Raw genomic sequence first — 56,370 nt, forward strand, 5'->3', positions numbered from 1 at the left:
CCTGACGGGGCTCAGTGGCCGCCCTGCTCCTTGAACCGCTTGTAGGACCGCTCGATCTCCGCCTCGGCGTCCGTGCGGCCCACCCAGTTGGCGCCCTCGACCGACTTGCCGGGCTCCAGGTCCTTGTACACCTCGAAGAAGTGCTGGATCTCCAGGCGGTCGAACTCGGACACGTGGTGGATGTCCCGCAGGTGCTCCACCCGCGGGTCCGTCGCCGGGACGCACAGCAGCTTGTCGTCGCCGCCGGCCTCGTCGGTCATGCGGAACATGCCGATCGCGCGGCAGCGGATCAGGCAGCCCGGGAAGGTCGGCTCGTCGAGGATGACCAGCGCGTCCAGCGGGTCGCCGTCCTCGCCGAGGGTGTTCTCGACGAAGCCGTAGTCGGTCGGGTAGGCGGTCGAGGTGAAGAGTCGACGGTCCAGGCGGATCCGACCCGTCTCGTGGTCCACCTCGTACTTGTTCCGCGAACCCTTCGGGATCTCGATCGTGACGTCGAACTCCACCGGTGGCTCCTCCATGATCAGCACATAGTTCTGGTGGTTAAGTGTCCCTCACGCCGGTGTGTGATCGCGAAAGGGGCTGGTGTTCGTGCCAGAGCTGAGGTCTTGGCGGGCCGCGAGACCGCACGTGGTGCGGGTCGCGGGCGCCGTACGTCCGCGTCTCGCACGCGCCACCGCCGCCGTCCGGCCGCGGATCGCGCGGCTCGCACGGGTGACGGCACCGCGCCCGGCACGCGGCACGCGGCCGAGGACCTGGCGGTACACCGCGGGCGCGGCCACCGCCGGACTGGCGCTGGCCGCCGGAGTGGTGACCGCCGCCGGTCCCTGGCACGCCACGGGTCAGCGTACGGCCGAGCGGGACCGGGCCGCCGCACTTGAACGCACGGGTGGCGCAGATCACGGGCACGGATCGGGCGGTTCCGGTACGGCCGCGGGGGCGCCCCGGCCCGCGCCGAGCGCCGCGTCCGTCCTCACCGGCCTCGGCGGCGCCGCGGGCCCCGTCCGGGCCGTGCCGGCCGGCGACGGCCTCGCGCGCGTGCTGGACCCCCTCCTGGACGACCCGGTGCTCGGTGACCGCCGGGCCGCGGCCGTCGCCGACCTGACCACCGGCGAGCGCCTCTACGACGCGGGCGCCGGCACCGCCCTGACCCCCGCCTCCACCACCAAGCTCGCCACCGCCGTCGCCGCCCTGTCCGCCCTCGGCCCCGGCCACCGCCTCACCACCCGCGCCGCCCTGGAGGCCGGCGGCGGGGAACTGGTCCTGGTCGGCGGCGGCGACCCCACCTTGACCGCACGCGAGGACCGCGAGAACCGCGCCGGCGCGGCGAGCCTGCGCACCCTGGCCCGCGAGACCGCTAAGGCCCTGAAGAAGCGCGGTCTGCGCCGGGTGACCCTCTCCTACGACACGACCCTGTACGCCGGCACCGAAACGCACCCGATCGGGGTCAACGACAACCTCGCCCCCGTCACCGCCCTGATGGCCGACGAGGCCCGCACCGACGGCTCCGCCGGCGGCCCCGCCCCGCGCGCGGCGGACCCGGCGGCGGACGCGGCCCGCGCCTTCGCCCGCTTCCTGCGCGGCCACGGCGTCGAGACCACGTCCCCCGGGCCCGCCAAGGCGACCGGCCGCGCCCGCACCCTGGCCGCCGTCTCCTCGCCCCCGCTCGCGGCCCTGGTCGAGCGGATGCTGACCGACAGCGACAACGACCTCGCCGAGGCCCTCGCCCGGCACACCGCCCTCGCCGCCGGGAAACGCGCCGACTTCGCCGGGGCCTCGGCCGCCGTCGCCGCCCGGCTGAGGAGTCTCGGGCTTCCCGTCCCGGGTGCCGCGTTCCACGACGGAAGCGGCCTGGACCGGGCCGACCGCCTCACCCCCGGCCTGCTCACCGCCCTGCTCGTCAAGGCCGCCGACCCCGCCCGCCCCGAACTCAGGCCCGTCCTCACCGGCCTGCCCGTCGCCGGTTTCACCGGCACCCTCACCAGCCGCTACACCGACGGAGCCGCCGGCCTCGTCCGCGCCAAGACCGGCACCCTGACCGGCGTCAACGCCCTGGCCGGCACCGTGGTCACCGAGGACGGCCGCCCGCTGGCCTTCGCCTTCCTCACCTCCGGCGCGACGGACCCGCAGGCGGCCCAGTCCGCCCTGGACCGGGCCGCCACGGCCCTGGCGCGGTGCGGCTGCGGCGAGCGGCTTTGAGTCCCGGGCGCGGCCCACTCCTCCGCCGCGCACGGCCTGCCCCCCGCGGCAGCACTCACGTACGGTTGACGCATGACGAGCATCGGTGGTGCCGCTTCTTCCGGGATGGTCGACTGGAATCTCGCGGTGGCGACCGCGACCCGGCTCGTACGGCCGGGCCCCGAGGTGAGCCGCGACGAGGCCCGGGCCGTCGTCGCGGAACTCCGCCGGCATGCCAGGGCCTCGGAGGAACACGTCCGGGGCTTCACTCGTCTGGCCACCGACCCGGCCCACGACACCCCGGTCCTGGTCGTCGACCGCGCGGGCTGGATCCGCGCCAACGTCGCCGGATTCCGGGAGATCCTCAGGCCGCTGCTCGACAAGATGCAGCAGCGGCGCGGCGCCTCCCCCGGCGGCGCGGTCCTCGGCGCCCTCGGCGGCAAGGTCACCGGCGTGGAGCTCGGCATGCTGCTGTCCTTCCTCGCCTCCCGCGTCCTCGGCCAGTACGAGACCTTCGCCCCGGCCAGCCGCGACCTCCCGGCCGGCGAGAAATGCGGCGGCCGGCTCCTGCTCGTGGCCCCCAACATCGTCCACGTCGAGCGCGAACTCGACGTCGACCCGCACGACTTCCGGCTGTGGGTGTCCCTGCACGAGGAGACCCACCGCACGCAGTTCACCGCCGTGCCCTGGCTGCGCGACCACCTGGAGGGCGAGATCCAGGCGTTCCTCGCGGAGACCGACGTCGACCCCATGACCCTCCTCGAACGCGTCCGGGAGGCCGCCCAGACCCTCGCCGGGGGCCGCCCCGAGGGGGAGGAGGACGACGGCGGGCGCTCCCTGGTGGAGCTGGTGCAGAGCCCCGCCCAGCGGGAGATCCTCGGCCGCCTCACCGCCGTGATGTCGCTCCTGGAGGGCCACGCCGACTTCGTCATGGACGGCGTCGGCCCGCAGGTCGTGCCGACCGTCGGGGAGATCCGCGAGAAGTTCCAGCAGCGCCGCGCCAAGGGCGCCTCCCGGCTGGACCTCGCCCTGCGCAAGCTGCTGGGCCTGGACGCCAAGCTCCGGCAGTACCGGGACGGCGAGCGTTTCGTACGGGCCGTCGTCGCCGAGGTCGGCATGGACGGCTTCAACCGGGTGTGGACCTCCCCCAACACCCTGCCCACCCGGACGGAGATCGCCAAACCGGCGGATTGGGTCGCGCGGGTGCATCGCACGCCCGAATCGTGAACACGCCGGAGCGTCGTGAACGGACTCCGGGCGCCGGCGGGCAAATGCCCCTCCAATCACCCGTCCGAGGGACCGTGAGCCTTCGGCAGGCGTGCGATGCTCGGGGAACGGCCCGTTTCTGTCACCATCTACATACTCTGCGTGACCGACTTCGGGCTCACCCCTCGAAACCATCCTGAAGGGCACCGGATATGGGTCCCCATCCTGCGGTCGCGGCGATACGCCTGGCGGTCCGCCGCGTCCTCCACGACATCCTCACCGAACACGGCAGCACCACCGGCCACGACAGCGCCACGGATCACGGTGGCGCCCTGGTCCACGGCGGTGCCCCCGTCCGCCGCGGTGCCACGGAAGGCGGCGGCGACACCGGCCCCACGGCCCCCCTCCCGCACGAGGCCGCCCACCACGGCCTCCCGGCCGCCGCGGGCCCGGCCCCGCACGAGCGCCCCGTCCCGCTCGTCCTCGTGGCGTGCTCGGGCGGCGCCGACTCCATGGCGCTCGCCTCCGCCCTCGCCTTCGAGGCCCCCAAGCTCGGCGTCCGGGCCGGCGGCGTCACCGTCGACCACGGCCTCCAGCCCGGCTCCGACCTGCGCGCCGCGGAGGTCGCCCTGCGCCTGCGCGGGCTGGGCCTCGACCCCGTCGAGTCGATCGCCGTGTCCGTCGGCCGGGACGGCGGCCCCGAGGCCGCCGCCCGGGACGCCCGCTACGCCGCCCTGGACGCCGCCGCCGAACGGCACGGCGCCGCGGCCGTCCTGCTCGGCCACACCCGCGACGACCAGGCCGAGACCGTCCTGCTCGGCCTCGCCCGCGGCTCCGGCATCCGCTCCCTGTCGGGCATGGCCGAGGTCTCGGGGGCCGGCGGCCGTTACCGGCGTCCCTTCCTCCGCATCGACCGGCAGACCGCCCGCAGGGCCTGCATGGTCCAGTCCCTGCCCGTCTGGGACGACCCCCACAACGCCGACCCGGCCTACACCCGCTCCCGGCTGCGCCACGAGGGCCTGCCCGCCCTGGAGAAGGCGCTCGGCAAGGGCGTCGTCGAGGCCCTGGCCCGCACGGCCCAGCTCTCCCGCGACGACGCCGACGCCCTCGACGCCTGGGCCCGCCAGGCCGAGGCGGGCGTCCGCGACGCGTCCGGGCTGCTGGAATGCGCCAAGCTCTACGCTCTTCCGCCCGCCGTGCGCCGCCGCATCCTGCGGCGCGCCGCCATCGAGGCCGGCGCTCCCGCCGGTTCGCTGTTCGCCCGCCACATCGAGGAACTCGACCGCCTGATCACCGGCTGGCGTGGCCAGGGAGCCATCAACCTGCCCGGCAAAGTCGTCGCCCAGCGGCAGGGTGGCAGACTGGTGATTCGGCAAGGCTGACATCCGGCCCTCCACTGCCCGCCCGCGCGGGCAGTGGCAGCACGCCGGACCGGCCGACGATGCGGGACGACCGAAAGTGATGCGGGTGGACGCGAAAGACATGGGTGCCGACCTTCAGCAGGTACTCATCACCAAGGAAGAGATCGACGCGAAGCTGGCCGAGCTGGCCGCGAAGATCGACGCGGAGTACGCGGGCAAGGACCTGCTCCTGGTCGGTGTCCTCAAGGGCGCCGTCATGGTCATGGCCGACCTCGCCCGTGCCGTGTCCACCCCGGTCACCATGGACTGGATGGCCGTGTCCTCCTACGGCGCGGGCACCCAGTCCTCCGGCGTCGTGCGGATCCTCAAGGACCTCGACACCGACATCAAGGGCAAGCACGTCCTGATCGTCGAGGACATCATCGACTCCGGCCTGACCCTGTCCTGGCTGATTTCCAACCTCGGCTCGCGCGAGCCCGCCTCGCTGAAGGTGTGCACGCTGCTGCGCAAGCCCGAGGCCGCCAAGGTCGCCATCGACGTCGAGTGGGTCGGCTTCGACATCCCCAACGAGTTCGTCGTCGGCTACGGCCTCGACTACGCCGAGAAGTACCGCAACCTCCCCTTCGTCGGTACGCTCGCGCCCCACGTCTACGGCGGCTGAGCCCCGTACCCGAGCGGCCCGGCGGTGATCGGGAACCCCAGTGGTTCCCGCGCCGTTGGAGCTTGCGTAGACGGGATCGCCGGCCGTCCCGTGCGGCTGAAGGGGACAATGCTGGGGTACCGTCCGAAGAACAGTCTTTATCAAACTCACTATGGCAGGAGGGACGGGGCGGCACCGCTCCGTATGGATGGACGTGAAGCGATACTTCCGTGGGCCGGTCATGTGGATCGTGCTGGCCGTCCTTGCCGTGGTCGTGTTGATGCAGGTCGTCGGCTCGTCCGGCGGCTACAAGACGGTGGACACGGGCCAGGTCGTCCAGGCGATCAATGAGAACAAGGTCGAGTCGGCCAAGCTGACCACCGGCGACGAGCAGACCATCAAGGTCCAGCTCAAGGACGGTGTGAAGGTCGAGGGCAGCTCGAAGATCCAGGCGAGCTACATCGGCGACCAGGGCGTGACCATCGCCGGCACGCTCCAGAACAAGTACCAGGACAAGCAGATCCCGGACGGCTACACGGTCTCGCCGTCCAAGCAGAACCCGTTCGTCGGCATTCTGCTCTCCCTGCTGCCCTTCGTCCTGATCGTGGTCGTCTTCCTGTTCCTGATGAACCAGATGCAGGGCGGCGGCTCCCGGGTGATGAACTTCGGGAAGTCCAAGGCGAAGCTCATCACCAAGGACACCCCGAAGACGACGTTCTCCGACGTCGCGGGCTCCGACGAGGCCGTCGAGGAGCTCCAGGAGATCAAGGAGTTCCTCCAGGAGCCGGCGAAGTTCCAGGCCGTGGGCGCCAAGATCCCCAAGGGCGTGCTGCTCTACGGCCCGCCCGGCACCGGCAAGACCCTGCTCGCGCGCGCCGTCGCGGGCGAGGCGGGCGTGCCGTTCTACTCGATCTCCGGTTCCGACTTCGTCGAGATGTTCGTCGGTGTCGGTGCCTCCCGTGTGCGTGACCTGTTCGAGCAGGCCAAGGCGAACGCCCCGGCGATCGTCTTCGTCGACGAGATCGACGCGGTCGGCCGCCACCGCGGCGCCGGCCTCGGCGGCGGTCACGACGAGCGCGAGCAGACCCTGAACCAGCTGCTCGTCGAGATGGACGGCTTCGACGTCAAGGGCGGCGTGATCCTGATCGCCGCGACCAACCGGCCCGACATCCTCGACCCGGCCCTCCTGCGGCCCGGCCGCTTCGACCGCCAGATCGCGGTCGACCGCCCGGACATGCAGGGCCGTCTGGAGATCCTCAAGGTCCACCAGAAGGGCAAGCCGGTCGCGCCCGACGTCGACCTGTCGGCCGTCGCCCGCCGCACCCCCGGCATGACCGGTGCCGATCTGGCCAACGTCCTGAACGAGGCCGCCCTGCTGACGGCCCGCAGCGACCAGAAGCTGATCGACAACAAGATGCTGGACGAGGCGATCGACCGCGTGGTCGCGGGCCCGCAGAAGCGGACCCGGATCATGTCGGACAAGGAGAAGAAGATCACCGCGTACCACGAGGGCGGTCACGCCCTGGTCGCGGCGGCCTCGCCGAACTCCGACCCCGTCCACAAGATCACGATCCTGTCGCGCGGCCGGGCCCTCGGTTACACGATGGTCCTGCCGGACGAGGACAAGTACTCCACGACCCGCAACGAGATGCTGGACCAGCTCGCCTACATGCTGGGCGGCCGGGCGGCCGAGGAGCTCGTCTTCCACGACCCGACCACGGGTGCCGCCAACGACATCGAGAAGGCCACCAACCTGGCCCGCGCGATGGTCACGCAGTACGGCATGACCGAGCGGCTCGGCGCGATCAAGTTCGGCGGCGACAACACCGAGCCGTTCCTCGGCCGTGAGATGGCTCACCAGCGGGACTACTCGGAAGAGGTCGCGGCGCTCGTCGACGAGGAGGTCAAGAAGCTCATCGAGACGGCGCACAACGAGGCCTGGGAGATCCTGGTCGAGAACCGCGACGTCCTCGACAACCTCGTCCTGGCCCTGCTGGAGAAGGAGACCCTCGGCAAGGAGGAGATCGCCGAGATCTTCGCGCCGATCGTCAAGCGCCCGCCGCGGCCCGCCTGGACCGGCTCCTCCCGCCGTACGCCGTCCACCCGTCCTCCGGTGCTCTCCCCGAAGGAGCTCGCGCTGACCAACGGGGCCAACGGCGCCACGGCCGGGATCACCGCCAAGAGCACCGCGGCGGAGCCCGCCCCGGCCTCCGAGCGGACCCCGGAGGACCGCCCGGAGAGCTGATCCCGCACCACCCTGAGGCCCCACCGGGCCCGGAATGTATGCCGCGCCCCCCAGGTTCTAGCCTGGGGGGCGCGGCATTCCCGTATGCCAGCACGTCAGACACACAGGAACGAGGCATTACATGACCGACCCCGTGACGCTGGACGGCGAGGGCCAGATCGGCGAGTTCGACGAGAAGCGGGCCGAGAACGCCGTGCGCGAGCTGCTGATCGCGGTCGGTGAGGACCCGGACCGCGAAGGACTGCGGGAGACGCCGGCGCGGGTGGCGCGCGCCTACAAGGAGATCTTCGCGGGCCTGTGGCAGAAGCCCGAGGACGTGCTGACGACGACGTTCGACATCGGGCACGACGAGATGGTGCTCGTGAAGGACATCGAGGTGTACAGCACCTGCGAGCACCACCTGGTCCCCTTCCGGGGCGTGGCGCACGTCGGGTACATCCCGTCCACCACCGGCAAGATCACCGGCCTGTCCAAGCTGGCGCGGCTCGTGGACGTCTACGCCCGCCGTCCGCAGGTGCAGGAGCGGCTCACCACGCAGATCGCGGACTCCCTCATGGAGATCCTGGAGCCGCGCGGGGTCATCGTCGTCGTGGAGTGCGAGCACATGTGCATGTCGATGCGCGGTATCCGCAAGCCCGGCGCGAAGACCATAACGTCCGCCGTGCGCGGTCAGCTGCGGGACGTGGCCACGCGCAACGAGGCGATGAGCCTGATCATGGCCCACTGACGCGGGGCGGGGGCCGCCGCGCGCGTCATGCCGCCGGAGCCGCCCCCGGGCCGCCGTCGTTCTCGTCGTCCTCCGGGAGCTTGCACACCCGCTCCAGGAAGATGGCCGCCGCCACCACCCCGACGGCCGCGAGGACCGAGAAACCGGCGTAGACGGCCTGGTCGCGGCGGGCCGGGATCTCAAGGGATTCCAGCAGGAAGACGCCCGTGCCGCCGTACATGCCGGCGACGAGGGCGGCCACCAGGGCACTGGCCTGCCCGAAGACCACCGCGCGGGCCGCCATCAGGGGGTCGACGCCCTTGGCGCCCGGGCGGCGCTCGCGCTGGGCCCGCAGCCGGGCGCGCAGGGAGAGCGCCGTGGCCAGCAGGACCACGGCGATCAGGGCGAGGACGACGGGGGCGGCCAGCGGGACGCTGGGCAGCGTGCCGACCGAGTTCCACAGGCGGGCGCCGGCCCAGGACAGGATGCCGGCGACGACGAAGACGCCGGCCAGCACCCTGATGCGCAGCTCTCTCACGGTGTCCCTTCGCGTTCCCCCGGATGTCCGGGCCGGTGTCCCGGTGGCCCGGACGGTGGTCGTCCCGGTTCCCCGGCGCTGTCGACCTTAACGGCTACTCGGGCAGCCGTAGTTCCAGGTCGCCGCGGGGCGTGACGCCCTCCCGGGTGACGGTGTCCAGGAGCTGAGCGACCGGGCCCCGGCCCGGCAGCTCGGCGGCGGGGTCCAGGTCGTGCCAGGGGGCGAGGACGAAGGCGCGTTCGTGGGCGCGGGGGTGGGGGAGGGTGAGCCGCGGGTCGTCGGAGACGACGTCGGCGTAGGCGACGATGTCGACGTCGAGGGTGCGGGCGCCCCAGCGCTCGTCGCGGACCCGGTGGAAGGCCTCCTCGACGGCCTGCGCCCGCTCCAGGAGGGAGGACGGGGGAAGCGTCGTCTTGAGGACCACGACCGCGTTGAAGTACGAGGGCTGGCTGCCGGGCTCGACGCCCCACGGCTCCGTCTCGTACACCGGGGAGACCGCCTTGACGCGCACGCCCGGGGTGTCCTCCAGGGCGTCGATGGCACCCTGGAGGGTCTCCAGGCGGTTGCCGAGGTTGGAGCCGAGGGAGATCACGGCCCGCTTGGGGTTGTGCAGCGTGGTGTCGGCGGCGTCGACCTTCTCGACGACCGAGGCCGGCACCGGCTGGACGGTCGGGTCGCTGGGCCCGCCGGTGAACGAGGAAGTCATACGCGGCTCCGGGTGATGGTGACGGTCACGTCGTCGAAGGGCACGGTGATCGGCGCGTCCGGCTTGTGGACGCAGACCTCGACCTCCCGCACGGCCTCGTGCTTCAGACAGACCTGGGCGATGCGCTCGGCGAGGGTCTCGATGAGGTTGACGGGCTCGCCCTCCACGGCGGCCACCACCTCCTCCGCCACGATGCCGTAGTGCACGGTCTTCGCCAGGTCGTCATCGGCCGCGGCCGGCCGGGTGTCCACGGCGAGGACGAGGTCCACGATGAAGGTCTGGCCCTCCTCGCGCTCCTTGGGGAACACACCGTGGTGCCCGCGGGCCTTCAGGCCGCGCAGCGCGACACGATCCACGCGAATCACTCCTGCAGTCGTCGGTCTCGGCCGGTCACTGCCGCGTGCGGGCGGCACACCGGCCTGGGGTCGAATCTACCCGCGGCCACCGACAGCGCCGGGCCACGGGGGTACGGCCCGGCGCTGCCGGCAGGAGGTTTCACCCGGTGTTTCCCCTGGCGAACCCCGCCGCTCACGGGCCGGCGGCCGTCGCCGGGCGGCGGTCCGTGATTCCAGCCACGTCTGGTCATGTCCCGGTTCCGGCGGGGTTCTCCCGCCGCCCGGCCGTTCCTGTCCGTTCCCCTCGCGCGGAGACCGTCTACCCCCTCAGGAGGGGGTGTCCTCCGCTTCGTCCTCGCCGTTCTCGGCCAGAACGGGTGAGGCGTGGTGCGACCAGAGCTTCCAGCCGGAGGACGTGCGCCGGAACACGTTGGTGGCGGCCACCACCTGGCCGACGAGCGGGCCGAGCTCGTCGCCGTCCCGCGGGGCGGGCCCGCCGCTGAGGATGTTCTCGCTGCACGTCACCACGGCGGTGTCACCGGTGACGGAGATGTGCACGTCGGTGAGGAAGAACTGGATGTAGTCGGTGTTCGCCATGATCAGCGCGTACGACCGCAAGACCTCGCCGCGTCCGGTGAGGACCGGCCAGCCGGGGTGCACGCAGGAGATCACGCCGGCGTCCGCCGGGTCGTGGTACGTCTCGTCGATGCCCAGGTCGGACGGGGAGAGCCAGAGCGAGGACACCTCCTCGAAGTCGCCCCGCTCCACCGCCTCGTAGAAGGCGGTGTTGGCGGCCTCGACGTGCTCGACGTCGGTGTGGGGGGCGTTCACCGGGCGCCCTCCGCGGCGTGTGCGCTCCTGCCGTCCGCCGCCGCGCGCGCTCCTTCGACGGCGCGGGCGACCCGTACGGCGTCGGCCGTGGCGCGCACCTCGTGCACCCGCACCGCCCACGCGCCGGCGTGCGCCGCGAGCGCGGAGACGGCCGCCGTGGCCGCGTCGCGTTCCCGCGCGGGCGGCACGGTGCCGTCCGGCCCGGCGAGGACCCGGCCGAGGAACCGCTTGCGGGAGGCGGCGACCAGCAGCGGGTGGCCGAGGCCCAGCAGGCGGTCGAGGCGGGCGAGGAGCGCCAGGTCGTGGCTGGCGTCCTTGGAGAAGCCGAGGCCGGGGTCGACGACGATCCGGTCGGCCGCGACGCCGCCCTCCAGGACGGCCTCCACGCGCGCGTGGAGCTCGCCGGTGACGTCCGCGACGACGTCGCCGTACACGCCCCGGACGTTGCCGCCCGCCAGGAAGCCGCGCCAGTGCATCACCACGAAGGGGGCGCCCGCGTCCGCGACGACCGGGATCATCCGGGGGTCGGCCAGGCCGCCGCTGACGTCGTTGACGAGGGCGGCGCCCGCCGCGAGGGCCTGTTCGGCCACACGGGCGCGCATGGTGTCGACGGAGACCGTGACGCCCTCCGAGGCCAGGCCGCGCACCACGGGGACGACCCGCCTGAGCTCCTCCGCCTCGTCGACGCGGGTGGCGCCGGGGCGGGTCGACTCGCCGCCGACGTCGACCAGGTCCGCGCCCTCGGCGACCAGACCGAGGCCGTGCTTGACGGCGGCCGTCGTGTCGAACCACCGACCCCCGTCGGAGAACGAGTCGGGGGTCACGTTCACGACCCCCATGACCGCGCAGCGGTCCCATACGGGCAGGCCCGCCACGTGGCGGCGGCCGGTCTGGTTGCTCATGTGTTCAGCGTAGGCCCAGCGGGGGGCCGTCACGGTGCGCGGGGCCGGGCGGGAGCGAGGGGGCGGGCCCGCCGGCGCCGGCGGGCCGGCGGGCCGGTCCTCAGGCGGCCCGTACGTCCCGTTCGGCGACCCGGTGGGCGCACGGGCGCGGCGTGCCCGCGCGGCGGCGCAGGAAGCGCGGCAGCGGCGTGGAGAGGGTGACGAATCCTTCCGCCTGGAGGGCGGCGAAGCCGATGCGCGGGAGGTCGGCCGAGGTGCGGTACACGACGAAGCGGGGCTCCCAGCGGGGCTGGAACTTGGCGTTGAACTTGTACAGCGACTCGATCTGGAACCACCGGGAGAGGAAGACCAGCAGCCCTCGCCAGGCCCGCAGCACCGGCCCCGCGCCGATCTTCTCGCCGCGCGCCAGCGCCGAGCGGAACATCGCGAAGTTGAGGGAGACCCGCTCGATGCCGAGTCCCGGCGCGGCCCGCAGGGCGGCGACGATGAGCAGTTCGTTCATGCCGGGGTCGGCCGCGCGGTCCCGCCGCATGAGGTCCAGTGAGACCCCGTCGGTGCCCCACGGCACGAAGTGCAGGACCGCCCTCAGATCGCCGTACGGTCCCGGCCGGCCGTCGGCCCGGTGGGCGGTGGCGACGAGGCAGTCGCCGTCGGCGGGGTCGCCGAGGCGGCCCAGCGCCATGGAGAAGCCGCGCTCGGTGTCGGTGCCGCGCCAGTCGTCGGCGGCGCGGCGGATCCGGTCCAGTTCGGCCTCGCCGAGGTCACGGACACGTCGTACCCGGGTCTCGTAACCGGCGCGCTCGATGCGCTTGACCATCTGGCGCACGTTGCGCATCGAGCGGCCGGCGAGCGAGAAATCCCCGGCGTCCACCACCGCCTCGTCGCCCAGTTCGAGGGCGTCGAGCCCGGTCTCGCGGGTCCACACCTGGCCGCCGGTCTCCGAGCAGCCCATGACGGCGGGGGTCCAGGAGTGGGCGCGGGCCTCGTCCATGAAGCGCTCGATGGCGCCGGGCCACGCCTCGACGTCGCCGATCGGGTCGCCGCTGGCGAGCATCACGCCGGAGACGACCCGGTACGTCACCGCCGCCTTGCCGCTGGGGGAGAAGACGACGGCCTTGTCGCGGCGCAGCGCGAAGTGGCCGAGGGAGTCCCGGCCGCCGTGCCGGGCCAGCAGGGCGCGCAGCCGGGCCTCGTCGTCCTCCGTGAGGCGTGCGGCGGGGTGTTCGGGGCGCAGGGCCAGGTAGAGGGTGGTGACGGCGGTGAGCAGGCCGAGGGCGCCGAGGGAGAAGGCGACCGTCCGGGCGGTGCCGCCCTGGTAGCCGACCGGGCCCTCGAAGCCGGACAGGCCGTACAGGACGTGGGTGAGGCGGTCGGCGAGGCTGGGGTCGCCGACGACACGGCCCGGGTGGGCGCTGACGACGACCAGCCCGAGGGCGAGGGAACCGGCGCCCATGAGCACGAAGTTGGCCAGCGCCCGCCACCGGCTGCGCGGGTCGGGCAGCGCGGCGAACTGGTCGCGGTGGCGCAGCACGGCCCACAGCAGCACCGCCGACAGGGCGGCGCCCGCCAGCGAGTGGCGGTAGGCGAACTGGGCGGCCGCGCCGGCCGGCAGCAGCGCCACCGCGGCGCGCCAGGCCCGCCGCTTGGCTCGCTTGAGGCCGTGGGCGAGCAGCAGCAACAGCACGCCGGCGCTCAGCGAGAGCGCGGCGGCGAACGGGCCGAGCGCGCCCGGCAGCACCTCGGCGAGGGCGTGCATACGGCTGTGCCGGAACCGCGGGAAGACGCCCGCCGCGATGTCCAGCAGGCCCACCAGGGCGCAGGCTCGTCCGACCAGGACGGGGACGGCCTCGGGGCGCGGGCCGCGGAGCAGGCGCCGTACACGGCACGACCGGTCCGCGGGCTGGGGAACCCCACCCGACATTTCCTCATCTGGCCTGACAGACATCGCGTCCCGTGGTTGTGCGAAGGAGCCCGGATCCGGTGCCGATCGGGCATCCGGCGACATTGCGCCCTCTAGGACGGTGTCTCGGGGAGAGAGGTTCACTCGGCTCTCCGAAGACGGTTTCACAGGCCATGGAGGGCCTTCACGGCCACGGAAGGTCCGGGACCGGCCCGCGCGGGCGACCGCGGGGGACCGGGGTTCCCGGCACGGAGCACAGGCGGGTAGCGGCGGATGGGTCTCACAAGCGGCACGGTGCTGGCGCTGGCGGTGGTGTCCGCCGCGCTGCTGTTCGCGGGCACGGTGTGGCTGTGGCCGCGGCTGGCCCGGCGGTCGGCGCGGGCGATCGCCGGGCGGATCGGGCTGCTGCTGGCCACGCAGCTGGCGCTGTTCGCCGCGGTGGGGCTCGCCGCCAACCAGGCGTTCGGCTTCTACGCGGGCTGGGCGGACCTCTTCGGACGGGAGACCGGGCAGGGCGTGGTCGTCGACCACGCCGACGGCGGGGACGGGCCGCTCCGGGTGGTCGGCACCCGGCAGGTGAAGGCGCCGGGCGGCTCCCGGCCGGAGACCGCCGGGCAGATCCAGAAGGTGGAGATCACGGGCCGTACGACCCGCATCGCCACGCCCGCCTACGTCTATCTGCCACCGGAGTACTTCCAGCCGCGGTACCGCACGCGCACGTTCCCCGCAGCGGTCGTCCTGACCGGCTACCCGGGGACGGCCGAGGCGCTGGTGGACAAGCTGCGTTACCCCCGTACGGCGCTGGACCTGGCCGGGCGCGGCCGGATGCGGCCGATGATCCTGGTGATGCTGCGGCCGACGGTGGCACCGCCCCGGGACACCGAGTGCGTGGACGTCCCCGGCGGGCCGCGGACGGAGTCGTTCTTCGCCAGGGACCTGCCCGACGCCGTCCTCGCGGAGTACCGGGTGGGCCGGAAGCCCGGCAGTTGGGGAGTCATCGGGAATTCGACGGGCGGTTACTGCGCGCTGAAGCTCGCCCTGCACCACCCCGGGGTGTACGCCGCCGGCGCCGGCCTGTCCGCCTACTACGAGGCGCCGATCGACGCGACCACGGGTGATCTCTTCCACGGTGACGAGGAACTCGAGAATCGCGCCGACCTGTGGTGGTACCTGAAACACGAGCCCGCGCCGGACACCTCGCTGCTCGTCACCAGCAGCGAGAACGGGGAGTCCAACTACGGGGACACGCTGGAGTTCATAGAGCGGGTCAAGGCGACGGGACGGACCCGGATCTCGTCGATCATCCTCGAAAGCGGCGGCCACAACTTCAATACGTGGCGGCGGGAGATTCCCGCCGCGTTGCGGTGGATGAGCGGCCGGCTGAGCGGCCACTGAAATGATCTTGATCGAATTCGGTCGGCGTGTCGGCGTGTTGTTTCCTGACGGCACGTGAACACTTAGCCGATGGCCGTGTTTTCGCGGGGCGGCGAGCCAGGAAAGACCCACGCGCGGTAAGTTTCTGGCCATGCCACGTGGACGTCACCGTCATTCCCCTCCCCTGCACAGAATGCTTCCGCCGTCGGCGATCGCAGGCGTCTCCCTCGTCTGCGCCCTGGGCCCCTGGGTGTTCAGCGAACCGCTGGTGCTGCGCTCACTGGCCGCGGCCGCCGCGGTGACGGCGATCACCGGCGCGCTGGTCATGCGCCGCTGGGACACGCAGGCGGGCAGGCGGGTCGCCGAACTCACGCGCGCGCGGGCGGGCGACGAATGGCGCCACGAGGAACGCGTCGCCGAACTGGAGGCCGACCTGGAGGAGTCGCGCGAGCTGCGGGCCAAGCTGGAGCAGCGGCTGCGCGCCAAGCGGACGGAGCTTCAGGGGCTGCGCAACGAGCACGCGGCCCTGCTGCGGCGCTACGCCACGGCCGAAACCGAGCGGGCCGGTGCCCTGGAGGGCCGCCGCCTGCTGGAGCTGGGGGCGGCGTCCCCGGCGCGCGCCCTGGCGGCGGGCCGGCCGGCGGCCGCGCAGGAGGCGCCGGCCGGGAAGGCGCCCGCCGGTGACGCGGTGGCCGCCGCGTCACCGGGGAACCCCGGTCTCTTCTCCCCGGAGGGCTCCCGGCTGTTCCTGCGGGCCGGCGCGGCCCTGGCACGGCTCGCCGGCGAGGCCGCGCACGACGGCGGGGACGGGGGTGACGGCGGCGGTGGCGTCCAGGCCGCCGGCGCCGGGGCCCGGGTGGCGACCGAGCCCACCGGTACGGGCACGGAGGCGGCGCCGGCCGGGCCGGCGCAGGCGTCCGCGCCGGACTCCGCGCCGGACTCCGCGCCGGTCTCCGCGCCGGACTCCGGGCAGGGCGTGGCACCCGATCTCGCGCAGCCGTCCGGGCGGCAGCCCGCCGGGCACCTCCCGGTGCCGCCCGCGGCGGCCGTCGTACCGCCCGCTCCCGCGCGGCGCCCGGCGACGGCTGGAGGCTTCGACTTCTTCGGCACGAAGGACGCGCAGTCACCGGCGCAGGCGCAGCCGGGGGCCGGGGCGGGGACGGTGACGCCCAGCGCGCTGGAGGCCGCCGTCCAGAACGAGGACCTCGCCGACATCGTCGGTCCGGAAGCCCTCGCCCTGCACCGGGCCGAGACCGAGACCGGGAGCCAGACGCCGCAGGCCGAGACCGGCCTGGAGGCCGGGGCCGGGGCCGGGGCCGAGACCGAGGCCGAGGCCGGGGACGAGCCGGACGGCGGGCAGCCGTCCCACGAGGGTCAGGTCATCGACCTGACGGCGCACGACGAGACGGAACAGATCGACGTACAGGGGCTCAGGACCGCCGCGTCCTGAGACCGGCCGGGCGGCGGCCGTGCCGGGGACCACCGGCACGGCCGCCGCGGTCATCCGGCGCCTGATTCCCGGTATGGGAAGCGCGGGCGCCGGGCGCCGAGCACCGGATTCCCGGTACGGGTGCCACGGCGTCTAAGAGGCCATCCAGCGGTCCGGGCGGGCGTCCCGGCGGCCCGTGCGGGAGCGCTCCGCCTGGGCCCGCAGCAGCTCCGCCGCCTCCCCGGCGTCACGCAGCCGGGCCGTCACGGTCTTGTTCGCCCCCGTGTCCACCCGGACATCGGCGACCCGCCGGGCCCGCTGCCACGGCCCCTGCGTCAGGCGGACGCTCTGCACCTTGGCGTGCGGCACCAGCGCCAGGCTGCGCCGCAGCAGCCCGTGCCGGGCGGCGAACACGGCGTCGGTGACGGCGAGCCCGTGGCCGCGCCACCACAGCGGCCGGCACCAGCCGGCCCGTCGCGGCGGACGGGACAGCGCCGCCCCGTGGGGCACGGCCACCCCGGGCAGCACGCGCGCGATGACGGAGACGGCGGCCTCGCGCGGGGCGACCGGCAGCAGTACGGAGTTGGAGGACCCGGCCACGTCCAGCTCCACCCGCACCCAGCCGCGCCGGCGCCACAGCAGCGGCTCCACGATCCGCACGGTCTGCACCCGGCCCGGCGGCACCGTCTCGTGGGTCCGGTCGAGCAGCCCGTGGTCCAGGCGCAGCCCGTCCGGGGACTGGGCGACCGTCCAGTCGTAGTCGCCGACGAACCGTCCCACGCTGCGCGTGCCCGCCGCGCCCGCCAGCGGCAGGGCGGTGGCGAGAACCGTCCACAGGTTGTGGGTGGCCATCCACAGCAGGGCCGGCACGGCGACGGCGGCGGCCAGCATGCCCCAGGTCGCGCCGGTCAGCAGCAGGGAGACGGCGAGGACGCCGGGCGGGACGCGCAGCAGTCGCGTGGACGGGGCCTCGCCGACCTCGTGGGCGGTCTCGGGAGCGAAACCGGCCGCCCGCGCGAGCAGTTCGGCGCGCAGCGCCCGCGCCTCGCCGGCGCCGAGGAAGGCGAGTTCGTCCTTCTTGTCCGTCCCTATGACGTCGATTCTCAGCTTGGCGACCCCCGCCACCCGGGCGAGGAGCGGCTGGGTGACGTCGATGGCCTGGACCCGCTCCAGCCGGATGTGCGCGGTCCGGCGGAACAGCAGCCCGGTCCGGATGCGCAGTTCCGCGTCCGTCACCGCGAAGCGCGTGAACCACCAGGTCAGAAAGCCGTACAGGGCGGCGGCCGGGAGGAGCACGGCGAGGCCGGTCAGCAGGGTGGTCGTGGTGAGCCGGGCCAGTTGCCGCTGCGCCCCGTCGAGGTCGTGCACGGCCCATCCGGCGAGTACGGCGACCGGCGCCCACGCCCGTCTGAACGGCGTGACGGGATGCAGCCGCCGCTCCACCGCGGCCACGCCGTCTGCCCGCGGCGCCGTCACAGGCCCGCCGATCGGGCCTGGCCCAGCTCGGTGAGCCGGTCGCGGAGCCGTTCCGCCTCGGCCGGGTCCAGACCCGGGATGGTCGCGTCGGTCGCGGCGGCGGCGGTGTGCAGCTGCACACTGGCCAGTCCGAAGTACCGTTCGGCCGGCCCGGAGGTGACCTCCACCAGCTGCATCCGCCCGTACGGCACGACGGTCTGCTCCCGCCACAGCACACCCCGGCTGATCAGCAGGTCGTCGGCGCGCTCGGCGTACCGCCAGGACCGCCAGTTGCGTTCCAGCAGTACCCAGCCGCAGGCGGCCAGAGCCGGCGGCAGCAGCGCGAACGCCGCCCAGGCCGGGCCGGCCAGCCACCATGACAGCACCCCCGAGGCGGCCGTCAGCAGTCCCGTCCACACCACCAGCAGCATGCGCCGCATCCGCAACAGCCCCGGCGGCAGGCCGGTCCACACCGGCTCCCCGCCCGTCGTCGTCCCCGTGCCGTCCGGCCTCCCCGTTTCCATGGGGCCAGCGTACGTAGGAGAGACTGTGACCATGACTCCTACGACGGAGACCATGGTCGGTATCGGCGGCGCCGCGGAGAGCACCGACATGGTGCTGAACATCGGGCCCCAGCACCCGTCGACGCACGGCGTGCTGCGCCTGAAGCTGGTCCTGGACGGCGAGCGCATCACCCACGCGGAACCCGTGATCGGCTACATGCACCGTGGCGCGGAGAAGCTCTTCGAGGCGCGTGACTACCGCCAGATCATCGTGCTCGCCAACCGCCACGACTGGCTGTCGGCGTTCTCCAACGAACTGGGCGTGGTCATCGCCGTGGAGCGGATGCTCGGCATGGAGGTCCCGCCGCGCGCGGTGTGGACGCGGACCCTGCTCGCCGAGCTGAACCGGGTGCTGAACCACCTGATGTTCCTCGGCTCGTACCCGCTGGAGCTCGGCGGCATGACGCCGGTCTTCTACGCGTTCCGGGAGCGCGAGGCCCTCCAGAACGTCATGGAGGAGCTCTCCGGCGGCCGGATGCACTACATGTTCAACCGCGTCGGCGGCCTGAAGGAGGACCTGCCGGCCGGATGGACCGCACGCGCGCGTGCCGCCGTCTCGGCCGTCCGCTCGCGCATGGACGTCTTCGACGACCTCGTCCTCGGCAACGAGATCTTCCGGGGGCGCACGCGCGGCGTGGGCACGCTCGCGCCGGAGACCGTGCACGCCTACGGAGTGAGCGGGCCGATCGCGCGTGCCTCGGGCGTCGACTTCGACCTGCGGCGCGACGAGCCGTACCTCGCCTACGGCGAGCTCCAGGACACGCTGAAGGTGGTCACCCGGCGGGAGGGCGACTGCCTCGCCCGCTTCGAGTGCCTGCTGGAGCAGACGCACAACGCCCTCGACCTGGCCGACGCCTGCCTGGACCGGCTGGGCGAGCTGCCGCCCGGCCCGGTCAACCAGCGGCTCCCGAAGGTGCTGAAGGCACCCGAGGGCCACACCTACGCCTGGACCGAGAACCCGCTCGGCATCAACGGCTACTACCTGGTCAGCAAGGGCGAGAAGACCCCGTACCGGCTGAAGCTGCGGTCGGCCTCGTACAACAACATCCAGACCCTGACGGAGCTGCTGCCCGGGACGCTCGTCGCCGACATGGTGGCGATCCTGGGGTCGATGTTCTTCGTGGTGGGCGACGTCGACAAGTAGGCCCGCGCGGGGGCGCGCCTTCCCGGGCCGCCGCCGGAGCGTCGCACGGGGACTTCCCGGCCCGTCGCCGGGAGCGTCTCACGGGGACAGGACGTCCGGGATCCCCACCGGCTGGAGCAGCCACACGAAGTCGCCCAGCCCGCCCGGCGCGGTGAGTTCGGCGGCCTCTCCGGCGCTCGCGAGGGCGCGGACGTATCCGGCGGGGTCGGTGGAGGCGAGCGCGAGCGGGGGACGCGCGCCGGTGACCCCGAGGAGCGGCAGGGCCTCGCGCTGGGCGAGCAGCCGGGCGCCGGGGAGCGGGCACGCCGCCGCGCACGCGTCCAGGGCGACGTGCGCGGTGATGTCGCACGACCCGTCCGGCACGGGTGCCGTCTCCCGCCCCTGACGGAAACCGGTGAGCGTCCCGAAGGGCGGACGGGTCTCCCGCGTGTGCGCGTAGTCGACGGCCACGGCAAGGCCCCGGTCGAGCGTGGCGACGGCGGACGCCCACGCCGCGTCCCGGGGCAGCCCGATCTCGGCCCGGAGGCCCTCTTCGGCCCGGTGTTCGTCGCCGGGGCCCGGTCCCTCCCCGGCCCACCCGGCCCCGTCCGCCGGCGGCCACCACCGGCGCAGCCACTCCGCCTCCGCGCCGGTCACCGGCTCCCCGAGCCGCTCCGTGCCGTCGTCCCGCACGAGCACCCGCCGCGCCACGCCCGCCGCGTCCGTCTCCGCGACCTCCACCGGCACGTTGTCCAGCCACTCGTTGGCGAACAGCAGCCCGATAACCGGACGGGGCAGTTCCGGGAGCCACTCGATCCGGTGGTCGAGCCCGGCGGGCCGGGCGGCGACCTCGACGGCGTACACGCGGGTACGGGCGGCCACGCCGGCGGGCAGCGCGGCGAGGACGCCGGCGGCCAGTTCCCCGCGCCCGGCGGCCATGTCCACGAAGTCCAGCCGCGCCGGCCGCCCCAGCGCCGCGTCGACACGGCACAGCAGCCCCGCCACCGCCCGCGCGAACAGCCCCGAGACGTGCACGGACGTACGGAAGTGCCCCGCGGGACCCTCCGGCCGGCGGTAGAACCCGCGCGGCCCGTAGAGCGCCTCCCGCGCCGCCGCCCGCCAGCTCCGCCACTCGCCCGCACCGTTCGCCTCCGCCGTCACGGGGCCAGGCTAAGCGCACAGGGGAGCGGACCCTCCACCTTGCGGAGTACACGGGCCTGCCGGGATCGGCCCTCCGGTTGACCCCCGCGTACATCACACGTGCCTACGCTGGGTTACGTGCAGCGCCTCTACGACTTCCTCCGCAGGCACCCGACCGGTGTCGACAGCTCCTGGGCCGTCGTCCTGCTGGTGATCACCGTGATGGGGGAGGCCAGCCGGCAGGCCGTCGAGGGCACCGACGCGCGGATGCGCGTCATCCCGGTCGCGCTGCTGCTGGCCCTGGTCGTGGCGCTGCGCCGCCGGATGCCGGAGAAGATGCTGCTGCTGGCCATCGGGCTGGGCCTGGCGCAGCTGGTGCTGGACGTCGAGCCGACGGTCGCCGACTTCGCCCTCCTGGTGATCGTCTACACCGTGGCCGCGATCGGCGCCCGCTGGGCCTCCCGGCTGGCGCTGGCGATGGGCCTGTGCGCGGCGTCGGTGGCGCAGGTGCGCTGGTACAACGGCGACGTCGGCGTCGCCAACAACATCGTCGGGGCGGTCTTCCAGACCGTCCCCTTCGCCCTCGCGTGGGTGCTCGGCGACTCCATGCGCACGCGCCGCGCCTACTTCACGCAGCTGGAGGAGCGCGCCGCCCGGCTGGAGAGGGAGCGGGAGGCGCAGGCCAAGGTCGCGGTCGCCGCCGAACGCGCCCGCATCGCGCGCGAACTGCACGACGTCGTCGCCCACAACGTCTCCGTGATGGTGGTGCAGGCCGACGGCGCCGCGTACGTCATCGACGCCGCGCCCGACCAGGCGAAGAAGGCGCTGGAGACCATCTCCTCCACCGGCCGCCAGGCCCTCGCCGAGATGCGCCGCCTGCTGGGCGTGCTGCGCACCGGGGAGCACCAGGAGGCCGGAGAGTACGTCCCGCAGCCCGACGTCCGGCAGATCGGGGATCTGGTCGAGCAGTGCCGCGGCTCCGGGCTGCCCGTCGATTTCAAGGTCGAGGGCACCCCGCGCCCCCTGCCCAGCGGCGTCGAGCTCACCGCGTACCGCATCGTGCAGGAGGCGCTCACCAACACCCGCAAGCACGGCGGCCCCCACGCGGGTGCCAGCGTGCGCCTGGTCTACTTCGACGACGGGCTCGGCGTGCTGGTGGAGGACGACGGCAAGGGCGCCCCGCACGAGCTGTACGAGGAGGGCGGCCTGGACGGGCAGGGCCACGGCCTGATCGGCATGCGCGAGCGGGTCGGCATGGTGGGCGGCACGCTGGACGCCGGCCCGCGGCCGGGCGGAGGATTCCGCATCAGCGCGCTGCTCCCGCTCAAACCCGCACACTGATGCGGACGTGTGTACCGCGTTGACACCTGTAATGCCTGTAATGACCCCGGCGACCGGGGCAGACGGACACGGAAGAGGCCCCCGATGACGATCCGCGTGATGCTCGTCGACGACCAGGTGCTGCTGCGCACCGGGTTCCGGATGGTGCTCGCCGCCCAGCCGGACATGGAGGTCGTGGCGGAGGCCGGGGACGGTGTCGAGGCCATCGCGGTACTGGAGTCCGCCGACGTCGACGTGGTGCTGATGGACGTCCGCATGCCCAAGCTGGACGGTGTGGAGGCCACCCGCCGCATCTGCGCCGGCCCCGACGCGCCGAAGGTGCTCATCCTGACCACCTTCGACCTGGACGAGTACGCCTTCTCGGCGCTGAAGGCGGGCGCGTCCGGCTTCATGCTCAAGGACGTGCCGCCCGGTGAACTGCTCGCCGCGATCCGTGCCGTGCACAGCGGCGACGCGGTGGTGGCACCCTCGACCACGCGCCGTCTCCTCGACCGGTTCGCGCCGTTGCTGCCCGGGACCGAGAAGGAGCCGCGGCACAAGGAGCTCCAGCGGCTCACCGAGCGGGAGCGGGAGGTGATGGTGCTGGTGGCGCAGGGACTGTCCAACGGGGAGATCGCGGCCCGGCTGGTGCTGTCGGAGGCGACGGTGAAGACGCACGTGGGCCGCATCCTGACCAAGCTGGGCCTCAGGGACCGGGTGCAGGTGGTGGTGCTGGCGTACGAGACGGGGCTGGTGCGGGCCGGCGGCCACGGCTGAGCCCGACCGCCCCGGCCACGGGGCCCGGCGCCGGTCGGTAGGGTCGGGCGCATGCTCCTGTGGCTCAACGGCCCCTTCGGGGGCGGGAAGACCCAGACCGCGCACGAGATCCTGCGGCGGCTGCCCGGCAGCGTGATCTGCGATCCCGAGCACGCCGGTTTCGGCCTGCGCCGGATGCTGCCGCCCGGACTGCGCGGGGACTTCCAGGACCTGGTGTCCTGGCGCCGGGGCGTGGTCGAGGTCCTCGACCTGGCGCTCACCCGGCACGACGGCGTGGTGATCGCGCCGATGACGGTCACCGAGCCGCGCTACTTCGCCGAGACCGTCGGCCGGCTGCGGGAACTCGGTCACGACGTACGGCATTTCGCGCTCCTCGCCGACCGCGAGACCGTTCTGGAGCGTCTGCGCGAGCGCGGTCTGGGGCAGGTCCTGCGGTACGTCGCCGGGAGGGACGCCGGGCCGCGCCGCGAGAGCTGGGCCGTACGCCGGCTCGACCACTGCCTGGAGCGGCTGCGCGAGCCGGAGTTCGCCGAGCAGCTGTGGACGGACCACCTCACCGTGGCGCGGACCGCGGACCGGGTCGCCGCGGCGGCCGGGCTCACCCTGCGCCCCCACACCGAGGGCCCGCTGCGGACGCGGATCCGGCAGGCCGGGGTGTCGCTCCGGCACATCCGCCTCGACTAGGCGCCGCCATCTGGCGGCGTTCCCTGGCGGCTCCCTGGCGGCTCCCGGACGGCGTGCTCAGCGCAGGACGCCCTCGATGAAGTCGCTGCCCAGCCGGACCACCGCCGACAGCTCCAGCTGGTGCTGCGCGTACCGGCCGCGGCGGCGGGTGGTGATCAGGCCGGCCTTCTTCAGCACGCTTAGGTGCCGGGATATCTCGGGTGCCGTCATGCCGTGGGCGTCCGCCAGCTCGCTGGTGGTGTAGGGCGCGCGGGCCAGATGACGGCACAGCTGCATCCGCACCGGATGGGCCAGCGCCTCCAGGCGCAGACCCACCTGCTCGACGGAGGGGGCCTGCGGGCCGGAACCGCTGACGGGGTAGATGACGGCGGGCTGCCAGCCGTACCGGTGCAGGACCATCACATGCGGCCAGCCCAGGCTGGTGGGGACGAGGACGAGACCGCCGTCACCGGTGGCCGTGCGGCCCACGGCCAGCTTGTCGACGCTGATCACCGCCGCCTCGTCGTCCAGCGAGACCGCCGGGGACACCGCGGCCAGGGCCTCCGGCAGGCCCTTGCGGCGCAGCAGCTCCGTCTTGTGCCGGGCGTCCGCGGCCAGTTGCGGCCGGACCCGCTCCCAGATGTCCGCGAAGAACGCCTCCTCGCAGTCCTCCATCAGCTGCCGGAACCAGGCGCGCACGACGGGCGGGTCCTGGAGCAGCCTGCGCGTGAACCGCTCCTGGACGGCGCCGCGCGCCGCGGCGAGTTCCAGCGCGCGCTGCCGCGCGGCGGCGTCGTGCAGCGGGCTCGGGGCCTGCCCGTCGTGCCCGGTCTGGCAGGTGAACTCGAGCGCGATCAGCACGAACTCGTCGTCCGTCAGCTTGTCCAGCAGGTCGAGTTCCTCGGCGAGCGTGGCGCCCGGGACGGCCCGCCCGCCGGGAATGCCGGCGAAGGGGGTGAAGACGTCGGAGAACGCGCTGCGCCACAGGAAGTCCGCCTCGCACAGGCGGTCCGCCAGGTCGGGCCGCAGCCGCGCGGCCGCAGACGTCGCCCAGCCCCGCAGGCCCGGATGGTGGCCGGGCTCGCTGAGCGCGTGCAGCGCCATGCCGAGCTCGGCCAGCGGCGACGGGACGACGCAGATCCGCTCCGGCGGCAGCCCGGTGATGTCGATGATCACGCTCATGACCCCATGGTGCACCGCGCCACCGACAGCGCTCTCGTCGATTGACGGCTCCTGCCAATCGACGCGACAGGCGCCGTGGCCGGCCTCGAACCTGGATCAGGAGGCCGACGGCGGAGCCTTTTCGGCCCCCGGCCCCCGGCCACGGCGCCCGCCGCCCCCGGCGCCCATGACATCCGCTCCCCAGGAACCGAGAGGCGAGTCCGCCATGAGCATCACCCAGCAGTACGTCCTCGACGCCTACCGCGCGCAGCGGCTCGGCCAGTCCGCGCCTCCCGCGCCCGGCCTCCACGAATGGCAGGTGGTACGGGAATGGCGCGACCGGCGGGCGTTCCAGGCGGTCGTGGCGGAGCGCCCGGCCCGCGGGCGGCTGCGGCACACACTGGGCCGGTGGCTGCATCCGCGACCGCGCTCTACCTCCTGACGCCGCCCTCCGGCCCGCCCGCCGCCTCGCCCGCCTCCTCACGCAGCCGGGAGACGAACCCGGCCGTCGCCGCCGCGACCTCGGCGGCCGTCCAGTCGAGGCCCTCGGCCCCCACGCCGATCTCCGTCATGGCGAGCCCCGGACCGGCGGCGTCCCACGGCCGGGCGAAGAGCAGGGTCCCCGTCTCCTCGCCCTGCCGCACGGCGGCCCGCGCGGCGGCGTCGGCGTCGCAGGGCAGCCAGACCCGGAACTCGTGGGTGTGCGGCACCTCGGGGCGCACGCGCGCCCACGGCACCCCGGCCGCCGCCAGGCCCTCGCGCAGCGCGGCGGCCACCACGCGCGCGTGGGCGACGTACTCCGGCAGCCGGGGCAGCTCCCGCTCCAGGCCGGCCAGCGCCGACAGCGCCGTCGGGAACTGCTGGAACACCATGCCGCCATAGCGGTGCCGCCAGACCTTCGCCTCCTCCACGAGCGAGCGCGGACCGGCGAGGGCCGCGCCGCCGAACCCGTCGAGGGACTTGTAGAACGACACGTACACGCTGTCCGCCAGGCCGGCGATCTCCTCCAGGGGCCGCCCGAAGTGGACGGTGGTCTCCCACAGGCGCGCCCCGTCGAAGTGGACCACCGCGTCGCGCTCCCGCGCCGCCTCCACCACCTCGGTGAGCTCCTCCCATGAGGGCAGCACGAAACCGGCGTCCCTCAGGGGCAGCTCCAGCATCAGCGTCCCGAAGGGCTCCTCGTACGCGCGGACCTCCTCGGCGGTGGGCGGCCGGGGCGCGCTCGTCACCCGCACCGGGCGCAAGCCGCTGACCTGGCTGAGCGCGTGCCGCTCGTGCACCTCGGGATGGCTGAGGGCGTGCAGGGCGACGACCGGGCTGCCGGTGCGGCCCGCCCAGCAGCGCAGGGCCACCTGCTGGGCCATCGTGCCCGTCGGGAAGAAGGCGGCGTCCTCCGTGCCCAGCAGTGCGGCGGCCTTCGCCTCCAGGACCTCGACGACGCCGTCGCCGTACTGGTCCGCCGCCTCGTCCAGGTCGTACAGCCCCGCCGCCCCGTCCAGCAGCGCCAGCCGCTCGCGCAGGGTGCTCAGGAACCCCGGGCGGGCGAGTACCCGCCGGGCGGCGCGGTGGGCGGCCCGGCGCCGCTCACGCAGCCGTTCCCGCCGCTCCTCCTCCTCCGGCTCCCGCCGGTCCGCTTCCCCGTCCCGCCGCCCGTCCCGCCGCCCGCCCTGCCCCGCCGTATCGCTCATGCCGGGATGATGCCGTGCGCCGCCCCGCGCGGGCACCCCGGTTTCGCGCGGCCCGTGCGCGGGCCTCGCCCGGGGCATTCGCGGGGCGGCGGGGATTCCCGCTCCGCGCGTGCCTCGGCCCGGCCCGGAAACCCACAGCCTGTGGACGACCGAACGCCCCCGGAACCGATCGCGTTAACATGACGAGAAATCGTCCGGTACCCGGAGCGGACTGGAACGGGAAGGCCGCCGTCGCGTGAACACACCCTCATTGCCAGACCCCAAGGACCGCCCCGCGCGGCTCACCGTCGGCGTCGTCGGCGCCGGCCGCGTGGGCCCCGCGCTGGCCGCGTCGCTTCAACTCGCCGGGCACCGCCCGGTGGCCGCCTCCGGGGTCTCCGAGGCCTCCAGACGGCGCGCGGCGGCCCTGCTGCCCGACGTGCCGCTCGTCCCGCCCGCCGACGTGCTCCGGCGCGCCGAGCTGGTCCTGCTGACCGTCCCGGACGACGCCCTGCCCGGCCTGGTGGCCGGGCTCGCCGAGACCGGCGCCGTCCGTCCCGGCCAGCTCCTGGTGCACACCTCCGGCCGGTACGGCGCGAAGGTGCTCGACCCCGCCCTGCGCGCCGGCGCCCTGCCGCTGGCGCTGCACCCGGCGATGACCTTCACCGGCACCCCCGTCGACGTCCAGCGCCTGGCCGGGTGCTCGTTCGGCGTCACCGCGCCCGAGGAGCTGCGGCTGGCCGCCGAGGCCCTCGTCATCGAGATGGGCGGCGAGCCGGAGTGGATCGACGAGGACAAGCGCCCGCTGTACCACGCGGCGCTCGCTCTCGGCGCCAACCACCTGGTCACCCTGGTCGCCCAGTCCCTGGAGCTGCTGCGCACCGCCGGTGTCGCGGCCCCCGACCGGATGCTCGGCCCGCTGCTGGGCGCCGCCCTGGACAACGCCCTGCGCTCTGGCGACGCGGCCCTGACCGGTCCCGTCGCGCGCGGGGACGCGGGCACCGTCGCCGCGCACGTCACCGAGCTGCGCCGCCACGCCCCGCGGGCCGTCGCCGGCTATCTGGCGATGGCCCGCGCGACCGCCGACCGGGCGCTCGCCCACGGGCTGCTCAAGCCCGAACTGGCCGAAGACCTGCTGGGCGTCCTGGCCGACCAGGCGGCCCTGCCCGAGAACGGGGGAGACCGATGAGCCACGCCTTCGCACTCGTCCCGACCGCGGACGGCCTGGACCACGTCCTGGCACGCCGCGCCGTGCCCGGCCGCACCGCCGTCGTCATGACGATGGGCGCCCTGCACGAGGGCCACGCGACGCTGATCCGCGCCGCCCGCGAGCACGTCGGCCGCGAGGGCTTCGTGACCGTCACCGTCTTCGTCAACCCGCTCCAGTTCGGCGCGGGCGAGGACCTCGACCGCTACCCGCGCACCCTCGACGCCGACCTGGAGACCGCCGAGCGGGCGGGCGCGGACATCGTCTTCGCGCCGTCCGCCGGCGAGATCTACCCGGACGGCACACCGCGGATCACCCTGCGCGCGGGCGCCATGGGCGAGCGCCTGGAGGGCGCGTCCCGCCCCGGCCACTTCGACGGCATGCTCACCGTCGTCGCCAAGCTGCTCCACCTCACCCGCCCCGACGTGGCCTTCTTCGGCCAGAAGGACGCCCAGCAGCTCGCCCTGATCCGCCGCATGGTGCGGGATCTGAACTTCGGCGTCGAGATCGTCGGCGTCCCCACCGTGCGCGAGGAGGACGGCCTGGCCCTGTCCAGCCGCAACCGCTACCTCTCCCCCCAGGAGCGGCGCACCGCCCTGTCCCTGTCGCGGGCCCTGTTCGCGGGCCGTGACCGGCACGCCGCCCAGGAGGCGCTGCGCGCGCGGGCCCGCGAAGTGCCCGCCACGCACGCCCGCGCGGAGGCGCTCAGCGCCCTCGGCGAGTCTCGCGCGGCGGCCGACGCGCACGCCGTCGCCCAGGCCGCACCGGCCGGCCCGGCGGCCGTCCGCGCGGCGGCCCGCCTGGTCCTGGACGAGGCCGCCCGCCTCGACCCGCCGCTCGAACTGGACTACCTGGCCCTCGTCGACCCCTCCGACTTCACCGAGATCGGCGACGACTTCACCGGCGAGGCCGTCCTCGCCGTCGCCGCCCGCGTCGGCACGACCCGGCTCATCGACAACGTCCCCCTCACCTTCGGAGCCGCTTCGTGACCGGCACAGGCATACGACTGCACGCGCCCGCCCCGGGCTGGTCCATCGACGCGGACGTGGTGGTCGTCGGCTCCGGCGTGGCCGGCCTCACCGCCGCCCTGCGCTGCGAGGCCGCCGGCCTGCGCACCGTCGTCGTCACCAAGGCACGCCTCGACGACGGCTCCACCCGCTGGGCCCAGGGCGGCATCGCCGCGGCCCTCGGCGAGGGCGACACCCCCGGCCAGCACCTGGACGACACCCTGGTGGCGGGCGCCGGCCTGTGCGACGAGGAGGCGGTCCGCATCCTCGTCACCGAGGGCCCCGACGCGGTCCGCCGCCTCATCGCCACCGGCGCCCGGTTCGACGAGTCCGCCGACGGCGGCCTGGCGCTGACCCGCGAGGGCGGCCACCACCGGCGCCGCATCGCGCACGCCGGCGGCGACGCGACCGGCGCGGAGATCTCCCGCGCCCTCGTCGGCGCGGTCCGCGCGCGCGGGATGCGCGCCATCGAGAACGCCCTGGTCCTGGACCTCCTCACGGACGCCGACGGCCGCACCGCCGGCGTCACCCTGCACGTCATGGGCGAGGGCCAGCACGACGGCGTGGGGGCGGTCCACGCCCCCGCCGTGGTCCTCGCCACCGGCGGCATGGGCCAGGTCTTCTCCGCGACCACGAACCCGGCCGTCTCCACGGGCGACGGCGTGGCCCTCGCCCTGCGCGCGGGCGCCGAGGTCAGCGATCTGGAGTTCGTCCAGTTCCACCCCACCGTGCTCTTCCTCGGCCCCGACGCCGAGGGACAGCAGCCCCTGGTCTCCGAGGCGGTCCGCGGCGAGGGCGCCCACCTGGTGGACGCCGACGGCGTGCGCTTCATGCGGGGGCAGCACGAACTCGCCGAACTCGCCCCCCGGGACATCGTCGCCAAGGGCATCACGCGCCGCATGCGGGAGCGCGGCGCCGACCACATGTTCCTCGACGCCCGCCACTTCGGCGCCGAGATGTGGGAGCACCGCTTCCCGACGATCCTCGCCGCCTGCCGCGCCCACGGCATCGACCCGGTCACCGAGCCCGTCCCGGTCGCCCCGGCCGCCCACTACGCCTCCGGCGGCGTCCGCACCGACTCCCACGGCCGCACCACCGTGCCCGGCCTGTACGCGTGCGGGGAGGTCGCCTGCACCGGCGTGCACGGCGCCAACCGCCTGGCCTCCAACAGCCTCCTCGAAGGACTCGTCTACGCCGAGCGCATCGCCGCCGACATCGCCGCGGCCCGGGCGGCGGGCGCCCTCCCCGCGCGCGTGCCGCACCCGGTCGCCTCCCCCCAGCGGCCCGCGCACCCGCTGCTCGCCCCCGAGGCCCGCTTCACCATCCAGCGGATCATGACGGACGGCGCCGGAGTCCTCCGCTCCGCCGCCTCCCTCGCCCGGGCCGCCGACCGGCTCCAGCGGCTGCACGGCGAGGCCCGCGAAGCCCTCGCCGACAACGGCAAGACGGCCGAGCCCGGAGTCGACACCTGGGAGGCCACCAACCTCCTGTGCGTCGCCCGCGTCCTGGTCGCCGCCGCCGCGCTGCGCGAGGAGACCCGCGGCTGCCACTGGCGCGAGGACCGCCCCGACCGCGACGACACGAACTGGCGCCGCCACATCGCCGTCACCCTCAACCCCGACCGGACCCTGGCCATCCGCACCACGGACACCGCCGACTTCCCCCCGACCGCCCGTCCCCAGGAGCAGTGACAGCAGTGAACACCCCCGATCTCCCCCTCGCCTCCGCCACCGGAGGCTGCGGCGACGGCTGCGCCTGCGGCGCGGACCCCGACGACGAGACGTACCTGGAGTGCGGCCTCGACCCCGCACTCGCCCAGCTCCTGGCCGACGCCGGACTCGACCCCGTGGAGGTCGAGGACATCGCCAACGTCGCCCTCCAGGAGGACCTCGCCCACGGCGTGGACGTGACGACGGTCGCGACCATCCCCGAGGACGCGGTGGCCACCGCCGACTTCACCGCCCGCGAGGGCGGCGTCGTCGCGGGCCTCAGGGTCGCCGAAGCCGTCCTGTCCGTCGTCTGCACGGACGAGTTCGAGGTGGAACGCCACGTCGAGGACGGCGACCGCGTCGAGGCGGGCCAGAAGCTCCTCTCCGTCACCACCCGCACCCGCGACCTGCTCACCGCCGAGCGCAGCGCGCTGAACATCCTGTGCCGTCTGTCGGGCATCGCGACGGCCACCCGCGCCTGGGCGGACGCCCTGGACGGCACCCGGGCGAAGGTCCGCGACACCCGCAAGACGACCCCCGGCCTGCGCGCGCTGGAGAAGTACGCGGTCCGCTGCGGCGGCGGCGTCAACCACCGCATGTCCCTCTCCGACGCGGCCCTGGTCAAGGACAACCACGTGGTCGCCGCGGGCGGGGTCGCCCAGGCGTTCCAGGCGGTCCGCGAACGCTTCCCCGACGTGCCCATCGAGGTCGAGGTCGACACCCTGCACCAGCTCCGCGAGGTCGTGGACGCCGGCGCCGACCTGATCCTGCTGGACAACTTCACCCCCGGCGAGTGCGAGGAGGCCGTGGCGATCGTCGACGGCCGCGCCAAGCTGGAGGCATCGGGCCGCCTCACCCTCGGCAACGCCAGGGCGTACGCGGACACGGGCGTCGACTACCTGGCCGTGGGAGCCCTCACCCACTCCTCGCCCATCCTGGACATCGGCCTGGACCTGCGAGCGGCGGAGTAGAGGATACGGACATGCTGCTGACGATCGACGTAGGGAACACGCACACCGTCCTCGGTCTCTTCGACGGCGAGGAGATCGTCGAACACTGGCGCATCTCCACCGACGCGCGCCGCACGGCCGACGAGCTCGCGGTCCTCCTCCAGGGCCTGATGGGCATGCACCCGCTCCTCGGGGAGGACCTCGGCGACGGCATCGACGGCATCGCCATCTGCGCGACCGTCCCCTCCGTCCTGCACGAGCTGCGCGAGGTCACCCGCCGCTACTACGGCGACGTCCCCGCCGTCCTCGTCGAACCGGGCGTCAAGACGGGCGTGCCGATCCTCTTCGACAACCCCAAGGAGGTCGGCGCCGACCGCATCATCAACGCGGTCGCGGCCAACGAGCTGTACGGCGGCCCGGCGATCGTCGTCGACTTCGGCACGGCGACGACGTTCGACGCGGTCAGCGCGCGCGGGGAGTACGTCGGCGGGGTCATCGCCCCCGGCATCGAGATCTCCGTCGAGGCGCTCGGCGTCAAGGCCGCCCAGCTGCGCAAGATCGAGGTGGCCCGTCCGCGCAGCGTGATCGGCAAGAACACGGTCGAGGCCATGCAGGCCGGCATCGTCTACGGCTTCGCCGGCCAGGTCGACGGCGTCGTCAACCGCATGGCCCGCGAACTGGCCGACGACCCCGACGACGTCACCGTCATCGCGACCGGCGGCCTGGCGCCCATGGTCCTCGGCGAGTCCTCGGTCATCGACGAGCACGAGCCGTGGCTGACCCTGATCGGCCTCCGCCTGGTGTACGAGCGCAACGTGTCCCGTATGTGAGGGGTACTGCCCGGAGCCGGGCAGGCGTCCTGCCCGGCTCCGGCGCTCCGCCGCCCGCGCGGCCCGCGCCTCCCGTGGGACGCCGGCGCCCTCACCGCCCGCGCGGGTGCCGGCGTCCCACCCCCACCCGGGTGGCACCCCACGCCACACCCGGCGCGCTATGCCGGGGTTTGTCTGATTAGCGCGTATCGTCGCCGCATGCCCACGCCATACGGATCCCGCGGCGGCATGGCGTTCGGCGTGGAGGAGCTGCGTGTGCTCCGCCGCGCCCTCGCCCTCGCCCTCCACCCCAGCCCCGTCTCCGCCGAGGACGTCAAGGACTGCCTCCGCCTCGCGGAGTCGCTCGACGAGGCGGCGCGGGAGAGCGCCCGGCTGCGTGCCTTCCTGGTGGCCGACCTCGCCCGGTACCGGGCCGCCCTCCCCGGCACCGCCGCCGGCTACCTCACCCTCCTGGACGAGGCGCTGGGCGCCGGGCACCACCCCGCTCCCGACGATCTCGCCGCCCTGCGCGCCCTGCGCGGCAACCCGGCGGCGGCCGCCCTCCTGGCCCGCTGCCAGATCCTGACGGAGCGGAACGCCCGCCCCCGCTCCGCGACCGCGCGCCCCCAGATCACCATCCCGGCGCCCAGCGCGCCCCTCACCTCCCCCACCCGCACCGCCCCGGTCGCCCCCGCCGCCCCCGCCGCCCCGACGGTCCCCGCCTCCCGGACCCGCCTGCTGGCCCTCCCCGGCGGCCTCTCCCGAGCCGCGGCGGACCCCGCCGCCGAACCCGAGGGGGAGCCCGGGCGGAAGCCGTCCCCCCAGCCCGCCCCCGCGACACCCAAGCCGGACCCCGCCACCCGCCGGCGCCCCATCCCCACTCCGGGCGAGGTCTTCCCCCGCCGCAAGCCGGCCCCGCCCCCCGCCGGCACCTCGCACCACCTCGCCGCGGGCTGACCCCCGCCGCACCGGCCCTGCCCGCCGGAGCCCCGCTTTCCGCCCGCCCCGCCGACGACCCCGCCCCGGCCCTCACCCGCCCCGTGGCTACCCTGGACTCATGGACTACGTCTCCGCGCTCCTGCCGCCGGCCGTCATGGCCGTGCTCTTCATCGCTGTCATCCGGGTGATCGTGAAGACCCAGGGCGGCGCCAACAAGGCCAAGGAGGACGCGGCCGTCGACGCCGCCCTCGCGCGCGCGGAGGGCGCCCGCCCGGCCTCCGCGCGTTCCGACGCCTGAGTCCACCGGTCCCGGCGGGCCCGCCCGGACCCGGCAGGTCGCCCGCCTGGCGCCGTCCGGCCCTCGCCGCCTCCCTGGGACCGCGCTGCATCCTTTTTGCCCTGATCTGTGACATGGGTGCCCGTTCGGCACGCCACACCCGGAAACTCCCACTATTGTTCTGAGCTGTGCCTCGCCCATTGGGAGAACTCGAAGACGCGGTCATGACGAGGGTGTGGAAGTGGAACCGCCCGGTGACCGTTCGAGAAGTCCTGGAAGATCTCCAGCAGGAGCGCTCGATCGCGTACACCACGGTGATGACCGTGCTGGACAATCTCCATCAGAAGGGCTGGGTGCGCCGCGAGGCGGAAGGCCGGGCCTATCGATATGAGGCGGTCTCCACTCGCGCCGCCTACGCCGCCGCGCTGATGAACGACGCGTGGTCGCAGAGCGACAACCCCGCCGCCGCCCTCGTCGCCTTCTTCGGCATGATGAGCGACGAACAGCGGCAGGCCCTCAGGGACGCCATCCGAATCGTCCAGGGCCCGGAAACCCGGGAACCCGCTCGGCAGGCGCCCCAAAGCCCGCGGCCCCCGAAAGTCCCACCCGGCCCCGCGGCCGTTGAGCCTCCCGCCGCACCGCAAGCCGAGGCGGAACCCCGGCGCGAAGCGGAACCCCGGCCCGAAGCCGAAGCCCAACCCGGACCAGAACCCGAAGCCGGGTCCGAACCCGAAGCCGGGCCCGAAGCCGGGCCCGAAGTCGAGCCCGAAGTCGAGCCCGAAGTCGGGCCCGCCCGCCAAGCCGACTTCGAACAGAAATCCGAAACCCCGGCCCGCCCCCCGGATTCCACTCGGGATGAGGACTCCCGCCCCGGCCATACCCCCGAAGACGGCGCCGGACGGAACACGGGAGGGAACACGGGCCGGAACACGGGAGGGAACACCGCGCGGAACGCCGGACACAACCCCGACTCGGCCGGTGGCGGCGGCGAGCGATAGCGTCCGCTCATGTCCGCAGTGAGTCCTCAAGTCACCGCTAAAGCCATCACCGTCCGGCGGGCCCGCACCAGCGATGTCCCGGCCGTGCGCAGGCTCCTCGACGCCTACGTCCGCGACGGCATCCTGCTCGACAAAGCCATGGTCACGCTTTACGAGGACATCCAGGAGTTCTGGGTCGCGGAACGCGACGACAACGCCGAGGTCGTGGGCTGCGGCGCCCTGCACGTGATGTGGGAAGACCTCGCGGAAGTCAGGACTCTCGCGGTGAAGCCGGGCCTGAAGGGCGCCGGCGTCGGACACCAGTTGCTGGAGAAGTTGCTGCATACCGCGCGCTGGCTCGGCGTTCGCCGCGTTTTCTGCCTGACCTTCGAAGTGGACTTCTTCGGCAAGCACGGCTTCGTGGAGATCGGGGAGACGCCCGTCGACACGGATGTCTACGCGGAGCTGCTCCGTTCCTATGACGAGGGTGTCGCGGAGTTCCTCGGTCTCGAACGAGTGAAACCGAACACCTTGGGCAACAGCCGGATGCTTCTGCATCTGTGATCAACGAGCAAGTTCCCTATGTCCGAAACGCGTATCTTTCCGCTCCGGTCGGGGCTGCCGGTCTCTGCCGGGGGTTTGTGTTTTTCCGGCAAAAGCGGTTTGCTTTCCGACGTACTGCAGTACTGCATATAACAAGGGGCGGCGATACGGCGCACGCCGGCAGACCCCCGCCCTCACGTTATCGATGAAAGGAAATCCGGTGGCACAGAAGGTTCAGGTCCTTCTTGTCGACGACCTCGACGGCGGCGAGGCAGACGAGACCGTGACGTTCGCTCTGGACGGCAAGACCTACGAGATCGACCTCACCACCGCCAATGCGGACAAGCTGCGCGGCCTTCTCGAGCCTTACGTGAAGGGCGGCCGCCGTACCGGGGGCCGCGCTTCGGGTGGGCGCGGCAAGGCGCGTGCCTCTTCCGGTGGCAGCCCCGACACCGCGGCGATCCGCGCCTGGGCGAAGGAGAACGGTTACGAGGTCAACGACCGCGGGCGGGTCCCCGCGTCGATCCGCGAGGCGTACGAGAAGGCCAACGGCTGACCGCCCGGCCGGCAGACGATCCGGGCCTCACGGCCTACCACCGCCGTCCCGGCGAGCAGCCCGGCGAAAGGCCCGGCGCACCGGCCGGCGGCAGGGCGCTCGCGCGCCACAGCCGGATCCGGTGGCACTGCGCTGCCACCGTGCCGAGCAGCCGTACGAGATCGGGGGCGCCCCCACCGCCCCCCAAGGCCGACAGCGTCGGCAGCGAGGACTCCACCTCGCACCCTGGCACAGGGGGTCGCAGCCATACGGCGGCCCCCTGCGGACCGCGCGGCTCCGGACCGGCGGAAAGGCCCACGCGGTCCACGCCGTCCAGGCGGCCCACGCCGTCCGTGCCGTCCGTGAGGTCCAGGCCGCCCGAGGGGCCCGGGGGGAGCGGCCGGACCGACCCGGAACCGGGCCGGGGCGGCGGCGCCTCCATGAGACCGCCCGCGCCGAGCGCGACCAGGTCGAGCGCCAGCGAGCCCCACTCCAGCCAGTCCAGCAGCCCGGGCAGCTCCTCCGCGCTGCCCGGGGCCACGAGCAGCCGCATCCGGTCGCCCTGGACGGCCACGGGGGAGGCGGGCCCGAGCCGCCTCAGCGCCGCGTACCCGGCCTCCGCCGGGACGTCCAGCACGTCGAACCGCACGCCCGTACGGAGCCGCAGCGGCGCCCCCGGAGCGGTGGGCCAGCCCAGCCGGTGCTCGTACCACCGGCGGTCGGGATCGGCCGGCTGCCCGGGCCGGCCCTCCCTCCGGGGACCCTCGTGAGCGTGGCCCCCGGGACCGCGCGGCCGGCGCGGCGGGGGAACGGGCAGAGTCGTGGACGGCCTGGCGTCAACCATGCCCAGTGCAACCCCCCAGCACCGCTGGAGTTACGCTCGGTGTTCGAGGTGATCGCGCAGCGTGACGGAAAAGGGGGCGCGCGGGGGTATGGCGTGGCGCAAGGTTGTTCGCCCGTAGCGGAGGGAACCGGGGCGCCCGGCATGGAGTGTCAGTGGCTGCGGGTAAGACATCCCTAGTGGGAGGGGGCGACACGCAGAACGGGCGGCCCTACGTTCGCCATCGGCGTACTGGCGACTGGGGTAACTGCCTGGCCTGCGGGAACATCGTCTCGCACCATCGGGTTGGAGCAGATGTCGGCGTTCGGGGTCAGGAGGCCATCGACGGTGTCGGCAGTTGGAATGAGCGGTCCCCGCTTGCGGGACTAAGCTGCGGAAGGACAGGGAGGGGAAGTTCCCCTTACTGCCTGACCGCTCTGAGGAGCGATTAACGATGTTCGAGAGGTTCACCGACCGCGCGCGGCGGGTTGTCGTCCTGGCTCAGGAAGAGGCCCGGATGCTCAACCACAACTACATCGGCACCGAGCACATCCTCCTGGGCCTGATCCACGAGGGTGAGGGTGTCGCCGCCAAGGCCCTTGAGAGCCTCGGGATCTCGCTCGAGGCGGTCCGCCAGCAGGTGGAGGAGATCATCGGCCAGGGGCAGCAGGCGCCGTCCGGCCACATCCCCTTCACCCCCCGTGCCAAGAAGGTGCTGGAGCTGTCGCTCCGCGAGGCGCTTCAGCTGGGCCACAACTACATCGGCACGGAGCACATCCTGCTCGGCCTGATCCGCGAGGGCGAGGGCGTCGCCGCCCAGGTCCTGGTCAAGCTGGGCGCAGACCTCAACCGCGTGCGGCAGCAGGTGATCCAGCTGCTCTCCGGTTACCAGGGCAAGGAGACCGCCACCGCCGGCGGTCCTGCCGAGGGCACGCCCTCCACGTCCCTGGTCCTCGACCAGTTCGGCCGGAACCTCACCCAGGCCGCCCGTGAATCCAAGCTCGACCCGGTCATCGGGCGCGAGAAGGAGATCGAGCGGGTCATGCAGGTGCTGTCCCGCCGTACCAAGAACAACCCGGTCCTGATCGGTGAGCCCGGCGTCGGCAAGACCGCCGTCGTCGAGGGCCTCGCCCAGGCCATCGTCAAGGGCGAGGTGCCCGAGACCCTCAAGGACAAGCACCTCTACACCCTGGACCTCGGCGCCCTGGTCGCCGGCTCCCGCTACCGCGGTGACTTCGAGGAGCGACTGAAGAAGGTCCTCAAGGAGATCCGCACCCGCGGCGACATCATCCTGTTCATCGACGAGCTGCACACGCTGGTCGGCGCGGGTGCCGCCGAGGGCGCCATCGACGCCGCCTCGATCCTGAAGCCGATGCTGGCCCGCGGCGAGCTCCAGACCATCGGCGCGACCACGCTGGACGAGTACCGCAAGCACCTGGAGAAGGACGCGGCCCTGGAGCGCCGCTTCCAGCCCATCCAGGTCGCGGAGCCGTCCCTGCCGCACACCATCGAGATCCTCAAGGGCCTGCGCGACCGGTACGAGGCGCACCACCGCGTCTCCATCACCGACGAGGCGCTGGTCCAGGCCGCCACCCTGGCCGACCGGTACATCTCGGACCGCTTCCTGCCGGACAAGGCGATCGACCTGATCGACGAGGCCGGCTCCCGGATGCGCATCCGCCGGATGACCGCGCCGCCGGACCTGCGCGAGTTCGACGAGAAGATCGCCGCCGTCCGCCGGGACAAGGAGTCCGCGATCGACTCGCAGGACTTCGAGAAGGCCGCCTCCCTGCGCGACAAGGAGAAGCAGCTCCTGGCCGCCAAGGCCAAGCGGGAGAAGGAGTGGAAGGCCGGCGACATGGACGTCGTCGCCGAGGTCGACGGCGAGCTGATCGCCGAGGTCCTCGCCACGGCCACCGGCATCCCGGTCTTCAAGCTGACCGAGGAGGAGTCCAGCCGCCTGCTCCGCATGGAGGACGAGCTCCACAAGCGGGTCATCGGCCAGAACGACGCCGTCAAGGCGCTGTCGAAGGCGATCCGCCGTACGCGTGCGGGTCTGAAGGACCCGAAGCGTCCGGGTGGTTCGTTCATCTTCGCCGGCCCGTCCGGTGTCGGTAAGACCGAGCTGTCCAAGGCGCTCGCCGAGTTCCTCTTCGGCGACGAGGACGCGCTGATCTCCCTCGACATGTCGGAGTTCAGCGAGAAGCACACGGTGTCGCGTCTGTTCGGTTCGCCCCCCGGTTACGTGGGCTACGAAGAGGGCGGCCAGCTGACCGAGAAGGTGCGCCGCAAGCCGTTCTCCGTCGTCCTGTTCGACGAGGTGGAGAAGGCCCACCCGGACATCTTCAACTCGCTGCTGCAGATCCTGGAGGACGGTCGCCTGACCGACTCCCAGGGCCGGGTCGTGGACTTCAAGAACACGGTCATCATCATGACGACCAACCTCGGCACCCGGGACATCTCCAAGGGCTTCAACCTCGGCTTCGCCGCCGCGGGCGACACGAAGACCAACTACGAGCGCATGAAGAACAAGGTCTCGGACGAGCTCAAGCAGCACTTCCGGCCCGAGTTCCTCAACCGCGTCGACGACGTGGTCGTCTTCCCGCAGCTGACCCAGGACGACATCCTGCGGATCGTCGACCTGATGGTCGGCAAGGTGGACGAGCGCCTGAAGGACCGGGACATGGGCATCGAGCTCTCCCAGTCCGCCAAGGAGCTGCTGTCCAAGAAGGGTTACGACCCCGTGCTGGGCGCCCGGCCGCTGCGCCGGACCATCCAGCGCGAGATCGAGGACACGCTCTCGGAGAAGATCCTCTTCGGCGAGCTGCGCCCCGGTCACATCGTGGTCGTGGACACCGAGGGCGAGGGCGAGGAGAAGACCTTCACCTTCCGCGGCGAGGAGAAGTCGGCGCTGCCCGACGTCCCGCCGATCGAGCAGGCGGCCGGCGGAGCCGGGCCGAACCTGAGCAAGGACGCGTAGCCCTCCGGGCGCGTTGACCAAGGGGGTCGCCCCGGGCCGGAATCCACGGCCCGGGGCGACCCCTTTTCTCCGCTGCCGGCCTTTCCGCCGTCGGTGTTCTGCCGTCGGCTTCCCGCCGTCAGCGCGTGTCCAGGACCACCTCGGCCCCGGGGAAGAGGGCCGCGTACCGGCCGAGGCCCGGGCGTGCGTTGGAGACGGCCTGGAGAACGACCGTGCGCAGGCCCGGCAGCCCGGCGGCGAGGGCGGAGACGTCCTCGTCGCCCCGGAAGGCCGTGAGGGTCAGCCGGGTGACCCCGGGCAGCACGGGCACCGGCCCGAGGCCGTAGGGGAAGAGCGACGTGCTCAGGCGCAGGCTGGTCAGCAGGGGCAGCCGCGAGATCTCCTCCCAGTCCGCCGCGGTGAGGGTCACGCTCACGGCCAGACTCAGCTCCTTCAGCGTGCTCCAGTGGGACAGGCCCCGAAGACCGGTCGTCGTGGTGGTGTGGAAGCCGAGGTGGAGGAAGTCCAAGGGCGCCGGCGCGGGGAGGGTCTCGGTCAGCCGGGTGCCGGGGATCCACTGCATCAGCGAGAGCCGGCGCAGCGAGCCCAGCTCCGTGAGACCGGCGAGGCCGGCGGTATGGCTGATCACGAGCTCTCCGAGCGAGGAGAAGGACGTCAGCTTCCGCAGGTCGGCCAGCACCCGGTTCTCCGCCAGGCGCAGCGCCTCCACCGCGTTCGGGTCGGGTACGGCGGCCATGAGGTCGGAGATGTCGTGTGAGCCGTACAACGCCAGCCGGCTCCACGGCCGCATCCCGGCGGCGGCCACGAGCTGCTCGTCCGTGGCGCAGGTCAGGAACAGGTCCGTGCGGTCCAGGTGGTCGAGCACCTCGGTCGCGTACTCCCCGGCCTCGAACCGGTCCCAGGTCCCCACCAGCTGCCGCCGTACGTCGAGCGCCGGATGCCGGCGGAACCGGCGCAGCACGGCCAGGGACCCGCCGGGTTCCTGCGCGGCGAGGAGTGAGGCGGTGACCGTGACGCCGTGCGCCTCGGCGTCCGTCAGCCCCTCGGGCTCCGGCAGCAGTTCCAGGATCAGCGGGCCCACCTCTGCCAGGGCCCTCGCCGCCGCCACCGTTCGTGGCGGTATCAGCGCCGCCGCCCGCGTCTCCACTTCCGCCCGGATCCGCGGGTCGAGCGCCGCCGCGTGCTCCAGGCACGCCAGGGCGAGCAGCGTGAGCCGGGGCGTGCCCCGGTCCAGCAGCCGCCGCAGCAGCACGGCGCGTTCACGGGGCCGGGCGTGGGCCACCGCCATGCGGATCACGTCCTCCCACTGGGTGTCGTGGGCATGGCTGAGGAGGACGTCGAGATGGCCCTCCTCCACGGCGTACCGGGCGCCCAGGTAGTCCTGGAAGGTGCGGTGCACGAAGGCCACGGCACCCTCGCCGGGCTGGCGGAGCAGCCCGCTGCGCAGCAGCAGGGACCGCAGGACGGTTGCCGCGTCCCCCTGCTCCGCCGCCGCGGCGACCGACGGCAGGCAGCGCTCCACGATGCCCTCCGCCGTGGCGAGGTCCATCTCCGTCCGGCCGCTCAGCACCAGGGCGTAGGCGAGGCGTTGCAGCAGCTCCAGCTGGGCTTCCTCGCCCAGTTCGGGCGCGTCCACCGCGCCCATGCCCCGTTCCCGGTCCCGGCGGGCCAGCAGCATCGTGAGGGCGGCGTCGTACAACTCCTTGCGGCCGGTGGGCAGATAGCCGCGGCGTTCCCGGTGCAGGGCGCAGATCAGGCCGCACATCAGGGGGTTGGTGGCGAGGCGGGCCAGGTCGCGCTTGGTGCGCAGGGCGTCCAGCAGATCCGCCTCGTACTGCGGTGCCCGGGCGGCCGCGTGCCAGCGCCGCACGAAAGTGGCGACGTCGGCGGGGCGCATGGGGGCGAGAGTCAGTTCCCGGAAGCCCTCGGCGGCCAGCCAGTCGGGGCGTACGGCGGTGGGGCGGGAGGTCAGCAGCCAGCGGTTGCCGGGGAAGGCGTGGATCAGTCCGAGCAGCCAGTCGCGGGTGCGGTGGCGGTCGGCGGCGGGCATCTCGTCCAGGCCGTCGACGAGGACCAGGGCGCGCCCCGTGCTCAGGACCCGCTCGGCCCAGCCCTCGGGCGGGGTCAGCGGGCAGCCCACCGCCGTGAGGAAGGCGGCCGGTGCCGGGAGGGCGCCCGCGCGGATCAGGGTGCGCAGGGGGAGGACGAACGGGACGCGTCCGTCGTTCCCGCCGGCGGCCGTCACCGCCAGCCACTGCACCAGCGTCGTCTTGCCGGAGCCGGCGTCGCCGCGCAGCAGGACGCGGTCGTGGCCGTGGAGCACCTCGTCGGCGGGCAGGTGGACGGTGGCGGCGGCCGGATGCTCGCCGGGCGGGGCGTGCGGGGCGTCCTCCTCCCGGCCCGCCGCCTCCAGGCTGAGGTAGGCGACTTCGAGGGGCCAGCGGTCCGGGGAGTCGCGCAGGTCGATGCCGTAGATGGTGATGTGGTCGTGACGGTGGGCCACGTAGGACAGGTAGCGGTGCTCGAAGGCGGTGTCGCGGGCGTCCGGGCGGGGGGTGCGGGCGAGCAGCTCCTCCACCCGCGTGACCAGTTCCGACTGGCCGCGGGTCTGCTCGACGAGGGTGCGGGCGACGAAGGTGGAGCGGCGGGTGAAGAACTCCAGGATGTGCAGGCAGGCCCACTCGGTGGCGGAGTCGAGGAAGTGGCAGGAGTCCGTGGACAGTCCGTCGGGGGCCGGGGCGCCGTGGCGCAGCTTCCCGGCCAGTTCCCGGTGGCCCAGGCGGACCGCCTGGACGTCGTCCATGTCCAGCTCGCCGAGGGCGAGGAGCCGGGCGGCCAGCGCGTCGGTGACGGCGGTGTGCTCGCCGGGCGGGAAGGGCGGCTCGCCGGGGGAGGCCACCGCGCGGGCGACGAGCCGGCCGGCGAGCCGGCGGACGTCCCGCTCGCCCAGGGTGCGCTTCTCGCCGCGGAAGGACACGAGGTCGCCGAGGCGTACGGGCCGGTCGGCCAGGCCGGCGCCCGGGCCGTCGGCGCGGAACAGTTTCTTCAGCAGCGGGGCGACCGCCGCGGACGCCAGCCTGCCGCCGAGCACCGTCGGGTCCATCCGCCTCACCCCCGTGATCACGCGAACGTGGTGAGACTACCGGGGACAGCACACCTAGGAGTGCTCGGTCAGGAGAGCTGCCCGTCGTAGTCCGGCAGCTTGAACGTCTTCTCGGCGTGGCCGCCCGAGAGGTCGGTGGCGCTGTTGCCGATGTTCGCGATGATCGTGTAGCCCTGCGCCTCGATCGCGGCGCGCTGGGCGGTCTTGTAGTCGGCGACGTTCTCGAACAGGTCGAGGAAGCCGCGTACGCGCAGACCGGAGACCCGGTAGCCGACGCGTTCGAGGTTGTACCGGGTGGGGGCCTGGATGATGCCCGGGCGGGCGGTCACGAAGAACAGGGCCACCCCGCGCTCCTGGGCGTACCGCGCGGCCTCCAGGACGGGGCGGTTGGCCGGCTGCGGGAAGCTGAAGCCGAAGTCGGTCTCCAGCGCGGTGTTGTCGATGTCCAGGACGATCGCCTGCTTCTCGCCCGGGCCGGTGGCCGCGATCCGCTGCTTCAGGTAGGGCAGCGCCCGGTCCATCACGGCCCGGCAGTCCTGCTGCCAGGTGGCGTAGCCGACGCCGGCCGCCGCGGCAGCGGACGCGGCCGTGGCGGCGGGGGCGGTGACGGGGGCGGGCGCCGCGTCGGCGGGGCCCGCGAGGGCGACGAGGGCGGCGGCGGCGACCGCGGTCACACCGGCCCGGCGCGGCCAGGGGCGTCTTGTCATGGGGGGTCCTCTCACGTATCCGTACGCGCTCCTGTTTGTCGAGTGCATGCTCGGCGGCGAGGGTGGCGGGAGGGGAACCGCGGGGTTACCGGACGGTAGGTCGCTGGAGTCGCGCACGGAGCGGGCGTAGCCCCCGTCACATTCCGGCCCCCTGGGACGGGGCCGTCCGGTGACGTGCCGCACAGGACGTACGTCACGTACTAGACGGAATAGTGACCGCGGCGAGAACTGCGAAATCGGGCGAAAGCGCCCCGAGTGTTGGCCTATACGCAGGCCTCTGAGCTGCTTTGTCCCGAATGAGAGCTCTGGTGGACCTAGGGAAGTTTTGGGATGAAGTACTAGGAACCGTCGTAGATCACACCTTTGTGGGAGTACGCCCCGGTGGGTTACCAAGGTGAAGGCCCATTCGGCGGACGTCCGTACGCCGGGTGGCTCTCCTTTGTTCCCGTCCCCATGAGGTTCGAATGTTCCCGCGCTCCATGTCCCGTTCTTCCCGTACGTCCCGTATCCGCACCCGTGCGGCCGTGCTGACCGCCGGCCTGGGAGCCTCGGTCGTGCTGGGAGCCGGGGTCGCGGCCGCCGCCGACACCACGGCGACGTCCAGCGTGGCGAGCGCCGTCGAGGCGCAGGCCGCCGCGCAGGCCAAGGCCGCGAAGGCCGCCGATTCCGCGCAGACCGCGCAGGTCGCGAAGGCCGCCGCGAACGCGAAGAAGGCGGCCACCGCCAAGAAGACCGCCGTCACGAAGAAGGCCGCCTCCTGGGTCGACCCGGTGAAGAACTACCGGCTGTCCGCCAGCTTCGCCCAGGCCGGCGGTATGTGGCAGTCCACCCACAGCGGCCAGGACTTCGCCGTGCCGATCGGCACCAGCGTCATGGCCGCGCACGGCGGCACCGTCGTCAAGGCCGGCCCGAACGGCGCCGGTGACGGCCCCGCGTACGGCAACGCCATCGTCATCAAGCACGGCAACGGCACGTACTCCCAGTACGCCCACCTGTCCCGGATCGACGTGAAGGTCGGCCAGGTCGTCACCACCGGCCAGCACATCGCCGCCTCCGGCAACACCGGCAACTCCAGCGGCCCGCACCTGCACTTCGAGATCCGCACCACCCCGAACTACGGTTCGGCCGTCGACCCCGTCGCCTTCCTGCGCTCCAAGGGCGTGACCGTCTGAGGCGACGGCCCCGGCACGATCCCCGGGCGCCCCGGCGCGCCCGGCTGATCGAATCGCACGCGACCCCGAGGTCCGCCCGCGCGGCGGCCCCGGGGTCGCGTCGCTGTGTCGCGCCGGATTCCGCGTGGCCGGGTCAGGGCCGCGCGGGATCGGGTGTCACTGCCCGGGCAGCCGCAGTACCGGGTAGCTGCCGGTGCTGGTCGGCGCGTGTTCCGGCAGCCACAGCACGGCGACCGCGCCCTCGGCCGGCACCTGCCCGGGCGCTCCGGCGGGCCGTACGTTGCGGAAGGTGAGCCGGGCGCCCAGCACCCGGGCCTGTCCGGCCGCGATGGTCAGACCCAGCCCGTGGCCGCGTCCGGCCCGGTCCTCGCTGCCGGTGCGGAAGCGGCTCGGGCCCTCGGCGAGCAGGTCCTCCGGGAAACCGGGGCCGTGGTCGCGGACCCGGATGACACGGCCCTCGACGGTGACCTCGATCGGCGGCCTGCCGTGCCGGGCCGCGTTGGCCAGCAGGTTGAACAGCACCCGCTCCAGGCGGCGCGGATCGGTGGTGACCTCCGACTCGTGCACCACCCGGACCTCCACGCCGGGGTCCTTGGCGGCCACCCGGCGCCTGACGAACTCGCCCAGCATGATGTCCTGCAACTCGGCCCGCTCCGAGGCGCCGTCGAGGCGGGCGACCTCCAGGACGTCCTCCACGAGGGTGCGCATCGCCTTCGCCCGGTCCAGCACCAGCTCGGTGGGGCGGCCGGGCGGCAGCAGCTCGGCCGCGGTCAGCAGCCCGGTCACCGGGGTGCGCAGCTCGTGCGCGATGTCGGCGGTCACCCGGCGCTCCGCCTCCAGCCGCTGCCGCAGCGCGTCGGCCATCGCGTCCACGGCGCTGGCCAGGTCGTCGGTCTCGTCCCGCACCACCCCGCCGAGGGCGTCCCGCACCCGTACCTCGGTCTCGCCCTTGGCGACCCGGTTCGCCGCGGCGGCCGCCCTGCGCAGCCGGCCCGACAGATGCCCGCCGATGAGCACGCCGAGCGCGCTGCCGCCGAGGACGACCGCGATGGAACCGATCACCAGGGCCTGGTCGAGGTCCTTCAGGATGTCGGAGCTGCGGTCGGTGAACCCGGCGTGCAGGGACATCACGTGCCCGTCCTTGAGCGGCACGGCGGCCCAGATGTCCGTCACGCCGTCCGGCCGGTCGGTGACGTACGTCGCGCGCCGCCCGTCCGCGACCTTCCGGCGCAGCTCCGCCGGCAGCGCGGGGTCGTCGATCTGGGCGTTGGGGAAGTTCGCCCGCCCGGACAGGTCGTAGTTGCGCTGGGCGACCAGGATGCGCTCGTCGGCGAGGTCACGGGCGTTGTCCAGCATCGACACCCGGGCCGCGTTGTGCACCACCAGGCTCAGCGCCACCGCGATCAGCGCGCCCACCAGCGCGATGGCGGCACTGAGCTTCCACCGCAGACCGGTGTGGATCCCCGTGCGGACGCCCGCGTGTATCCCCGTACGGACACCCGCCCGAGTGCCCGCGGGGGCCAGACGTGAGGCGCTGACGCGCCGGCCCGAGCGCCGCATACCCCTGCTCAGGCCTTCAACTTGTAGCCGAAGCCGCGGACCGTCTCGATCCGGTCCTGGCCGATCTTGGTCCGCAGCCGCTGCACATGGACGTCCACCACCCGGGTGTCACCGCCCCAGCCGTAGTCCCACACGCGCTCCAGCAGCCGGTCCCGGGAGAGCACCGTGCCCGGCGCGGCGGAGAACTCCAGCAGCAGCCGCATCTCGGTGGGGGTGAGCGCCACCGGCCGCCCCGCCCGGCGCACCTCCATGCCCTCGGTGTCGATCCGGAGGTCGCCGAAGGTGAGCACGCCTCCGTCGTCCGCGCCGGCCGCCTCCCCCCGGTCTGCGCCGCTCGCGTGGCCGAAGCGGCGCAGCACCGCGCGGATCCGCGCCACCAGCACCGCTCCGTCGAACGGCTTGGTCACATAGTCGTCGGCGCCCGCTTCCAGACCGAGCACCACGTCGATGGAGTCGGCCCGCGCCGACAGCATGATCACCGGCACGGTGGACTCGTCGCGGATACGGCGGCACAGGCTGACGCCGTCCAGACCGGGCACCATGACGTCCAGCAGGGCGATGTCCGGCCGGTCGGCGCGGAACGCCTCCAGGCCCGACAGGCCGTCGGGCATCGCGGTGACCGCGAAGCCGACCCGCTCCAGGGCGAGCTGGGTGGCCTCGCGGATGACGTCGTCGTCCTCGACGAACAGGACGTGGGTCTGCTCTGCCATCCCGGTGCTCTCAGTCCTCTGCTTTCGCTGCCGTACGGGTGCCGGTCGCTCCCGGTTCCCCGCGTCACCGGCCGGTCCCGGCCCGCGGGCCGGGACCGGCCGTCCCCGGTCCCCGCTGCCGCGTTCGCCGGTACGACCGGTACATCGGACGCGGGCGCCCGATCGGTTCACCGCCGCTTCCGGCGGTCGGTTCACCACCGCCTCCGGTCCCCGCCGCCGGTCCCGGGGCCCGCCGCTCAGCCGGTGGGCGCGGGCGAGACGTCCGGCCCCACGGCGTTGCCGTAGTCGTTGTGCGTGCGGAACTCCTCGACGAACCGGTCCGAGGACCAGCGGTAGGTCACCACGTTCTCCCCGGACGGACTCGACACGGGGTCGTCCTCCTCGTACACCTGCTTCGTCACCACGAGGTCGCCGCGGTCGATCTCCGCGTAGACCGGGGGCTCCTCGGCCGTGAACACATTCTGGTACCGGCCGCCCTCGCGGCGGTACACGTAACTTCCGACGCCCACCGCGTCACCGCACGTCAGCACGTTGACGACGACATCCTCGGCGGAGCCTCCGGTCAGCGAGCCGTAGGAGACGTCGACGGGGTACTCGTCGGCGACGCACGGCTTCAGCTCGCGCTTGACCTCGGCGGAGACCCGCGGGTCGGCCTTGACCAGCCGGACGGCGTCGACCCGGCCGGGCGACCGCGAGGGACTGGACGAGGGGGAGGCGGCGACACCGGCCACCGGGTCGCCGCGGGCCGGGCCCTCGTCGCGGGCACCGGTGCCGCCCGCCGCGCAGGCGGACAGCGCGAAGACGGCGGCGGCCAGCACGGCCGCCGCCGTACTCGCCGCCCGGAAGGTTCCCCGGCCCCGGGCGAACCCCGTGCCGGTCAGGCCGCGCACCGCTCCCGCTCCTCACGCTCCAGCGCGCGTGCGTCCAGATCGCGGGCCTCCAGCTCCTCGCGGAGCCGGGCGAGCGCCCGGTGCAGCGTGCTCTTGACCGTTCCCGCCGACATGCCGAGGGCGGCGGCCGTCTCCTCCGTGGACATCTGCTCCCAGTGTCGCAGCACCACGACACTGCGCTGCTTCGGGGCGAGCACCTTCAGCACGTCCATCAGCAGGGCCCGGTCGGCGTGCTGCGCGGTGGAGTCGTCCACACAGGCGTCCGGGAGCTGCTCGGTGGGCACCTCCTCCAGCTTCCGCGCCCGCCACCACTCGGTCCGGGTGTTGATCATCACCCGGCGCAGGTAGGCGTCGGCCAGCCGCTTGTCGGCGATGCCGTCCCAGCGGCCGTACGTCCGCGCCAGCGCGGTCTGGAGCAGGTCCTGGGCGTCCACCGGGTCCGGGACCAGGCGCCGCGCGCTGCGCAGCAGCGCGTCCTGCCGGGTGCGCACATACTCCTCGAACTCGAGTACCTCGCCCTGCGCCATGGTGAGCCCCTTCCCCGATCCCCGTTGACACGGCGGGCCGCGCCGCCGCTTCACTGCCTTGGTCCGTGACCGGCGTCCGCACGGTCACGGAACGAAGGTAGGCAAGCGTTGTCACGGCGCTGTCCGAGCCGGGCTGCGGCTGTCCGTCGGCTGTCCGTCGGTTGTGTAACGGAAGTAGGAGCCGGATAAACAGGAGGGGCGATCGAGGTGATTATGGGATGATTTGGGGGCGTCTCGGAGCCGGAGTGCCGTCCCGGAGGCGGGCGGGCGCCGCCGGCACCGGCCGTCCGGCTGTGACCTGGCCGGTCGTCAGGTCAGCGGCAGCCGGTACCGCCCGTCCGGCAGCGGCTCCACCAGCCCGTCCGCGACCAGCCCGTCCAGGGCACGGGCACGCTGGACGGGTTCGTGCCACACCCGGTCCAGCGCCGCCTGCGGGACCGGGCCGGGCGCCTCCCGCAGCACGGCGAGCAGCCGGCCGCGCACCTGGCGGTCCGTGCCCGCGTACGTCTGGCCGCGGCGCGGCGGTCCGTCGTGCTCCGGCTTGCCCGCCAGGCGCCAGGCGCACCGCTCGGCGATCGGGCAGCGGTGGCACGCCTCGTTCTTCGCCGTGCACACCAGCGCGCCCAGCTCCATCGAGGCGGCGGCCCAGCGGGCGGCGGTCCTCTCGTCGTCCGGCAGCAGCGCGCGGGCCAGCCGGCGCTCGGCGGCGGTGGTCGCGTTCGGCGGGTACCGCACGCCGGTGACGGCCCGGGCGAGGACCCGGCGGACGTTGGTGTCCAGCACCGGATGGCGCTGGCCGTAGGCGAAGGAGGCGACCGCCGCGGCCGTGTACTCGCCGATGCCGGGCAGCGCCAGCAGCTGGGCGTGGTCGGCCGGTACGTCGCCGCCGTGCCGCTCCGTTATGGCGACGGCGGCGCCGTGCAGCCGCAGCGCGCGGCGCGGGTAGCCGAGCCGGCCCCAGGCGCGCACGGCCTCGCCGGGGGCCTCGCGGGCGAGGTCGGCGGGGCGCGGCCAGCGGGCCAGCCACTGCTCGTAGACCGGCAGCACACGGTTCACCGGTGTCTGCTGGAGCATGAACTCGCTGACCATCACGCCCCACGCGCCGGCCTCCGGGCGCCGCCACGGCAGGTCGCGGGCGTTCTCGTCGAACCAGTCGATGACGGGGGCGTGCAACGGCTCCCCGAGGGCGCGCTCCGGTACGGGCTCCGCGGAGCGCGCGCCGGGAGCGTCCGGGGCCGGGGCGGCGGGGTCGACGGGTGCGGCGGCGGGGCCGCCGGGCGCGGGCGCGGCGGCGGGCCGGGCGGGCGGACCGGAGTGCGGGGGCTTCGTGGGCGCAGTCATGACCCGTCGATCCTGCCACGGGAGGAGGCCCCGGCGGGCGCACCGCCACCCTGGGAGGGCGCGCCCCCTGACGATCGGCAGGGGCGCCGGACGGCCGTCCGCTTGTAGCGTCGGGGGGATGCGACGCCCTCCCGAACGCCGCCGCGCCGGGCCGGTCTGCCTGCTCTGGGCGGTCCTCGCCCTCCCGGCGCTCACCGCCGACCGGCTCGGGCTGAACGAACCGCGCGCCGCCTGGTGGCTGGCGGCCGGCCTGGCGGTCCTCGCCGTGGCCGTCGGCGTGTCCCGGCGCCGGCCGCTCACGGCGTTCGCGCTGACGGCGGCCCTGAGCCTGGCCGACGCTCCCGCCCTGTTCACCGTCTCCTACGGCCCGGCCCTCGGCGTCTTCGCCCTGCTGCTCGGCCTGCGGGCGGCCGGGGCGCGCGCCGCGGCGGTGTGCTTCGCCTCGGTCGCCGGCGCCGGTATCGCGAGGATCGCGCTCACCGGCGCCGACCCGGCCCCCGAGTTCCTGGTCATGACCGGCACGCTGCTGTTCGGCTGCGTCTTCCCGTGGCTCGGCGGACGCTACTGGCGGCAGAGCCGCCAACTGGCCGAGGCGGGCTGGCTGCGGGCGGCCCGGCTGGAGGACGAGCAGCGGCACGCCGAGGAACGGGCCCGGCTGCGGGAGCGGGCCCGCATCGCTCAGGACATGCACGACTCCCTCGGGCACGAGCTGAGCCTGATCGCCCTGCGGGCCGGCGCCCTCCAGGTCGCCCCCGGCCTCGCCGACGAGCACCGGAGCGCCGCGGCCGACCTGCGGGCCGCCGCCGCCGACGCCACGGAACGGCTGCACCGCATCATCGGCGTCCTGCGGGAGGACGACGAGCCCGTCCCGCTGACTCCGGCGGGCGAGACCGTGGAGCAACTCGTCGCGCGCGCCGCCGAATCGGGGCTCGCGGTGCGCTGGGAGCCGTCCGGCGGCCCCGCGGCCCTGCCGCCCGGCGGGGTCGCCGAGCGGCTGCTGCACCGGGTGGTGCGCGAGGCGCTGACCAACGCGGCCCGGCACGCGCCGGGCGCCCCCGTCGTCGTCGCGGTCGGCCGGAAGGGCCCCGACGCCGTCGTGACCGTCACCAACGGCCGTGCCACCGGGGAGGGTTCCCGCTCCTCGGGCGGCTCGGGACTGCTCGGCCTGCGGGCCGCCGTCACCGCGGCCGGCGGCGACTTCGAGGCGGGGCCGCACGGCGAGGGCTTCCGGGTTCGCGCCCGGGTGCCCGCGCGGCAGTCCCGCACCGCGCCCGCGCCCCGGGAGGCCCGTCCCGCGGCGGCTCCCCTCACCCGCGCCCGCCGCCGCGTCGCCCTCGGCCTGGGGGCCGCCGCCGGCGCGGGCGCCGTCCTGGTGGGCGCGGCCTTCGGCTGGTACGCCTACACGGAGACGCGTTCGGTCCTGGAGCCGAGCGCGTTCGCCGGGCTGCGCCTGGGCGCCCCGGCCGGCGAGGTCGCGCGCGTCCTGCCGGACGGGGAGGTCCACGACCCGCCCGCCGACCGCGCGCCCGCCCCGCCGGCGGGCACCACCTGCCGCTACTACCGGTCGAGCGGCGAACTCCTGGTCTCCGTCGACCACTTCAGACTCTGTTTCGACGACAAGGGCCGCCTGGCCGCCAAGGACGTGATCCCGCGCGTGGGCCCGTCCGGCGAAGGGCGCGAGGAACTCAGGGAGATGTCACGGTGATCCGGGTCCTGCTGGCCGACGACGAGGCGATGGTGCGGGCCGGGGTGCGGGCCATCCTGGCGAGCGGCGGCGAGAGCGAGGTGGTCGCGGAGGCGGGCGACGGCCGCGAGGCGGTCGGCCTGGCCCGCGCCCACCGCCCGGACGTGGCCCTGCTCGACATCCGCATGCCGCGCCTGGACGGCCTGGCGGCGGCGGAGGAGATCGTCCGGACCGTCCCCGGCACGGCGGTCGCGATGCTGACCACCTTCTCCGAACGCATGTACGTGGCCCGCGCGCTCTCCGGGGGCGCCACGGGGTTCCTGCTGAAATCCGGGGATCCGTACGAACTGATCGCGGGCGTGCGGGCGGTGGCCGGCGGCGCCGCCTTCCTGTCACCGAAGGTGGCCCGGTACGTCGTCGAGGACCTGGGCGGGGAGGGCGGCGGCCGGCTCGCCCGCGAGGCACGGGCGCGCGCCCGCGTGGCACGGCTCAGCCCGCGCGAGCGCGAGGTGCTCGGCCTGGTCGGCGCCGGCCTGTCCAACCCGGAGATCGCCGCCCGCCTGCACCTCGTCGAGGGCACGGTGAAGGCGTACGTCAGCGCGGTCCTGGACCGGCTGGAGGTACGCAACCGGGTGCAGGCGGCGATCGTGGCGTACGAGGCCGGGCTCGTGGAGTCCTGACCGCGCACCGGAGACCGGCACGTGCCCGTCGGGCCGGAGGCGCCCGCCGGGGCGGCCGGCGGGCGCGTCGTCTCAGCGGCGCCGGTCCCAGTGCTATCGCGCCGGGCGGCGGGGGCGTGCGGCGCGGGCGTGCGTCTCAGCGGTGCCGGGCCGGGCGGCGGGGTGTGCCGTGCGACGGGACGCGCGCCGGGCCGGGACCGGTCAGCCACCGCGGGACCGGCGCCGAGGAGGCGCGCATCGACTCGGCCAGTCTCGTCATCGGGCGTATGCCCAGGCGGACGGCCAGGACGGCGACGACCGCGCCGAGCAGGAGCCCGGCGGCCACGTCGTGCGGATAGTGGACGCCGACGAAGACGCGGGAGAAGGCCATGAGCAGGGCGAGCGGAACCGTCAGCCACACGATCAGGCGCCGGGCCAGGGCGAGCGCGAGGGCGGCGCCGCCCGCGATCGTGGCGTGATTGCTGGGGAAGGACCAGTCGCCGTGCGGCGGGCAGGCCGCCAGGGACGGGGCGGCCTCGGCGACCGCCCGGCACGGACGCTCCTCGGTGACCACCGACTTGAGCAGTTCACTGCACACATACGCCACGGCCGTGGCCACGGGGGCGAGCACCGTGATCGCGAACGCGCGGGTGTCGGCGTGCCGCGACCGCCACCACGCGGCGGCGAACAGCGCGGCGAACAACAGCAGTCCGGCCTCCGTGCCTATCTCCGCCGAGTGCTGGACCCACGGGGGAGAGTCGCGGGCGAGGTCGGTGACGACGCGGTACAGCTCGGTGTCGACGAAGTCCATGTTCACGGACGGTAGGTGGCCCGCCGATTCGGTCACAGACCGCGATCGTCAGGTGCCGCACCTGACGAAAGACAGGGATGACGGGGCGGCAAGCGGAATGATGATCCGGAAAACTTGTGACCCGGACGGCGGGTGTGACCGGGCAAGCCGCCGATCTCTCGTACAGTTTTCGCGTGGGATCTCTGCGCAATCCTGTCGGGCCGCTTCCCTCCACCATCTACTGGCGCCGGAGGGTTGTACTGCTGTCCGTGATCGCCCTGTTGGCGCTGCTGATCACCTGGATCGTCACCGCCGGCGGCGGAGGCGGCGGCGACGGCCGGCAGGACGGCGCGAACGGCAAGAACCCCGCGCCCTCCATCACTCCCGGCCCCTCGGGTTCCGGGCCGGCGATAAGCCAAGCGCCGGGCGGCCGCGACGAGTCGGGGTCCGGGGACCCCGGCGGCACGGGTGACGGGACCGGGTCCGGTGACGGCTCGGGCTCCGGTACGGGCTCCGGGGGCGCCGCCGGTCCGGGCGGCTCCGGCGGCACGGCCGGCGGGGGCGCGCCGACCGGCCCGTCCGCCGGTGTCGGCGCGGGAGACGCGCTGCCGGCCGGGTCCGGCCTGCCGGACTGCACCGCGGACGCGGTCAGGCTGAGCGTGCGCAGCGTCCGCAACACCTACGAGCCGGGCCAGACGCCCGCCTTCGACCTGACCGTGCGCAACACCTCGGGAAGCGACTGCAAGGTCGATCTCGGGCCGAAGCAGGCGGTGCTGACGATCACTCAGGCGAGCGCCGACGAACCGTTCTGGTCGTCCGCCGACTGCCCGAAGAACGCCGCGAGCCTGCTGTTCCGGGTGCCCGCCGACGGCGGCATCACCTACACCGTGAAGTGGGACCGCAAGCCGAGCGCCCCCGAGTGCGGGAAGCGCCCGGCGGGCTCGGCCCGGGCCGGGACGTATCTGGTGGAGGCCAAGGCGCCGGGACTGGCGAAGGTGCGGACGTCGTTCGTGCTGGAGAACGACTGACGGACCGGCGGCCCGCCCGCGGATGCCCTCCGGCGGGCGCGGCCCACCGCGCGTCAAGGGCGATGCCCGCCGGCACGCGCGCGTGCCGGACCCCGCCGGCCCGGCGTGATCCGAACGGAAGAACCTAGACGTACCGTTCCAGGATCGAGCTCTCCGCCAGCCGCGACAGCCCCTCCCGAACGCTGCGCGCCCGGGCCTCGCCGACGCCGTCCACGGTCTGGAGGTCGTCCACGCTGGCGGCCAGCAGCTTCTGCAGCCCGCCGAAGTGCTCCACGAGCCGGTCGATGATCGCGCCCGGCAGCCGCGGCACCTTGGCCAGCAACCGGAAGCCGCGCGGCGACACCGCCGAGTCGAGCGTCTCGGGGGAGCCGGTGTAGCCCAGCGCACGCGCCACCGTCGCCATTTCGAGCAGCTCGGCGTGGGACAGCTTGTCCAGCTCGGCGAGGGCCTCCTCCACCGTGCGGGACCGCTTGGCGGTCGGCTCGGGCACGTAGTCCCGCACCACCAGCTCCCGCTCCGGCTCCACACCGGCGATCAACTCGTCGAGCTGGAGGGCGAGCAGCCGCCCGTCGGTGCCCAGTTCCACCACGTACTCGGCGATCTCCGTGGCGATCCGGCGCACCATCTCCAGGCGCTGCGCGACCGCCGAGACGTCCCGGACGGTCACCAGATCCTCGATCTCCAGCGCCGACAGCGTGCCCGCGACCTCGTCGAGACGGAGCTTGTAGCGCTCCAGCGTGGCCAGCGCCTGGTTGGCGCGCGACAGGATCGCCGCGGAGTCCTCCAGAACGCGGCGCTGCCCGTCGACGTACAGGGCGATCAGGCGCATCGACTGCGAGACGGAGACCACGGGGAAGCCGACCTGCTTGCTGACCCGGTCCGCCGTGCGGTGCCGGGTGCCCGTCTCCTCGGTGGGGATCGTCGCGTCGGGCACGAACTGCACGCCCGCGCGGAGGATCTTCGACAGATCCGAGGAGAGCACGATGCCGCCGTCCAGCTTGCACAGCTCGCGCAGCCGGGTCGCGGTGAACTCGACGTCCAGCACGAAGCCGCCCGTGCACATCGCCTCGACGGTCTTGTCGGAGCCGAGCACGATCAGACCGCCGGTGTTGCCGCGGAGCACGCGCTCCAGGCCGTCACGCAGGGGCGTGCCGGGCGCCACGGCGCTCAGCGAGGCGCGCATCAGGCCATCGGAACCGGCACTCCCACCGGACTTTCCGGGAGCCGCTGCCCGGTCGTTGGCTGCCACTGCACTCCTCCGGTCGCAGGTTCTGGGGCGCTCCCGTGTCGCGCACTCGGTTCGTACGGACGGGCGAGACCAGGGCAAAGTCTACCGGCGGTCCTCCGCCTCCCGGGGGGCCTCTCGGCGACGGGAGCGCGGGAGGACCCGCAGGGCGTCCCCTATGTCCGCCACTTCCAGCACCTTCATCCCGGCCGGGACCTTCCCCGGGTCGCCCGGCACCAGGGCGTGCGTGAAGCCCAGGCGGTGGGCCTCGGCGAGCCGCCGCTGCACGCCCGTGACCCGTCTCACCTCGCCCGCCAGGCCGACCTCGCCGATCGCGACGAGGTTCTTCGGCAGCGGGGTGTCGCTCGCCGCGCTCGCCAGCGCCAGGGCGACGGCCAGGTCCGCGGCCGGCTCCGACAGTTTCACCCCGCCGACCGTCGCGGAGTAGATGTCCCTCTTGCCCAGGGCGCTGATGCGGCCGCGCTGCTCCAGCACCGCCAGCATCATCGACACCCGGGACGTCTCCAGGCCGGACGTGGTGCGCCGGGGGGAGGGGATCTGCGAGTCGACCGTGAGCGCCTGCACCTCGGCCACCAGCGGGCGGCGGCCCTCCAGGGTGACGGTCAGGCAGGTGCCGGGCACCGGCTCGGCGCGGCGGGTGAGGAAGAGGCCGCTGGGGTCGGCCAGGCCCGTGATGCCCTCGTCGTGGAGCTCGAAGCAGCCGACCTCGTCGGTGGCGCCGTAGCGGTTCTTGACACCCCGTACGAGCCGGAGGCGGGCGTGGCGGTCGCCCTCGAAGTGGAGGACGACGTCGACCAGGTGCTCCAGCAGGCGGGGGCCGGCGATCGCCCCGTCCTTGGTGACGTGGCCCACCAGCAGGGTGGACATGCCGCGCTCCTTGGAGGCGCGGATCAGGGCGCCGGCCACCTCGCGGACCTGGGCCATGCCGCCGGGGGCGCCGTCGATCTCGGGGGAGGCCACCGTCTGCACGGAGTCGAGGACCAGCAGGGACGGCTTCACGGCGTCCAGGTGGCCGAGCACCGCCGCGAGGTCGGTCTCCGCCGCCAGGTACAGATGGTCGTCGATGGCGTTGATGCGGTCGGCGCGCAGCCGGACCTGGCTCGCCGACTCCTCGCCCGTGACGTAGAGGGTCCGGTGCTCCTCGCTCGCCGACTTCGCCGCCACGTCGAGCAGCAGCGTGGACTTGCCGACGCCCGGCTCGCCCGCGAGCAGGACCACCGCGCCGGGGACCAGCCCGCCGCCCAGGACGCGGTCCAGCTCCGGCACGCCGGTGGGGCGGGCGGTGGCCTGGCGGCCGTCGACCTGGCCGATGGGGAGCGCGGAGGTGGTGACCCGCCCCGGCGCCGTCGTACGGACCGCGGGCGCGCCGTACTCCTCGACCGTCCCCCAGGCCTGGCACTCGGGGCAGCGGCCGAGCCACTTGGCCGTCTGCCAGCCGCACTCGGTGCAGCGGTAGGACGGCCGGTCCTTGGTGGTCTTCGTACGGGCAGCCATGACGCACACCGTAACCGCCGCCACTGACAGCGCGGGCCCCGCCGGCGGGCGGCCCCTCGCCCCTTTGCGCCGCGCGGGGCGGGAAACCGGCAGGAACCGGGCTCCGGCCGCGCGGACGGGCCGGCGGAACAGAAGGTTCCTGTCCCCTTATGAGGGATCGTTTCACCCGTACGAATTAAAAGCGTCCAATCCGCCAGATCGCGCCACCCTTATCCCCCTACGGTCACCGGGTGATGAGCAGCAGTCCGCAGACCATGACCCGCACGACCGGCGCACACCGGGCGCACCGGGACGCGCGTGACCGCGCCGCGGCGCGCACGCTGGCCCAGCGGCCCCGCGCGCCGTACGAGCCGTACGAGCCGTACCTGGACGGCCTGTTCACCTACTGCCTGTCCGTGCTGTGCGACCACGACACCGCGATCGCCGCCCTGGGCGACGCCCTGGTCTTCGCCGAGCGGCGCGGCCGGCGCGGCCCGGAGGACGCCGCGG

At 73.9% G+C, this 56,370-nt stretch carries 51 protein-coding genes and 1 pseudogene (1 of these 52 running past the window's edge); 29 read left to right on the forward strand and 23 right to left on the reverse strand.

Features of this window, described 5'->3' with window-relative positions; translation table 11 throughout:
* Positions 1-11: 11 nt before the first annotated feature.
* Positions 12-503, reverse strand: coding sequence for an inorganic diphosphatase (locus AB0L74_RS13415; protein ID WP_029381130.1), 492 nt, complete (start codon positions 501-503; stop codon positions 12-14).
* 79 nt (positions 504-582) lie between these two features.
* On the opposite strand from AB0L74_RS13415, the gene dacB reads away from it, so the two are divergent.
* The 6 genes from dacB (at position 583) to folE (ending at position 8,354) form a co-directional block, all read left to right on the forward strand.
* Entirely contained in the window at positions 583-2,196 is a 1,614-nt protein-coding gene (gene dacB, locus AB0L74_RS13420) for a D-alanyl-D-alanine carboxypeptidase/D-alanyl-D-alanine-endopeptidase (RefSeq protein ID WP_365649907.1), read from the forward strand.
* Between the two features lie 72 nt (positions 2,197-2,268).
* Positions 2,269-3,402: a zinc-dependent metalloprotease gene (locus AB0L74_RS13425; RefSeq protein WP_365649910.1), complete on the forward strand. Its 1,134-nt coding sequence runs from the start codon at positions 2,269-2,271 to the stop codon at positions 3,400-3,402.
* Between the two features lie 191 nt (positions 3,403-3,593).
* Complete coding sequence (tilS, locus tag AB0L74_RS13430; RefSeq protein ID WP_365649913.1) at positions 3,594-4,763, forward strand: tRNA lysidine(34) synthetase TilS; 1,170 nt, start codon at positions 3,594-3,596, stop codon at positions 4,761-4,763.
* A 79-nt stretch (positions 4,764-4,842) separates the two neighbouring features.
* Positions 4,843-5,403, forward strand: coding sequence for a hypoxanthine phosphoribosyltransferase (hpt, locus tag AB0L74_RS13435; RefSeq protein ID WP_029381134.1), 561 nt, complete (start codon positions 4,843-4,845; stop codon positions 5,401-5,403).
* A gap of 187 nt (positions 5,404-5,590) precedes the next feature.
* Positions 5,591-7,627, forward strand: coding sequence for an ATP-dependent zinc metalloprotease FtsH (ftsH, locus tag AB0L74_RS13440; RefSeq protein WP_365650078.1), 2,037 nt, complete (start codon positions 5,591-5,593; stop codon positions 7,625-7,627).
* A 121-nt stretch (positions 7,628-7,748) separates the two neighbouring features.
* Positions 7,749-8,354, forward strand: coding sequence for a GTP cyclohydrolase I FolE (gene folE / locus AB0L74_RS13445; protein WP_365649916.1), 606 nt, complete (start codon positions 7,749-7,751; stop codon positions 8,352-8,354).
* 25 nt (positions 8,355-8,379) lie between these two features.
* Here the strand turns inward: folE and AB0L74_RS13450 are convergent, their stop codons facing one another.
* The 6 genes from AB0L74_RS13450 to AB0L74_RS13475 form a co-directional block, all read right to left on the reverse strand.
* On the reverse strand, positions 8,380-8,871 hold the full coding sequence (locus tag AB0L74_RS13450; RefSeq protein ID WP_365649919.1) for a DUF3180 domain-containing protein: 492 nt from the start codon (positions 8,869-8,871) through the stop codon (positions 8,380-8,382).
* Between the two features lie 94 nt (positions 8,872-8,965).
* Complete coding sequence (gene folK, locus AB0L74_RS13455) at positions 8,966-9,577, reverse strand: 2-amino-4-hydroxy-6-hydroxymethyldihydropteridine diphosphokinase (protein WP_365649922.1); 612 nt, start codon at positions 9,575-9,577, stop codon at positions 8,966-8,968.
* Positions 9,574-9,933, reverse strand: a complete 360-nt coding sequence (gene folB, locus AB0L74_RS13460; protein ID WP_029381139.1) for a dihydroneopterin aldolase — start codon at positions 9,931-9,933, stop codon at positions 9,574-9,576. Before folB ends, folK begins: the two co-directional genes overlap by 4 nt.
* A 306-nt stretch (positions 9,934-10,239) precedes the next feature.
* Positions 10,240-10,743: a nuclear transport factor 2 family protein gene (locus AB0L74_RS13465; RefSeq protein WP_365649926.1), complete on the reverse strand. Its 504-nt coding sequence runs from the start codon at positions 10,741-10,743 to the stop codon at positions 10,240-10,242.
* On the reverse strand, positions 10,740-11,645 hold the full coding sequence (gene folP / locus AB0L74_RS13470; protein WP_365649929.1) for a dihydropteroate synthase: 906 nt from the start codon (positions 11,643-11,645) through the stop codon (positions 10,740-10,742). Before folP ends, AB0L74_RS13465 begins: the two co-directional genes overlap by 4 nt.
* Positions 11,646-11,745: 100 nt before the next feature.
* Entirely contained in the window at positions 11,746-13,566 is a 1,821-nt protein-coding gene (locus tag AB0L74_RS13475; protein WP_365649932.1) for a phosphatidylglycerol lysyltransferase domain-containing protein, read from the reverse strand.
* Positions 13,567-13,818: 252 nt separating this feature from the next.
* On the opposite strand from AB0L74_RS13475, the gene AB0L74_RS13480 reads away from it, so the two are divergent.
* Both AB0L74_RS13480 and AB0L74_RS13485 read left to right on the forward strand, forming a co-directional pair.
* Positions 13,819-14,940, forward strand: a complete 1,122-nt coding sequence (locus AB0L74_RS13480) for an alpha/beta hydrolase-fold protein (protein WP_365649935.1) — start codon at positions 13,819-13,821, stop codon at positions 14,938-14,940.
* A 163-nt stretch (positions 14,941-15,103) separates the two neighbouring features.
* Positions 15,104-16,369, forward strand: coding sequence for a hypothetical protein (locus AB0L74_RS13485; protein ID WP_365650081.1), 1,266 nt, complete (start codon positions 15,104-15,106; stop codon positions 16,367-16,369).
* Positions 16,370-16,501: 132 nt separating this feature from the next.
* On the opposite strand, the gene AB0L74_RS13490 is transcribed toward AB0L74_RS13485, so the two are convergent.
* Together AB0L74_RS13490 and AB0L74_RS13495 are read right to left on the reverse strand one after the other, a co-directional pair.
* A complete protein-coding gene (locus AB0L74_RS13490) occupies positions 16,502-17,800 on the reverse strand; it encodes a PH domain-containing protein (RefSeq protein WP_365649938.1) in 1,299 nt (432 codons plus the stop codon).
* A 20-nt stretch (positions 17,801-17,820) separates the two neighbouring features.
* Complete coding sequence (locus AB0L74_RS13495) at positions 17,821-18,327, reverse strand: PH domain-containing protein (RefSeq protein ID WP_365649941.1); 507 nt, start codon at positions 18,325-18,327, stop codon at positions 17,821-17,823.
* 31 nt (positions 18,328-18,358) lie between these two features.
* Here AB0L74_RS13495 and AB0L74_RS13500 point away from each other — a divergent pair, with 31 nt between their 5' ends.
* Entirely contained in the window at positions 18,359-19,510 is a 1,152-nt protein-coding gene (locus tag AB0L74_RS13500) for an NADH-quinone oxidoreductase subunit D (RefSeq protein ID WP_365649944.1), read from the forward strand.
* Between the two features lie 78 nt (positions 19,511-19,588).
* On the opposite strand, the gene AB0L74_RS13505 is transcribed toward AB0L74_RS13500, so the two are convergent.
* Positions 19,589-20,650: an SAM-dependent methyltransferase gene (locus tag AB0L74_RS13505; protein ID WP_365649946.1), complete on the reverse strand. Its 1,062-nt coding sequence runs from the start codon at positions 20,648-20,650 to the stop codon at positions 19,589-19,591.
* 117 nt (positions 20,651-20,767) lie between these two features.
* Here AB0L74_RS13505 and AB0L74_RS13510 point away from each other — a divergent pair, with 117 nt between their 5' ends.
* The 3 genes from AB0L74_RS13510 to AB0L74_RS13520 all read left to right on the forward strand — a co-directional run bounded on the left by AB0L74_RS13510 (position 20,768) and on the right by AB0L74_RS13520 (position 23,410).
* Positions 20,768-21,970 (forward strand): sensor histidine kinase, encoded by a 1,203-nt coding sequence (locus AB0L74_RS13510; protein WP_365649949.1) that lies wholly within the window; start codon positions 20,768-20,770, stop codon positions 21,968-21,970.
* Between the two features lie 84 nt (positions 21,971-22,054).
* Complete coding sequence (locus AB0L74_RS13515) at positions 22,055-22,726, forward strand: response regulator transcription factor (protein ID WP_365649952.1); 672 nt, start codon at positions 22,055-22,057, stop codon at positions 22,724-22,726.
* A gap of 51 nt (positions 22,727-22,777) precedes the next feature.
* Positions 22,778-23,410, forward strand: coding sequence for an AAA family ATPase (locus tag AB0L74_RS13520; RefSeq protein ID WP_365649955.1), 633 nt, complete (start codon positions 22,778-22,780; stop codon positions 23,408-23,410).
* 57 nt (positions 23,411-23,467) lie between these two features.
* Here the strand turns inward: AB0L74_RS13520 and AB0L74_RS13525 are convergent, their stop codons facing one another.
* Complete coding sequence (locus tag AB0L74_RS13525; protein ID WP_365649958.1) at positions 23,468-24,571, reverse strand: DUF5937 family protein; 1,104 nt, start codon at positions 24,569-24,571, stop codon at positions 23,468-23,470.
* A gap of 205 nt (positions 24,572-24,776) precedes the next feature.
* Here AB0L74_RS13525 and AB0L74_RS13530 point away from each other — a divergent pair, with 205 nt between their 5' ends.
* Positions 24,777-24,992 carry a hypothetical protein gene (locus tag AB0L74_RS13530; RefSeq protein WP_365649961.1) on the forward strand — a complete coding sequence of 72 codons (216 nt, stop codon included), beginning with the start codon at positions 24,777-24,779 and terminating at the stop codon, positions 24,990-24,992.
* Here the strand turns inward: AB0L74_RS13530 and AB0L74_RS13535 are convergent.
* Complete coding sequence (locus AB0L74_RS13535) at positions 24,982-26,238, reverse strand: beta-eliminating lyase-related protein (protein ID WP_365649964.1); 1,257 nt, start codon at positions 26,236-26,238, stop codon at positions 24,982-24,984. The two genes, AB0L74_RS13530 and AB0L74_RS13535, sit on opposite strands and share 11 nt — an antisense overlap.
* Positions 26,239-26,473: 235 nt before the next feature.
* Between AB0L74_RS13535 and AB0L74_RS13540 the strand changes: the two genes are divergently transcribed.
* The 10 genes and pseudogenes from AB0L74_RS13540 (at position 26,474) to AB0L74_RS13585 (ending at position 35,191) form a co-directional block, all read left to right on the forward strand.
* Positions 26,474-27,406: a DUF2520 domain-containing protein gene (locus tag AB0L74_RS13540; RefSeq protein WP_365649967.1), complete on the forward strand. Its 933-nt coding sequence runs from the start codon at positions 26,474-26,476 to the stop codon at positions 27,404-27,406.
* Entirely contained in the window at positions 27,403-28,413 is a 1,011-nt protein-coding gene (gene panC / locus AB0L74_RS13545) for a pantoate--beta-alanine ligase (RefSeq protein WP_365649970.1), read from the forward strand. The genes AB0L74_RS13540 and panC overlap by 4 nt, the downstream gene beginning before the upstream one ends.
* On the forward strand, positions 28,410-30,122 hold the full coding sequence (locus AB0L74_RS13550; protein ID WP_365649973.1) for an L-aspartate oxidase: 1,713 nt from the start codon (positions 28,410-28,412) through the stop codon (positions 30,120-30,122). Before panC ends, AB0L74_RS13550 begins: the two co-directional genes overlap by 4 nt.
* Before the next feature lie 5 nt (positions 30,123-30,127).
* The gene (nadC, locus tag AB0L74_RS13555) at positions 30,128-31,111 is read left to right on the forward strand and encodes a carboxylating nicotinate-nucleotide diphosphorylase (RefSeq protein ID WP_365650084.1); all 984 of its coding nucleotides are present in this window, start codon (positions 30,128-30,130) and stop codon (positions 31,109-31,111) included.
* Positions 31,112-31,122: 11 nt separating this feature from the next.
* On the forward strand, positions 31,123-31,920 hold the full coding sequence (locus AB0L74_RS13560) for a type III pantothenate kinase (RefSeq protein ID WP_365649975.1): 798 nt from the start codon (positions 31,123-31,125) through the stop codon (positions 31,918-31,920).
* 228 nt (positions 31,921-32,148) lie between these two features.
* A complete protein-coding gene (locus AB0L74_RS13565) occupies positions 32,149-32,856 on the forward strand; it encodes a hypothetical protein (protein ID WP_365650087.1) in 708 nt (235 codons plus the stop codon).
* Between the two features lie 100 nt (positions 32,857-32,956).
* A complete protein-coding gene (locus AB0L74_RS13570; RefSeq protein ID WP_365649978.1) occupies positions 32,957-33,136 on the forward strand; it encodes a hypothetical protein in 180 nt (59 codons plus the stop codon).
* Positions 33,137-33,339: 203 nt separating this feature from the next.
* Positions 33,340-33,678: pseudogene (locus AB0L74_RS13575) on the forward strand (BlaI/MecI/CopY family transcriptional regulator); the annotation flags it as partial.
* 444 nt (positions 33,679-34,122) lie between these two features.
* Positions 34,123-34,656, forward strand: a complete 534-nt coding sequence (locus AB0L74_RS13580) for an amino-acid N-acetyltransferase (protein ID WP_029384966.1) — start codon at positions 34,123-34,125, stop codon at positions 34,654-34,656.
* A gap of 199 nt (positions 34,657-34,855) precedes the next feature.
* Entirely contained in the window at positions 34,856-35,191 is a 336-nt protein-coding gene (locus tag AB0L74_RS13585; protein WP_365649980.1) for an Lsr2 family protein, read from the forward strand.
* Between the two features lie 34 nt (positions 35,192-35,225).
* Here the strand turns inward: AB0L74_RS13585 and AB0L74_RS13590 are convergent, their stop codons facing one another.
* Positions 35,226-36,014, reverse strand: coding sequence for an SCO3374 family protein (locus AB0L74_RS13590; protein ID WP_365649983.1), 789 nt, complete (start codon positions 36,012-36,014; stop codon positions 35,226-35,228).
* A 430-nt stretch (positions 36,015-36,444) separates the two neighbouring features.
* Here AB0L74_RS13590 and AB0L74_RS13595 point away from each other — a divergent pair, with 430 nt between their 5' ends.
* Entirely contained in the window at positions 36,445-38,970 is a 2,526-nt protein-coding gene (locus AB0L74_RS13595; RefSeq protein WP_358780102.1) for an ATP-dependent Clp protease ATP-binding subunit, read from the forward strand.
* 118 nt (positions 38,971-39,088) lie between these two features.
* Here AB0L74_RS13595 and AB0L74_RS13600 read toward each other — a convergent pair whose 3' ends face one another.
* Positions 39,089-42,073, reverse strand: coding sequence for an NACHT domain-containing protein (locus tag AB0L74_RS13600; protein WP_365649987.1), 2,985 nt, complete (start codon positions 42,071-42,073; stop codon positions 39,089-39,091).
* A 68-nt stretch (positions 42,074-42,141) separates the two neighbouring features.
* Complete coding sequence (locus AB0L74_RS13605) at positions 42,142-42,780, reverse strand: HAD family acid phosphatase (RefSeq protein ID WP_365649990.1); 639 nt, start codon at positions 42,778-42,780, stop codon at positions 42,142-42,144.
* 464 nt (positions 42,781-43,244) lie between these two features.
* Here AB0L74_RS13605 and AB0L74_RS13610 point away from each other — a divergent pair, with 464 nt between their 5' ends.
* Positions 43,245-43,952, forward strand: a complete 708-nt coding sequence (locus tag AB0L74_RS13610; protein WP_365649993.1) for a M23 family metallopeptidase — start codon at positions 43,245-43,247, stop codon at positions 43,950-43,952.
* A 156-nt stretch (positions 43,953-44,108) separates the two neighbouring features.
* On the opposite strand, the gene cseC is transcribed toward AB0L74_RS13610, so the two are convergent.
* From cseC to AB0L74_RS13635, 5 genes are all read right to left on the reverse strand, one after another.
* A complete protein-coding gene (gene cseC, locus AB0L74_RS13615; protein WP_365649996.1) occupies positions 44,109-45,512 on the reverse strand; it encodes a two-component system sensor histidine kinase CseC in 1,404 nt (467 codons plus the stop codon).
* A gap of 8 nt (positions 45,513-45,520) precedes the next feature.
* A complete protein-coding gene (gene cseB / locus AB0L74_RS13620) occupies positions 45,521-46,222 on the reverse strand; it encodes a two-component system response regulator CseB (RefSeq protein ID WP_365649999.1) in 702 nt (233 codons plus the stop codon).
* Between the two features lie 236 nt (positions 46,223-46,458).
* Positions 46,459-47,112, reverse strand: coding sequence for a hypothetical protein (locus AB0L74_RS13625; protein ID WP_365650002.1), 654 nt, complete (start codon positions 47,110-47,112; stop codon positions 46,459-46,461).
* Positions 47,100-47,639 (reverse strand): SigE family RNA polymerase sigma factor, encoded by a 540-nt coding sequence (locus AB0L74_RS13630; RefSeq protein WP_365650005.1) that lies wholly within the window; start codon positions 47,637-47,639, stop codon positions 47,100-47,102. Before AB0L74_RS13630 ends, AB0L74_RS13625 begins: the two co-directional genes overlap by 13 nt.
* 309 nt (positions 47,640-47,948) lie before the next feature.
* Positions 47,949-48,980, reverse strand: coding sequence for an A/G-specific adenine glycosylase (locus AB0L74_RS13635; protein ID WP_365650008.1), 1,032 nt, complete (start codon positions 48,978-48,980; stop codon positions 47,949-47,951).
* Positions 48,981-49,098: 118 nt separating this feature from the next.
* On the opposite strand from AB0L74_RS13635, the gene AB0L74_RS13640 reads away from it, so the two are divergent.
* Positions 49,099-50,685 (forward strand): histidine kinase, encoded by a 1,587-nt coding sequence (locus tag AB0L74_RS13640; RefSeq protein WP_365650011.1) that lies wholly within the window; start codon positions 49,099-49,101, stop codon positions 50,683-50,685.
* Positions 50,682-51,344, forward strand: a complete 663-nt coding sequence (locus AB0L74_RS13645) for a response regulator transcription factor (RefSeq protein ID WP_365650015.1) — start codon at positions 50,682-50,684, stop codon at positions 51,342-51,344. The genes AB0L74_RS13640 and AB0L74_RS13645 overlap by 4 nt, the downstream gene beginning before the upstream one ends.
* A gap of 136 nt (positions 51,345-51,480) precedes the next feature.
* On the opposite strand, the gene AB0L74_RS13650 is transcribed toward AB0L74_RS13645, so the two are convergent.
* Entirely contained in the window at positions 51,481-52,134 is a 654-nt protein-coding gene (locus tag AB0L74_RS13650; protein ID WP_365650018.1) for a phosphatase PAP2 family protein, read from the reverse strand.
* 173 nt (positions 52,135-52,307) lie between these two features.
* Between AB0L74_RS13650 and AB0L74_RS13655 the strand changes: the two genes are divergently transcribed.
* Positions 52,308-53,141 (forward strand): hypothetical protein, encoded by an 834-nt coding sequence (locus AB0L74_RS13655; protein ID WP_365650021.1) that lies wholly within the window; start codon positions 52,308-52,310, stop codon positions 53,139-53,141.
* Between the two features lie 124 nt (positions 53,142-53,265).
* Here the strand turns inward: AB0L74_RS13655 and disA are convergent, their stop codons facing one another.
* On the reverse strand, positions 53,266-54,390 hold the full coding sequence (gene disA, locus AB0L74_RS13660) for a DNA integrity scanning diadenylate cyclase DisA (RefSeq protein ID WP_164396984.1): 1,125 nt from the start codon (positions 54,388-54,390) through the stop codon (positions 53,266-53,268).
* A gap of 81 nt (positions 54,391-54,471) precedes the next feature.
* A complete protein-coding gene (gene radA / locus AB0L74_RS13665) occupies positions 54,472-55,881 on the reverse strand; it encodes a DNA repair protein RadA (protein ID WP_365650025.1) in 1,410 nt (469 codons plus the stop codon).
* Between the two features lie 233 nt (positions 55,882-56,114).
* Here radA and AB0L74_RS13670 point away from each other — a divergent pair, with 233 nt between their 5' ends.
* Positions 56,115-56,370 carry the start of a hypothetical protein gene (locus tag AB0L74_RS13670; RefSeq protein ID WP_365650028.1) on the forward strand. The gene runs 1,487 nt beyond the window's last position, so 256 of the gene's 1,743 nt are visible here — the first part of the coding sequence; the start codon lies at positions 56,115-56,117; the stop codon falls past the right edge of the window.

The organism is Streptomyces sp. NPDC052020 (genome assembly GCF_040680575.1).
GTDB lineage: Bacteria > Actinomycetota > Actinomycetes > Streptomycetales > Streptomycetaceae > Streptomyces.

Bases quoted from the DNA above. Each gene is read 5' to 3' on its own strand.
- AB0L74_RS13425 (WP_365649910.1), top strand. From the start codon at position 2,269: ATGACGAGCATCGGTGGTGCCGCTTCTTCCGGGATGGTCGACTGGAAT.
- tilS (WP_365649913.1), top strand. From the start codon at position 3,594: ATGGGTCCCCATCCTGCGGTCGCGGCGATACGCCTGGCGGTCCGCCGC.
- hpt (WP_029381134.1), top strand. From the start codon at position 4,843: ATGCGGGTGGACGCGAAAGACATGGGTGCCGACCTTCAGCAGGTACTC.
- ftsH (WP_365650078.1), top strand. From the start codon at position 5,591: ATGGACGTGAAGCGATACTTCCGTGGGCCGGTCATGTGGATCGTGCTG.
- folE (WP_365649916.1), top strand. From the start codon at position 7,749: ATGACCGACCCCGTGACGCTGGACGGCGAGGGCCAGATCGGCGAGTTC.
- folK (WP_365649922.1), bottom strand. From the start codon at position 9,577: ATGACTTCCTCGTTCACCGGCGGGCCCAGCGACCCGACCGTCCAGCCG.
- folP (WP_365649929.1), bottom strand. From the start codon at position 11,645: ATGAGCAACCAGACCGGCCGCCGCCACGTGGCGGGCCTGCCCGTATGG.
- AB0L74_RS13475 (WP_365649932.1), bottom strand. From the start codon at position 13,566: ATGTCGGGTGGGGTTCCCCAGCCCGCGGACCGGTCGTGCCGTGTACGG.
- AB0L74_RS13480 (WP_365649935.1), top strand. From the start codon at position 13,819: ATGGGTCTCACAAGCGGCACGGTGCTGGCGCTGGCGGTGGTGTCCGCC.
- AB0L74_RS13495 (WP_365649941.1), bottom strand. From the start codon at position 18,327: ATGGAAACGGGGAGGCCGGACGGCACGGGGACGACGACGGGCGGGGAG.
- AB0L74_RS13500 (WP_365649944.1), top strand. From the start codon at position 18,359: ATGACTCCTACGACGGAGACCATGGTCGGTATCGGCGGCGCCGCGGAG.
- AB0L74_RS13515 (WP_365649952.1), top strand. From the start codon at position 22,055: ATGACGATCCGCGTGATGCTCGTCGACGACCAGGTGCTGCTGCGCACC.
- AB0L74_RS13520 (WP_365649955.1), top strand. From the start codon at position 22,778: ATGCTCCTGTGGCTCAACGGCCCCTTCGGGGGCGGGAAGACCCAGACC.
- AB0L74_RS13525 (WP_365649958.1), bottom strand. From the start codon at position 24,571: ATGAGCGTGATCATCGACATCACCGGGCTGCCGCCGGAGCGGATCTGC.
- AB0L74_RS13530 (WP_365649961.1), top strand. From the start codon at position 24,777: ATGAGCATCACCCAGCAGTACGTCCTCGACGCCTACCGCGCGCAGCGG.
- AB0L74_RS13535 (WP_365649964.1), bottom strand. From the start codon at position 26,238: ATGAGCGATACGGCGGGGCAGGGCGGGCGGCGGGACGGGCGGCGGGAC.
- panC (WP_365649970.1), top strand. From the start codon at position 27,403: ATGAGCCACGCCTTCGCACTCGTCCCGACCGCGGACGGCCTGGACCAC.
- AB0L74_RS13560 (WP_365649975.1), top strand. From the start codon at position 31,123: ATGCTGCTGACGATCGACGTAGGGAACACGCACACCGTCCTCGGTCTC.
- AB0L74_RS13565 (WP_365650087.1), top strand. From the start codon at position 32,149: ATGGCGTTCGGCGTGGAGGAGCTGCGTGTGCTCCGCCGCGCCCTCGCC.
- AB0L74_RS13570 (WP_365649978.1), top strand. From the start codon at position 32,957: ATGGACTACGTCTCCGCGCTCCTGCCGCCGGCCGTCATGGCCGTGCTC.
- AB0L74_RS13580 (WP_029384966.1), top strand. From the start codon at position 34,123: ATGTCCGCAGTGAGTCCTCAAGTCACCGCTAAAGCCATCACCGTCCGG.
- AB0L74_RS13590 (WP_365649983.1), bottom strand. From the start codon at position 36,014: ATGGTTGACGCCAGGCCGTCCACGACTCTGCCCGTTCCCCCGCCGCGC.
- AB0L74_RS13595 (WP_358780102.1), top strand. From the start codon at position 36,445: ATGTTCGAGAGGTTCACCGACCGCGCGCGGCGGGTTGTCGTCCTGGCT.
- AB0L74_RS13600 (WP_365649987.1), bottom strand. From the start codon at position 42,073: ATGGACCCGACGGTGCTCGGCGGCAGGCTGGCGTCCGCGGCGGTCGCC.
- AB0L74_RS13605 (WP_365649990.1), bottom strand. From the start codon at position 42,780: ATGACAAGACGCCCCTGGCCGCGCCGGGCCGGTGTGACCGCGGTCGCC.
- AB0L74_RS13610 (WP_365649993.1), top strand. From the start codon at position 43,245: ATGTTCCCGCGCTCCATGTCCCGTTCTTCCCGTACGTCCCGTATCCGC.
- cseC (WP_365649996.1), bottom strand. From the start codon at position 45,512: ATGCGGCGCTCGGGCCGGCGCGTCAGCGCCTCACGTCTGGCCCCCGCG.
- cseB (WP_365649999.1), bottom strand. From the start codon at position 46,222: ATGGCAGAGCAGACCCACGTCCTGTTCGTCGAGGACGACGACGTCATC.
- AB0L74_RS13630 (WP_365650005.1), bottom strand. From the start codon at position 47,639: ATGGCGCAGGGCGAGGTACTCGAGTTCGAGGAGTATGTGCGCACCCGG.
- AB0L74_RS13635 (WP_365650008.1), bottom strand. From the start codon at position 48,980: ATGACTGCGCCCACGAAGCCCCCGCACTCCGGTCCGCCCGCCCGGCCC.
- AB0L74_RS13640 (WP_365650011.1), top strand. From the start codon at position 49,099: ATGCGACGCCCTCCCGAACGCCGCCGCGCCGGGCCGGTCTGCCTGCTC.
- AB0L74_RS13650 (WP_365650018.1), bottom strand. From the start codon at position 52,134: ATGGACTTCGTCGACACCGAGCTGTACCGCGTCGTCACCGACCTCGCC.
- radA (WP_365650025.1), bottom strand. From the start codon at position 55,881: ATGGCTGCCCGTACGAAGACCACCAAGGACCGGCCGTCCTACCGCTGC.